This window comes from Streptomyces sp. NPDC041713 (assembly GCF_055591085.1).
On sequence record NZ_JBVIZY010000003.1, the window covers coordinates 224763 to 279048 of the forward strand.

Consider the following 54286-nt stretch of genomic DNA (forward strand, 5'->3'; position numbering starts at 1 on the left):
CAGGCGACCACGGGGTTGAGGCTGCACCCCGGGACGAAGTCCGGGTCCTCGAGCAGCTTGTTCTTGTCGAGGGTGATGACCCAGGCCGCGAGCAGCCCCGCCGCCCCGGTGACCATCAGGAGCAGGCCGAACATCCGGCCCGCCACCTGCTCCGGTGCGGCGTCGGCGGCGGGCGGGGCGGCGGCGGGCGCAGCGGGTCCGCCGACGGCCTGGAGCGGCACCCGGTGCGAGGGTGCGGTGGTGTGCCGCATCAGCGCAGGCTGCGCGCGGGGAGCAGGCAGTGCGCGGCGTTGACCATGGTCTCCTCGTCGCCGGCGAACGCGGCGAGGACCTCTTCCGGCACCGGCTCACCCGGGGTGGCCTCGGGCCACGCGCGCGTGGTGGCCATGAAGTAGGCGTGGCCGCGCTGCTTGACGGCGGCGATCCACTCCGGCGGCACCCCGCACTGGGCGTTCAGGTGGGGCATGTTGACGACGGCGTGGTCGCCCTCGACGAGCAGGTTCACCGGCAGGGAGGGGGTGCGCGCGCCGTCGACGACGGGGCCGCCGACGGGCAGGCCCGCCCCGTCGAGCAGGGTGCGGAACGCCTCGGCCGTGGCCTCCGGGCCGCCCTCGGCGTCACCGAGGGAGTAGGCCAGGAGGAACGGCATGTCCTTCTCGTCCTCCGGGTGTTCGCCGCTCCAGGCGAGAACAGCCACGGTTCCCAGATCGGTTACGCGGAAGGGGCGCTGTTCGCTGGAAGTAGAGGTCATGGAGGGAACCGTATAGACGGGGGCGGGCCGGTCCGGCGCCGTTGTCACCCATGTGGCCCAACCGGGGGCCGCCATCACACGATGGGGTCAACCGGTCGGCGGCCATGCGTGCGCGCGGCCGAACTGGCTTTCCTGCGACGGGTGTCCGGGGCACGGCACACCGAAGGGCCGGTCCGTGGAAGAGGTGACCGGCCCTTGCGTGTCTCGGACGGCGCCCGGCGGGCGGGGTACTGCGGGGGGGGGCTGTGCGGGAGGTTCCGCGCGGCGGTGCTACTTGCCGAGGGGGAGGCCGCCCAGGAGCCGGGTGGGGCCACCGGCGGAGTTCAGGCCGTCCGCGATGTCCGCGACCGTGTTGACGACGGAGTCCTTGTTCTCGGTGTCGAGCATGTTCGTGCTGACCGGCTTGGCGTCGAGCAGGGCCTTGCCGGCGATGGTGTCGAGACCGCCGTTCAGGCTGGTGGGCGTCAGGTCGTCGGCGAACGCGGGCGCGGCGGAGCCGGCGATGGCGAGCGAACCGGCAAGGACAGCGACAGCCTTCAGGGCCTTCATCATGTTCCTTTCTTTGGCAACGCGTGTCGCCTTGGGGAGCACCGTCCAGGCATCTTCTGCCTGTTGTCTCTCTTCTCCGGTCCTAACGAGCGCGGACCGGTACGGAAACTCTCCGGTTCACAACTTCCCGCGCCCCACTCCGGCGGGCTCTGGCGTCAGAGCGCGGGCGCCTGCGGCGGGGCGGCGGCCTGCGGCTCCGCCTCGGGCGCCGCCGACTTGGGCAGGCCCGGCAGGTTCGGCGCGGGCAGCCCGCCGCCCTGGAGGGTGGCGGCGACGGTGTTGACCAGGCCGGTGAGGACCGGCGGGACCGCCGCGAGCAGCGCCTTCGGGTCGCCGGCCGTGGCGGCCTTGAGCAGGCCGTCGACCGCCTTCTGCAGGCCGGCGACGGCGTCGGCCTTGGGGTCCATCAGGGCGCGGGCGTCGTGCTCGGCGCCCATGGCCGGGAGCTGGGGCGCGGCGGGGGTCTGCGGCAGCGCGGCGGCGGGGTCGCCCGCCGCCTTGGCCGGCGGCTTGGCGGCCGCCGCGAGCGCCTTCTTCACCGCGTCCGCGTGCTTCTTGACGTCCTGCGGGGACAGCTTGCCGTCCTTCGCCTTGAGCACCGCGGTGACCAGGTCCGTGACGGGGGTCAGGACGCCACCGAGGCCGCTCAGCTGCTGGGCCTGCCCGAGCAGGGCCTTCGGGTCGGGGGCCGGGGCGCTCCGCGCGGCCCGAGTCTCGTCACGGGCGGCGTCACCGTGCGCGGCCAGCGCCGGGCCCGCCGCGCCGATGAGCAGCGCCGCGCACAGGGCGGTGGTCGCGATACGCCGTACGGGCAGAGCGCGCATAGGTCATTCCCTTTCGGTGATGCGTCGGATCCTGTGATCACCGTGGGATCGACCTGCGCGCCCCGCAACCGGGGAACGGCCGATTGCCTTCGCGGCGGCCGGATGCCGTACGAAAAGCGGAACGGCCGCCCCCGCGGTGCGGGGACGGCCGTTCCGTTCGGACGCTGCGTCAGTCGTTGGCGCACTGGTTGCCGAACGCCGGGTTCAGCAGACCGATGACGTTGACGCTGTTGCCGCAGACGTTCACGGGAACGTGGACCGGAACCTGCGCCGCGTTGCCCGAGATCACACCGGGGGAGTTGGTGGCGGCACCCTGCGCGCCGCTGTCGGCGGCGGCGACGCCCGCGGAACCGGCCACGGCGGCGGCGGCGACGGCGGACAGGGCAAGAGCCTTGGTGGTACGCGACATGGAGTGCTGCTCCTTGGTGATGTATCGAAGGGCGGGAGGGATCCCCGTCCGGAGGGATCAACTGCCAACCGGTGCGGCGAGTTGTGCGCCCAGACGGGTGATGCTGCAGGGCGTCCGCGCTGACGCGGCCCGATCGGATCCCGGTGCAGGTGGGGGCGTCGGCGCGGTTCGCGATGGCGCGTTTCATGCCTGCGGTCGCCCATCTGCCACACCCTTCACCGTTCCGACACACGGCCCGAGGTTGACGGAGCGGCTCGTTGGAGGAGCTACAGTTGCGCTTCTCTTGAGGGCATTCCACTCATAAGCGTTCAGATTCGTTCAATTCATACGAATCACTCCACTCCGCTGTGGTTCAGACACTCCACACCTCGGAAGGCCAACGCCGTCATGCGTCACTCCCTGGGCCTGCGTCGCGTGTTCGTCGTCTCCCTCGCACTCGCCGCCTGCCTCGCGACGACCGGGACCGGCTCGGCCGCCCCGCCCGGCGGCGAGAGGGCACGCATCGATTTCGCCCAGCGGTACAGAGCGCTGCAGCACGGCGGGGTGGTCAGGGCCGCCAACGCGTCGATCACCTGCGGCGCCCCAGTGACCCGCGCGGCCTCCTGCGACGGGGCGCGGGCCGGCCGTGCGGGCGCGAACGACGACTTCGAGATGGCCTACATCGACGTCGACGACGACCCGAACACCTACAACTCCAGTACGGCGGAGGTCCGTCTGCCCCCGCGCTCGCGCGTGTCGTACGCGCGGCTGTACTGGGGCGGCAACCTCAGGGTCGGCGAGCAGAAGCCGCCCAAGGACAACGGCCGGGTGCTGATCGCCGAACCGGGCGGCCGCTACAAGCCCGTCGTCGCCGACACCCCGATCGGCCACCGCGTCACCGCCGGCACCGACGCCTTCCAGGCCTCGGCCGACGTCACCCGCCTGGTGCGCTCCTCGGGCGCGGGCGCGTACACGGTGGCCCAGGTCAACGTCGCAAAGGGGCACTCCAAGGCCGGTGCCTGGGGCGGCTGGACGCTGGTGGTGGCGTACGAGAACGCGAAGCAACCGCTGCGCCGCATCGCCCTGTGGGACGGCTTCGACGCGACCGGCGCGGGCGGCCACCGGCAGACGGTGCGGCTGCGCGGCGTGCCCGCCGCCACGACGGGCGGCGTCGTCGGCGTGGTGGCCTACGACGGTGACCGGGGGCGGCGCGGTGACACCGTCGGCGTGTCGGCGGGACGGGGCCCTGTCGTGCCGCTGACGGACGACGCCAACCCCGTCGGCGACGCGCTCAACTCGACCATCAGCGAGCCCGGACGGCCGATCCGCAGAACCCCCGCCCACCCCGGCACCCTGGGCTACGACTCCGACGTCTACCCGTTGACCGGAGGGCCGGGCGCGCGGCGCGGCGATCTGACGGTCCACCTCTCCTCGCAGGACCAGGCGTGGGCCGGCGTGGTCTTCGCCGCCGTCGACGCGCGGCGATAGCGCGTGTTACCCCGACCCCGCACTCGGCTTTGCGTTGCCACTGACTCAAGGGAGTCGCGCATGCCTCTGCCCATCGCACCCACTCCCCCGCGGATCCTGCACGTCAGCCAGCCCGTCGACGGCGGCGTGGCGCGGGTCGTCGTCGATCTGGTCGCGGCCCAGGCCGCGGCCGGCACCGAGGTGCACGTGGCCTGCCCGCGCGAGGGCTTCCTGCCCCGGGCCCTCGCGGGGCTCGGCGCCGGCGTGCGCGTCCACCCCTGGACGGCGTCCCGCTCCCCCGGCCCCGGTCTGCGGGCCGAGACGCGGGAGCTGCGGCGCGTCGTCGACGCGGTGGGTCCCTCGCTCGTCCACGCGCACAGCGCCAAGGCCGGGCTCGCCGCGCGGCTCGCGCTGCGCGGCAGCGTCCCCACGGTCTTCCAGCCGCACGCCTGGTCGTTCGAGGCGGTGGGCGGCCTCACCGCGCACCTCGCCCGGCTCTGGGAGCGGCTCGCGGCGCGGTGGACGACGCGGATCGTCTGCGTCAGCGAGGCCGAGTGGGTCACCGGGCGGCGGGCCGGCGTCGACGGCTCGTACACGGTGATCCCCAACGGCGTCGACACGGCCCGGTTCACCCCCGCGGGCCCGGACGAGACGTCCGGCGCGCGGGTGCCGCTGGTGGTGTGCGTCGGCCGGCTCTGCCGTCAGAAGGGGCAGGACGTGCTGCTGCACGCCTGGCCGACGGTGGCCGCGCAGGTGCCCGAGGCGCGGCTGGTGCTGGTCGGCGACGGCCCCGAGGCGGAGCGGCTGCGGGAGCGGGCCGGGCCACGGGTGGCGTTCGCCGGGGAGGCGGCCGACGCCGCGCCCTGGTACCGGGCGGCCGACGTCGTCGTCCTGCCGTCCCGCTGGGAGGGCATGGCGCTCGCCCCGCTGGAGGCCATGGCCTGCGCCCGCCCGGTCGTGATCACCGACGTCGACGGCGCGCGGGAGAGCCTGCCCGCCGCCCACCGCGCGCACGCGCTCGTACCGCCGGAGGACCCCGCGGCGCTGTCCCGCGCCCTCATCGCCCTGCTGCGGGACGAAAACCTCCGTGACTCGTTGGGGCAGCGGGGCCGTCAGCACGTACTGGACCACCACGACGCGCGGCGCACCGCCGCCGCCACCGACGCGGTGTACGGCGAGCTACTGGGCACGGCGCCCACCGGACAGAGGGAGTGCACCACCTCGTGAGCGCGGAACGGACCGTCGCCTCCTCATCGGGTCAGCCACGGCAGGACATCCAGGCACCGCCCGGGACCTTCGTCGTCGCGCCACGCGAGGCCATGGGCCCGCGGGCCGGCACCTCCGCGCGGCCGCCCGCGCGGCGCCGGCGTTCGGCCGCCGCCCTGGTGGCCGTCGACTGCGCCGCCGCCCTGCTCGGTCTGCTGCTGCTCGACGAGCCGCGCCACCAGGCCGTCCTCGCGCCGCTGCTCGTGGCCTGTGTGCTGTTCCTGAACGGGCAGGGCCGGCTGTACGCGTACGCGGCGCTGCCCGCCGACACCCTCGCCCAGGTGCCCTCGCTCGTCGGGCGGATCGCGCTCGGCTGGTGCGTCACGCTGGTCCTCGCCTCCGCCCTGCCCCTGCCCGCGCCGCCCGCGCCCGGCACCCTGGCGGCCGCGGCCGCCGTGCAGTGCCTGCTCAGCCACTGCGGGCGCACACTGGTCCACCGCCACCGGCGGACCGCCACCGTGCGCAGGCCCCGCCCTGCCCTGGTGGTCGGGCCCGCCGGACCGGCGCGCGCGGTCGCCGCGGCGCTGCTGCGCCGCCCCGGCTGCGGCGTGCGGCCCGTCGGCATCGTGAGCGAGACCCCCGAACCCCCGCGCGAGGACACCCCCGACGCCGGCGCGGCCCCCGGGTCCTGCCCCGAACTGCCGGTCCTCGGCACCGAGGACGAGCTGCACCGCGCCGTGATCCAGAACGACGTGCGCGCCGTCTTCCTGCTCACCGACCGCGGCCCCGGAACCGCCGGGCTGCTGCCCGCGCTGAGCGGCCTCGGCTGCGACCTGTGGGAGCTCGAACCGCGCTGCCCCGACCTCGCGCCCGCGCCCGGCGGGCCCCTGCGGTACGTGGCCGGGTTCGCCTGCCGTCCCCTGACGCCCACCCGGACCCGGCCGACCGGGCTCGGCAAGCGGCTCCTCGACATCGCGGTGTCGGGCGTGCTGCTGCTGGTCGCCGCGCCGGTGCTCGCGGTCTGCGCGCTGGTGCTGCGGGTCGTGGAGGGGCCCGGCGTGATCTTCCGGCAGGAACGCGTCGGCAAGGACGGGAAGTTGTTCACCCTGCTGAAGTTCCGCACCCACCGGCCCGCCGACCCGCAGGAGGCGGCCACGCGGTGGAGCGTCGCCGACGAGCACCGCATCAGCCCCTTCTGCCGGTTCCTGCGCGGCACCTCGCTCGACGAGCTGCCGCAGCTGTGGAACGTGCTGCGCGGTGACATGAGCCTCGTCGGGCCGCGCCCCGAACGGCCCTTCTTCGTCGCCCAGTTCAGCCAGACCCATCCGTACTACGCCCAGCGGCACCGGATGCCGACCGGTATCACCGGGCTCGCCCAGATCCACGGACTGCGCGGCGACACCTCCATCGAGGACCGGTGCCGCTTCGACAACGCCTACATCGACAGCTGGTCGTTCTGGCAGGACCTGTGCATCCTGCTGCGCACCCTCGGCTGCCTCGTACGCCGCACGGGGAGCTGAGCCGTGGCCCACATCCCGTCCCCCGCCCTGCCCGAACCGCGCCCGCTGCCCGCGCCCGGCCCCGGCGCCCACCCGTACGAGGCGGCGCTGCCCTGGCTGCGGCGGTACGCGCCGGTCCTGCCCGTGGTGCTCGTCGTCGCGCTGCTCGCGCTGCCAGTCCCGGCGGAGGGCGGCGCCGCCGACGGCGGCGGCACCGGGACCGTGGCCGACGCGGTGTCCGCCCTCGTCGTCGGGCTCTGTGTCGTGCGCGCCGTGCGGACCCGGCGGCGGCCGCTGACCCGGACCGCCGCGGTCCTGCTCGGGATGCCGGTCGTCGGCATCACCGTGGCCGCGTTCGGCGCCTCGTCCGGGTCGACCGGGGTCGCCGGGGCCGCGCGCTATCTGCAGATCTTCGTGCTGGTGCCCGCGGCGGTCCTGATGCTGATCCGCGACGCCGACCAATTCCGTTTCCTCGCCTGGTCGTTCGTCGCTCTCGGGCTGTATCAGGGCGTCATCGGGGTGCACCAGAACCTCACCGGAACCGGCGCCTCGTACATGGGCGAGGACATCCGTGCCGTGGGCACCTTCGGCTCCACCGACGTCATGGGCATGGCCACGGTCGTCTCGTACGGGCTCGTCTGCGCGCTGGCGCTGGCCTTCCGCCCCCGCTCGCCGCGCCAGCGGTCCGCGGCCGTGGGGTGCGCGGCGCTGCTGTTCGTGCCGCTCGCCCTGTCGTTCAGCCGCGGGGCGTGGATCGCCACCGCGGTCGCCTGCACGGCGGTGCTGCTGCTCGCCGGGGTGCGCCGGGCGGGACAGGTGCTGCTGGCCGCGGGTGCGGCGGCGGTGGTCCTGGTGGCGGGGTTCGGGTTCGGCTCGGCGATGCTGCAGGAGCGGCTCAGCAGCATCACCCAGGTCACCGACGCCCCCGACCAGTCGGTCATCGACCGCTACACGATGTGGGCGGCCTCGGCCGACATGTGGCGCGAGCACCCGGTGACCGGGGTGGGCCTGAAGGGCTTCCCCGAATACCGCGACAGCCACGCCTCGTTGGCGCTGTCCTCCGGCAGCGACACGGCGGGCGCGGGCAGCGGCTTCGTCCGCCAGCCGCTGCTCTCCCCGCACAACATGTACCTGCTCGTCCTCGGCGAACAGGGCCTGCTCGGACTGACCGCGCTGGTCGGCGGCTGGGCGGGGCTGGTGGTGTGCGCGGTGCGCGGGTGGAGCCGGCAGCGGGGCGGGCCGGGCGGCCCCCGGGGGAGCGGCGGGCCTGAGCTGGACTGCGCGCTGGTGGCCTGCGGCCTGCTGGTCTGGCAGCTGATCGACTTCATGTACGCGGACATCGGCGGCCCCTCCACGGTACTGACCGCGGTGGCCCTCGGCGCGGTGGCCTGGTGGGCAGTGGGCGCACGCGCCCGGCCGGGGGAGGCGGGGAGGCGATGACGACGACGGGGCCGGAGACGGGTGCGGGGCCGGTGGGACCGGCGGGGGCGGGTGTGGCGTTGCAGGCCGCGGACGCGGTGGCCCCCAACGCGGTGGCGCGGCGGGCGGCAGGCATGCGCTCGCGCACCCGGCCCGGGGAGAGGGGCACGCGATGACTAGGACACGTCCGGAGCCGGCGGGGACGAAGGCGGGAACGGCGTTGCCGGGCGGGCCAGCGGTCGCGGAGCCGCGGACCGCGGGTTCGTCGGGTGCGAAGGCGCAGGTCGCGGGTTCGCCGGGCGCCGAGCCGCAGGTCGCGGGTTTGTCGGTCGCGGAGACGCAGGTCGCGGGTTCGGCGGGCGCGGAGGGGGTGGCTTCGCGTGCGGCGGTCGTCGGGAAGTCCACCGGCACGTACGCCGCCCCGCCCGGCGACGAGGCCACGGCCACGCCCACCGCCACATCCACCCTCCCGCCCGGCGACGAGGGCGCGGTTGAGGCCGCCGCCGCATCCGCCCTCCCGCCCGGCGCCAAGTCCGCCGGCGACGGCGGGGCCTCGTTTCTTGCCAAGGCCGCGCTCGTCACCGCGCTGCTGTCCGTCGCCGGGTCGCTGCTCGGGCTCGTGCGCGACCAGGCGCTCGCGCACTTCTTCGGTGCCGGGACCGACACCGACGCCTTCCTCGTGGCGTGGACCCTTCCCGAGCTCGCGGCGACGCTGCTCATCGAGGACGGCCTGGCCTTCTTCCTCGTACCCGCGTTCAGCCTGGCGCTCGCGCGGCGCGCCGACGCGGGGCCCGGGGCCGCCGACCCGGTCCACGCGCTCGTACGGGCGTCGCTGCCCCGCATGACGCTCTGGTTCACCGGCGCCGGCGCCCTGCTCATCGTCGCCGCCCCCGCCCTGGTCGCGGTGCTGGCCCCCGGCCTGCCCGACCCGCAACCGGCCGTCGACTGCACCCGGTTGACCGCCACCTGCGCCCTGTCCTTCGGCCTCGCCGGCTACTGCAGCGCGGCCCTGCGGGCCCACCAGCGGTTCGCCGCGCCCGCGGCCGTCTACGTCGCCTACAACACGGCCATCATCGCCGCCCTGTTCGCGCTCGCCGCGCCCCTGGGCGTACGGGCCGCGGCGGCGGGCGTGGCCGTAGGTGGCGCGCTCATGGTGGCGGTCCAAGCGCCGTCGCTGTGGCGGCAGTTGCGAGCGCCCCGGCGCGAGGCCCCGGGTCCCGCGCCGGAGGCCGCCGCGGCCCCCACCCTCCAGACCGCCATCATCTGGACCGTCCTGACCTTCGCGCTGTGCCGCCAGTCCCAGGTCCTCATCGAGCGGTTCCTCGCCTCCTCCCTGCCCGCCGGGGCCATCTCGCACCTGAACTACGCGCAGAAGGTCGCGCAGATGCCGATGACCCTCTCGCTCATGCTCTGCACCGTCACCTTCCCGGTGGTCGCCCGCGCGCTGGCCGACGGCGAGACCGAGCGCGCCCGCAAGCGCGTGGAGCGCGACGTCGTCCTGGCGGGCGGCATCGTGCTGCTCGGCGCCGCCGCGGTGATCGCCGCCGCGCACCCGCTCATCGAACTCCTCTTCCAGCGCGGCGCGTTCACCGCCACGGACACCGCCGCGACCGCGTCCGTCATGCGCGTCTACGCGCTGGGCCTGCTCGGACACACCCTGGTCGGCGCGCTCGCCCGCGCGCACTTCTCCGTCGCCCGCACCACCTGGATCCCGCTCTACGCGATGTGCGTCGGCGTCGTCACCACCGCCGGCATCGGCTTCCTGACCGCGGGCACCTGGGGCGTCCACGGGATCGCCGCGGCGAACGCCACCGGCATCTGCGTCACCGCCCTGCTCCTGCTGCGCGGCACGGGTCCGCGCACCGTCCCGATCCGGATCCGCGCCGTCGTCGGGCAGCTGGCCCGGCTCGTGCTCGCCGCCGCGGGCGCGGCCGCCCTCGGCGCCGCGTGCGCCGCGCGGGTGGCCGAGCCCGCCGTCGCCGTCCTCGCGAGCTTCACGGCCGTGACCGTCTCCTTCGTGCTCCTGGGTCTGCTCCTGGGGGCGCAGCCCTGGGCGTCCGCCCTCCGCTCCGTGACCGGAAAGCTGCGTCATGTCCGTTGACCTCACCCCGCCCACCCCGCCGACTCCCCCGACCCCCTCCACCTCCTCCAGTACGGAGCCGTTCCTGCGGTTCCGGCCGCCCCGCACCCCGGCGTGGGTGGCGATGTACCACTCCGTCGCGGACCCCGCCGAGGACCCGTACAAGATCACCGTCGGGCCCGAGCGCCTCGCCGAGCAGCTGCGGTGGATGCGGCGCCAGGGGCTGCGGGGCGTGTCGATGAAGTACCTGTTCGAGGCGTGCGCGCAGGGCCAGGAGCACAACCTCGTCGGGCTCACCTTCGACGACGGTTACCGCGACTTCGTCGACCAGGCCCTGCCCCTGCTCCGGCAACACGACTGCACCGCCACGCTGTTCGTGCTCCCCGGCCGGCTCGGCGGCGACAACGCCTGGGACCCGGAGGGCCCGCGCAAGCCGCTGCTCGACGCCGACGGCATCCGGCAGGTGGCCGAGAGCGGCATGGAGGTCGCCTCGCACGGGCTGACCCACGTCGACCTGACCCGGGCCGACGACCGGCAGCTGCGCCGCGAGGTCGGCGGCAGCAGGGCGGCGCTGTACGAGCTGACCGGCTGCGAGGTGCAGGGCTTCTGCTACCCGTACGGACACGTCGACGAGCGGGTGATCGGCGCCGTCCGCGAGGCCGGATACCGCTACGGGTGCGCCATCGCGCCCGGCCCGCTCGCCGGCCCCCTCGCCCTGCCCCGCGTCCACATCGGCCACGACGACACGGCCTGGCGGCTGCGCCTGAAGCTGCGCACCAACCGGCTCAGGCGCCGCGTCCTCGACCGCCGCTCGGCGGTGTCGGGGTGAGGGTCCTGCACATCATCACCGGACTCGGCGTGGGCGGCGCGGAACAGCAACTCCGCCTGCTGCTGCGCCACTTGCCGACCCCCTGCGACGTCGTCACGCTGACCAACCCCGGCACCGTGGCCGATGGCATCACCGCCGACGGCGTCCGCGTGACCGACCTCGCCATGTCCGGCAACCGCGACGTGACGGCGCTGCCGCGCCTGGTCCGGCTGATCAGGGACGGCCGGTACGACGTGGTCCACACCCACCTCTACCGGGCCTGCCTGTACGGGCGGATCGCGGCGCGGCTGGCGGGGGTGCGGGCGGTGGTGGCCACCGAACACTCCCTGGGCGACTCGCAGATGGAGGGCCGGCCGCTGGGTCCGGGGGTGCGCGCCCTCTATCTGGCCGGGGAGCGGCTCGGCCGGATGACGGTCGCGGTCTCCCCGGCGGTCGGCGCGCGGCTGCACCGGTGGGGCGTGCCCCGGCAGCGCATCCGGGTGGTGCCGAACGGCATCGAGGTGGAGCGCTTCCGGTTCGACCAGGCCGCCCGCGACCGCACGCGCAAGCAACTCGGCCTGCCCGACGGGGCGTTCGTGGTCGGCGGCGTGGGGCGGCTGGCCGCGGGCAAGCGGTTCGACGTACTGCTGCGCGCGGCCGCCGCGCTGCCCGAGGACGTCGTCGTCCTGCTGGTCGGAAGCGGCCCCGAGGAGACGGCCCTGCGGCAACTCGCGGTACGGCTCGGCCTCGCGAACCGGGTGCGGTTCGCCGGCGAGTCCACCCACGAGGCGGCGACGCGGGCGGCCGGGCCCGCGTCCGCGCCGGGTTCGACCGACGGAGGCGGGGAGGGGGACTCCGTACCCAAGCCGGCGGACTCCGCACCCGACCTGACGGACTCCGTCCCCGACCTGCCCTCGCTCCTCTCCGCCATGGACGCGCTCGCATCCCCCTCCCCCGAGGAGGCCTTCGGCCTTGCGCTGGTGGAGGGCCTGGCCAGTGGCCTCCCCGTGCTGTACGCGTCCTGCCCCGCCCTGGAGAGCCTCGTCCCCGGCGAGCGGCCCGGCGCCGCGTACTGCCCGAGCGATCCGGCCTCCTTCGCGCGGGCCCTGCACGGCCTGCGCGGCGACGTCCCGCCGCACCGCTCGGCCCCGCCCGCGGTACGGCACTACAGCATCACCCGAAGCGCCGAGCAGCTGATGGGCGTCTACGCGTCCCTCGTGCCCGGCCCGACCCCGGAGGTGAACCCCCGATGAGCGACTCCGTGAACGAGCGCCCACGCACTGCCCTTCTGCGCGCCCGCCTCGCGCGGCTGCCCCGCTGGTGGGTGCTGCCCGCGTGCGCGGCACTGGGGACGGTGGCCGGTGCCGGGTACGGCCTGCTGCAGACGCCGCAGTACACGGCGACGAGTTACGTCATCGCCGTCCCCCAGGAGAAGGCGGACCCGGCGACCGCGCTGGCGTTCGCCCAGGCGTACGGCCGGGTCGCCACGCAGCTCGCCGTGCTGGCCGACGCGCAGGTGGCCGCGGGCATGTCGCCCACCCAGCTGCAGGACAGCGTGAAGGTGGCCACCTCCCCCGACGCCCCGATGATCGCGGTCTCGGCCACGACCGCCGCCCCGGACACCGCGGCCGTCACCGCCAACGCGGTCGCCCGCTCGCTGGCCGGCAGCGCCAACCACTCCAAGGACAGCACCCAGGTCAAACTCCTCGCGTTCTCCCGCGCCCTGGAGCCGAACGCCCCCTCCTCGCTCTCCGCCGGGGTGACGTCCCTGGTCGGCGGCTGCGCCGGCGGGCTGCTCGGCGGCCTCGCCCTGCTGGTCCGCCCGCGCGCCCGGACGGAGGCGGTGGCCGGCGCCTCCGTTCCCGGCCCCGCGTCGGCCCTGGTGAGGAGCGCCCCGTGAGCGACGCCACGCCGGACGCGTACCCCCGGGCCGAACTGTGCGTGGACGAGGACGAGTTCGAGGCGCTGGCCGAGCCGTGGAGCCGGCTGTACCGCTCGTGCGCGGCGGCGACGCCGTTCCAGAGCCACGCCTGGCTGTCGTCCTGGTGGCGCTCGTACGGCGTCCCCGGCCGGCTGCGCGTGCTCCTGGTCCGCGACGGCGGGCGGCTGATCGCCGCGGCGCCGCTGATGCGGGTCGACCGGCCGGTGCCCGCGCTGAAGCCGCTGGGCGGCGCGATCTCCGACTTCACGGACGTCCTGCTCGACGGCTCCTGCTCCGAAGAGGGCGTGGACGCGCTCCTGTCGGGCCTGTACGCGCTGGCCCGTACCGCCGTGATCGACTTCGGCGAGGTGCGGCCCGGCGCGTGCGTGGAGCGGCTGTACGAGCGGTGGCCGGGCCCGCGCAGGACGCTCTCCGACTCCGCCTGTCTGGAGCTGCCCGCGCTGCCGATGGACGACCTGCTCAAGCGGCTGCCGACGCCGCGCGCCCAGCGCACCCGGGCCAAGATGCGCAAGCTGGCGGCGCTGGGCGTGGAGAGCCGGGTCGTCCCGGTCGAGGAGGTGGAGACCTCGGTGCGCCGGCTGCTGCATCTGCACCAACTGCAGTGGCAGGGGCGCAAGGTGACCACCGAGCACCTCCAGCCGCGCTTCCACGAGCACCTGCTCCGCTCCATGCGCCCGATGGTCGCGGCCGGCGAGGCGGTGGTGACCGAGTTCCGGCTGGACGGCGAGGTGATGGCCGCGGACCTGACGCTGCTCTCCGGCACGCTGGCGGGCGGCTATCTGTACGGCGCCCACCCCCGGCTCAGGGAGCGCAAGGTGGACGTCGCCACGATGCTCCTGGACGCGTGCACCCGCCACACCGGCGGCGAACACCCGCGCGCGCTGAGCCTGCTGCGCGGCAACGAACCGTACAAGCACCACTGGCGGCCCGAGCCGGTCACCAACCGGCGCTATCTGCTGGCCCGCAGGCGCACCGCCGCGCTGGCGTCGGCGGTGACCTGGGGCGTCTCAGGCCGCGAGTGGGCGAAGCGGCGACTGCGCGAGCGCCGGGAGCGCCGCGACGGCGGAGCCTCGTCGTGACGGCTCGCGCCACCGCGGCGGCCGTGCGCCTCAGGAGCCGCGCGGCGCCTTCCACCAGTCGAACCGCAGACACAGCTTGCCGCCCATCCACTGCTCGACCCACGCGCCGAGGTCCACCGGCGAACAGCCCGGCGGCTTCCCGGGCGGCGTCGGCCCCGTCGGATCGGTCGGCACCGCCTCACGGCCGGAGAGCAGCTCGCGGTAGACCTTCGAGGCGTCGGGGTTGCTCCTGCACTGCCACACGCCGTGCGGGCAGTAGTCGGTGAGGGTGTTGTACAGCGGCTTCTTCTCGTCGATCCACTGCAGCATGCGGCGCATGTACTGCTCGTTGTCGCCGTTGCGGAAGAGCCCCCACTCCGGGTACGAGACGGGCTTCTTGTGGGCAGCCGCGAAGTCGATGTGCTCCTGGAGCCCGTACGGCTCCTTGATCTGCTCGTCGAACGACATGCCGCGCGGCTGGTCGTACGAGTCCATGCCGATGATGTCGACGACGTCGTCGCCGGGATAGCACTGGGTCCAGGGCACGGCGTCCCGCCCCCTGCTCGGCGTGAAGTCGAACCGGAACTTCTGCCCCGGCACCGAACGCATCGCGGTGACCACTCTGTTCCAGTACTTCTTCCAGGACTCCGGGTCCGGGCCACAGCGATGGGTGTAGGTCGTGCCGTTCATCTCCCAGCCCAGCACGATCACCGTGTCCGGCACGCCCAGGTCCACCAGGCGCTTGCCGAGGGTGCGGAAGTGCTCGTCGAAGTCGCCTGCCGCACCCTGCCGCAGCAACCGGGTGACCTCGCCGTCACCGACGCCTTCCTCGTTGCGTTCGAGCATCGGGACGTTGAGGACGAAGAGCCGGTCGTCCTTGCCCTTGCGCCACTCGGCCCACTTCTCCAGGAAGTTCGGGGCGCCCTCGATGTTGCTCCAGCGATCACCCGGGAGGTAGGTGTGACCGACCCGCAGTTCGGCCCCGCCCAGCCAGCGGCTGAGCGCCTTCATGCGCTCGACGCCGCGCGGGCCGTAGTCGAGATACGCGCCGAAGGCGGGCGCCTTCTGACCGGGCGCCGGGCTCCCGCTGGGCGCGGCGGGGGCGGGCGGCACCGCTGGGGCCGCCGGGACCGGGGGGCCCGCCGATGCCACCGGGACCGGCGGCTCGGCCGCGGGGGCCGGGGAGGCCGCAGCGGCGGGCGCCGCGGGAGCCGGGACCGGCGGGTCGGTGTCGCGCACGACACCCACCGTGTGTCCGGGCACGGATGCCAGGGCCACCGACGAGACGATCCCGGCAGCGATGAAGGCGACACGTTTACCGCGCTGACGACGCCGTGGGGACATATCTGCACCTCGTTTTCCGACCGCACTTCACTGACACCTCGTCATATGTATTTCTATTGCGCCAATCGAGTTTCTAATCCTGCCTTTCCCCACATCGCCCGCATGGGTGACCGACAAGCGAGAGTGACATTGCAGCCCCCTCTGGACACCCGCATTCCCGCGGTCCTGTTGCGGATCGACAGGAATCCCTTTCACCACGGAACCCTCGGCGCCGTGCGCTCCCTCGGCCGCGCCGGCATCGAGGTCCACCTCGTGGCCGACGACCGCGAGAGCCCCGTACGGCGCTCGCGGTATCTGCACCGGATGCACGCGCCGCCCGCCCCGGGCGCCTCCCTCGCCGAGGTGGCCGCCGTGCTGCGCCGGGTCGCGCGCCGCCTCACCGGACCCGCCGTCCTGATCCCCCTGGACGACGCGGGGGCCCTCGCGGTCGGCGCCCTGTACGGGGAGCTCTCCGACCGGTTCCTGCTGCCCCGTACGGCCGCGGGCGTGGCCGAACGCGTGGCCGACAAGGCGTCCCTGGCCGAGGTCTGCGCGCTGGCCGGCGTGGCCCATCCGACGACGCTGGCCCCGGAGTCCGCCGCGGAGGCCGCCGGCGCCGTGCACCGGCTCGGCTCCCCCACCGTGGCGAAGTGGAGCCGTCCCTGGCTGCTGCCCCACGGCACCGGGCTGCGCAGCACCACCGTGATCGGCTCCCCGCACGAGGCGGCCGCGCTGTTCGAACGCCGGGCCGAGGCCGGCAGCCCGCTGCTGCTCCAGGCGTTCGTGCCCGGGGCCCGCGGCGCCGACTGGTTCGTGCACGGCTGCGCCGGCCGGGACGGCGTCGTACGCGGCGGCGGTACGGGCCGCAAGCACCGCTCCTGGCCGCGCGCGGCGGGCCTGACGGTGAGCGGCGAGTGGTCCGCCGACCCCGCGCTGCGGGCCGCCGCCGCGCAGGTGGTGTCGGCCCTGGAGTACCGCGGGATCTTCGACCTCGACTTCCGCAGGGACGCCACCACCGGCGCCTACCACCTCATCGACTTCAACCCACGCCCCGGCGCCCAGTTCCGGCTCTTCACCGACGGCGCGGGCACCGACGTCGTCCGCGCCCTGCACCTCGACCTGACCCACCGCCCCGTACCGCCCCCGGAACCGCTGCCCGGCCGCGCCTTCGTGGTCGAGAACTACGCCCCGCTGACCGCGCTGCGCCTGCTGTCCCTGCCCGTGCACCTGCCCGGACAGCGCACCCCCTCCCCGGCCGGCGAACTCGCCTGGCACGCCGGCGACGACCCCGGACCCGGCGCGGCCCTGCGCCGGCAGTGGCGCCGCCACCTGGTGCGACGGCTGCGCGAGGGCCTCGGCCGGCGCGCCCGCACGGTCCTGACGTCCCTGTCGAGCCGGGCGCGGGACCACGCGCCCGCCGTCCTGCCCGGCCGGGCCGGCAGAGAGCGAGCGGTCACCGATGCATGACCTGCTGATCGTCGGCGCGGGCCCCTACGGCCTGTCGATCGCCGCGCACGCCGCGGCGGCCGGCCTCGACGTACGGATCTTCGGCAGGACCATGGCGTCCTGGCGGGAGAACATGCCGCGCGGCATGTTCCTCAAGTCCGAGCCGTGGGCCTCCGACCTGTCGGACCCCGCGGGCCGCTACGGCCTCGCCGCCTTCTGCGCCCGCGAGGGCCTGCCCGCCGAACACGGCAGACCTCTGCCCATCGAGCACTTCGCGTCCTACGGCCTGTGGTTCGCCGAGCGGGCCGCGCCCCCGGTCGACGAGCGCCTCATCGCCGGCGTCCGCCCCGCCCCAGGCGGCGGCTACGAGGCCACGACCGAGGACGGCGAGGTCTGCCGCGCACGAGCCGTGGCCCTCGCGGTGGGCGTGCTGCCCTTCACCGAAATCCCCGCGGCCGTACGGGAACTGGGCGACGCCCACGTGTCGCACAGCAGCCACCACGCCGACCTGCGGCGCTTCGCGGGACAGGACGTGACGGTGCTCGGCGCGGGCCAGGCGGCCCTGGAGACCGCGGCCCTGCTCGCCGAACAGGGCACCCGCGTCCGCGTCCTCGCCCGCTCCTCCCGCGTCACCTGGAACACCCTGCCCCCGCCCCTGCGGCGCCCTTGGCGGGAGTCGCTGCGCGCCCCGCACACCGGCCTCGGCTGCGGCTGGCGCAACACCTTCTACGCGCGCACCCCCGGCCTCTTCCGGCGGCTCCCGGAGCCGTCCCGCGCCCGCACCGCCGCCGACGCGCTGGGCCCGGCCGGGGCGTGGTGGGTCAGGGAACGCGTGGAAGGCGCCGTCGACGTGCGCGTCGGCCACCACGTCGAGGCCGCCGAAGCCGCCGACGGCCGCGTCCGGATCCGCGCCCTCACCCGCACCGGTGAGGACCTCACCTTCACGACGGACCACGTCATCGCCGCCACCGGCTTTCGCGCGAGCACCGACCGCCTCACCGTCCTCGCCCCGGAGCTGCACGCCCGCCTGCGCTCCCTCACCGACGGCACCCCGTACGTCGGCGACCGCTTCGAGACCTCGTGCCCCGGACTGTTCCTGGCCGGCCTGACGACCGCGTCGAGCTTCGGCCCCGCCATGCGCTTCGTGTACGGGGCCGCGTTCACCGCGCAGCGTCTGGTGCGGGGCGTGGAACGGCACGTACGCAGCGGACGGCACGCCGCCTTTCCGGCGCGGCCTCACCCTCGTGCCGAGCCGGTGCGTTCCGGCTGCTCTTCTGAGTGACAGGGCGGGCGAACGGGTGAACCGCACTTCCGCCGCGGGGCATCCGGTGGTGCACTGAAAACGCTTCATTGGGACAGCCTCGGGTCGCTCCCCGACAGCCGCCGGCATCAATGCCGTGAGGGCGCGACAAAACCGAAGGGCTGGTCGCCACCTCCTTGTGCGCCGGCAGGAAATCCGCTCCTCGGAGCATTCCTGTCGGCGCACCGCTGTGTCCAGAACGACGAATTCCCCGTAACCCACGGCGGGTTACGGGGAATTCGGCGCACGGATTCACGGATTCACGGGGTCACCGTCATCGCCGGGAACCGGTGAGTCCGCGACGGTAGAGGATCGCTCCGCCGAGCAGCAGTCCCATGCTGGCGGCGGCCCCGCCGATCAGCGAGGAGTCCGCGCCGGTCTCGGCCAGCTGCCCCTGCGCGCCGGCCACCTGAATCGGCCGGTCGGCACGCGTGCCGTGCTGAGCGTGGTGCGGCGCGGGCGCCGGTGCCCGGTGCGTGACGACCCGGTCGTCGCCCGGCGTCACGGGGCGCGGCACGGAGGGCACCGCCCGGGGCCGCGGGCCGGGGGCCTCCGGCGTGTGGGCGACGGGCGGTGCCGTGGTGTGGTGGCGCGGGGCGTCGTGGTGGCGCGGCTCCTCGTGGCGGGGGTGGTCCTGGTCCCCGCCCGGGCACTTGTTGCCCATGGTGGGCGACAGGAGCCCGATGACGCCGACGGTGTTGCCGCAGGCCTGGACCGGCACGTCCGCGGGGGCCTTGGCGTTGTTGCCGCCCAGCACACCGGGCGAGTTGGCCGAGTGGCCCTGCGCGGTGGAACCGCCCCCGGTGTGGTCGTCCCTGCCGTGCTCGCTGCGCGTGTCGTCGCTGCCGTACCCCTCGTGCCGGGTCCGCTCCGGCGCCTTGTGCGGCGCGGGCGCGGCCTCGTGCGTCGGCTCGTGCTTGGGCTTCGGCGCGGCGTGCTTCGGCTCGTGCTTGTTCACGGGGTGGGCCGGCTCGTGCTTCGGCGTGGGCGCGGCGTGGCCGGCCTCGTGCTTCGGCTCGTGCTTGGGCTTCGGCGCGGCGTGCTTCGGCTCGTGCTTGCGCACCGGGTGGGCCGGCTCGTGACGCGGCTCGTGGTGCTGCGCCGCGGGACGGTGCTCGTGCTTCGGCGCGGGGTGGCTCGCCTCGTGCTTGGGCTCGTGCTTCGGCTTCGGCGCGGCGTGGCTCGGCTCGTGCTTGCGCACCGGGTGGGCCGGCTCGTGGTGCTGCGCCGCGGGACGGTGCTCGTGGTGGTGCGCGGCGGGAGCGGGCGCGGGGTGGCTCTGCGGAGCGCGGGCCTGCGGCGCCGGGGCCGGCGGGGCGGGGCTCGGCATGGCCGGGGCGGAGCGGGCGTAGTACGACGCGCACGAGTTGCCGAACGCCGGGTTGAGTCCCGCGGCGGCGTCGACCGAGTTGCCGCACGCGTTCACCGGTACCTCGACCGGGGCCTGCACGCTGTTGCCCGACAAGAAGCCTGGCGAGTCCAACGCCTGCCCGTTCGCTTCGGAAGCGGCGAACGCGTGGGTGCCGGACAGGGACAGGATGCTCGTGGCGGCCGCGGCGGAGAGCATTCCTTTGCTGAGGGCCTGTCGCAATCTAGTGGTCTTTCTCTGTCCGATGGGGAGCCGGCCCTGGCCCCGGGAGGGATGCCAGGGCCGGCTGGGCACAGCAGAAGCAGCTGGGCCGTTACGTCAGTCGTTGGCGCACTGGTTGCCGAACGCCGGGTTCAGCAGACCGATGACGTCGACGGTGTTGCCGCACACGTTGACGGGAACGTGGACGGGAACCTGCACGGCGTTGCCGGAGAGAACGCCCGGGGAACCGACGGCCGCGCCCTCGGCACCGGCGTCGGCGAACGCCGGGGCGCCCAGGCCCAGCGCCATGACGGCACCGGCGATGATCGTTGCGCTCTTCTTGAGCTTCACAGCTTTTCCCTTCTTTCGGGTCACGTCTAAACGCCGGCCGAGACCGGGCGGGCAGTTCCTGTTCCCGCACCGTGACCTGAGCTCTACTTAACGAGCGATAGGGGCAGAAGAAACCGCGAAGTTGACACCCCTCGGAAGTTCACTCGAATGCGACCCCTACCGAATTCCGCCCGCATCAAGGCATGTTGTGCCCCGGCATGAGAAAGCCCGGGCCACCCGCGGAGGAAGGAGAACGGGCGGCCCGAGCTGACTCGGCAGTGCGGCAGATCAGCCGTTGTTCACGCCGTTGCCGGAGAGCGCCGGGATGTCGCTCAGGATGTGCGACAGCGGCTCGTCGCCCTTGGCCTGCGTCGAGTTCTCGGTGCACTGCTGGTTCTGCGGCGCCGACAGGATCGGGATGTCCTGGACGGCGATCGGCACCAGGCCGACGAGGGCGCCGACGTTGGCCTTGACCGGGAGGCCGATGCAGGGCTTGTTCAGCGAGCCCTGGACCGCCGTCAGCTGCGGGCTCATGTTGCCCTTGATGGCGGAGTTGCCGAACGACTGCTTGGCGCCGTTGCCGCTCAGCGACTGGGTGCCGCCGTCGTCACCGATGGCCATCGCGGCAGGCGAAGCGGCAGCAGAAATACCAACGACGGAGACGGCGACCGCGGCCGCTGCCATTGCCTTCTTGAGCATTTGATGTTCCTTTTCTGGCGGACGCTCAGGTTACTGCGAGCTGTTCAACTCGCCCTGCCACGTTTGGTTCCGGTCGTTCACTCCATCGGATCTTTCCGTTGTCGCCGTGCTGCCGGGGCGTACGCCGCGCGTCTCACCCCCGTTCGGCATGAAGGTCGGATTATCCTCAGATCATCCGGCCGGTCCTGGAAGGAATTCATGAAACGTGTGAAATGCAAGCCCGCCGATTCCCGTTCTCTTTCCTCGGTGCCGTGGAGCGACCGGGAACTGCGGCTGGTGGAACGCCTGGCGACGGTGCACCAGGAGCTCGCGCGGGTGCGCCGGGAGCGTGCGGCGCTCGTCTCCTACGTATGGCGTCTGCACGGTGGGAGTCTCGGCGCTCCCGACCTGGCCGGCGGGCGCGCGGTCCAGGTCGACACGGCGGCCGGCAGCCTGTCGTGGCGTATCGACGCCGAGGACACGGACCTCCTCGCGGAGTCCGGCGGCCGGGCGCCGGGGCCCGCCGCCACGACGGCCGAGACGCTGAACCGGCTGTCCTTCCTTCATCTGCACCGCAGGCCCAACCGTCCGACCCGGTACAGGCGGACAGCGGCTGCCGCGCTTGGCAATGGGCCATCGGAGTGAACTCCAGCAACTACTCACCGCTGCGGCAGTTGCTCAGGTTGCTCCTTGGACGGGGCTCACTCAGAAGGGAAAACCTGTGCTGAAGAAGGTTATGACCGCTGCCGCGGTGACGGCTTCCGTCGTCGGCATGTCGGCTGCCGCGGCCCCCACGGCGCTCGCCATCGGCAACGACGGTGGCACCGAGACCATGAGCGGCAACAACGCCATGCAGTCGTTCGGCAACTCCGCCACGTACGGAAACATGAGCCCGCAGATGGCGCTCATCCAGGGTTCGCTCAACAAGCCCTGCATCGGCCTGCCCGCGAAGGCCAACATCGGTTCCCTCGTCGGCCTGGTGCCGATCGCCGTCCAGGACATCCCGATCCTGTCGGCGCCGCAGAACCAGCAGTGCACCGAGAACTCGACGCAGGCCAAGGGCGACGAGCCGCTGTCGCACATCCTGAGCGACCTGCCGGTCCTTTCCGGCAACGGCGTGAACAACGACTGACCCTCAACACCGTGCAGCGGGCCGCCATTTGTACGATGGCGGCCCGCTGAGCTGTTTCCGCTGAGGTGTTTCCCCCGTGCTGTTTCCGCGGGGCCGGACGGGCGGTCAGTAACGTGGCCACGGATCGCGGTCGACCAGGCTCGTCCATTCGGGATCGGGGCGCCCGGGAAGCGTCTTTCCCTGCTCCCGCCAGTTCCTGATCAGGGATTCGTAGATGGGATCCGTACGGCTCTCCGGGGATTGCCTGCTCACCGGAATGACGCCCAGCCGCTTCCAGGACCCTGCGCGGTCAGCCATATGTCCTCGTCACGACTGTTCAACGCGGCGAGGGCCCCGGCGGCATGGAGAATCGTCCGAACGACGGACCCGGCGCGCTCACCTGCCTGCACTGCCGTTCGGGATGTCCCATATTCCTTCCCCCGTACGGGAGTTCGCGGGAATTCGGTGCGCGAGATCACCCGCCCTGGCGTTCAGCACATTAATGCTCTGAACGGGTCACTGGCCGCAACCGCTGCCCCCTCAGTCAGTTGATCGTCATGCGGCTCCGATGCGGAGCCTCTCTTCGAAGGGAACATCAACACCATGAAGAAGCTGTTCGCGACGGCCGCCCTCGCCGCTTCCGTCGCCGGCATGTCCGCCGCCACCGCCCCGCAGGCCCTCGCCATCGGCGACGACCAGGGCACCACCTCGGTCAGCGGCAACGGCGCCGAGCAGACCTTTGGCAACTCCTCCACGCACGGCAACATGAGCCCCCAGATGTCCCTGGTCCAGGGCTCGCTCAACAAGCCCTGCATCGGCCTCCCGGCCAAGGTCAACGCCGGTTCCCTCGTCGGCCTGGTGCCGATCGCGGTCCAGGACATCAACGTCCTCTCCGCCCCGCAGAACCAGCAGTGCACCGAGAACTCCACCCAGGCCAAGGGCGACGAGCCGCTGTCGCACATCCTGGAGGACATCCCGCTGCTCTCGGGCAACGGCACCGGCAACCACTGATCCGCACGCACCCCGCCGTGGCCGGGGGGCGTCGCCGGGGAAGGCCCGCAGCACATCGTTGACGGCGCCTTCCCCGTCCCCCCGGCAGCGCCACCCGCCCGCCGCGTCCGGCGGGCACCCTCGGCCGTCTGACGGACCTCTCAGCGTGGTGGGCGTTCGTACGCCGGGACCACGATCACCACCACTTCGGCTCGTGCGACGGCCGCCACGGATGACCGTGGCGGCCCTTGTGCATTTCCTACCTATTCGGGCGAATGGCTCGTACGGCGCGTGTGCTCGTACCGCCCCGGGGCAATCGGAAGGGACCAGCCCACGAGATCGGTGGATGTGATGCGCTGTGACCACTGTCAGCAGGCCGGACGCCGCACTCCTCAGCTGCCCCCAGAGCCCGGCCGCGGCCCGGGACGCCGTACGCGCGGTGCTGCGCCAAGAAGACGAGCCGGTCGGTGAGATGGCCTTCACCGATGCCGTCCTGGTCACCTCGGAACTGGTCACCAACGCGATCCGGCACGCCGGCGGCCTGCGCGGCTTCACGTGCCGCGTGCGGTCCGGCCACGTCGAGATCGCCGTCGAGGACGGCAGCGACGAGGTGCCGGTGACCCGCCCCCGGACGGCCCTCCTCATGAGCGGCGGCCACGGATGGCCCACCGTCTGCCGGCTCGCCGACGACGTGAGCGTGACGCACCTTCCCGGCGGCGGCAAACGCGTCGTCGCCCGCGTCCCGCTGACGGCCTAGACGGCCGCCCGTCCGGCTCCCGTCCGGCTCCCGGCCGGCCACCCTGCCGGCCCAGCGGACCCGCCCGTCACCGTGTGGCTACCGGGAAGCCCGGCGGCGGCGGGGTTCCATGGGGTGGCCATGTCTCCCCTCCCGGAAGGGCCGGTCCCCGCGGTGCAGCGAAGCGTGAAGACAATCCTCGTGACGACGGTGGCCGCGCTGACGGCCCTGGCTCCCGGTGCGGCGAGCGCGGCCCCACGGCACGCGCTCACCCTCAACACGACGGCCCGCACCAGCGCGGACGGCTCGCGTGCGGTCCTCTCGGGCACGTACACGTGCGAGGGGTTCACCGGCCCCGTACGGCTGCGGGTCGCGCTGCGGACGCAGCAGACGCGGCCGCTCACCGCGGCCGAGACCGAGACCGTGAAGAACCTCTACCAGTGGCTGGGCATCCCCGGCACGCCCGTCCCGAAGACGTCCACGTCGAACACCGCCATCCAGCACACGTTCTCCGCGTCCTGCGACGGCAGCGCCACCGCCCACCCGTGGCAGCGCGCGCTCTCCGGGGCCGGGCCCAAGGGCACCAAGGCCTCCGTCACCGTGACGATGCTGGACATGAACGCCCGTACGCCCCAGGAGAATCCGCTCGCCCGCACCTCGGCCGACGTGACCTTCGCCTGAGCCGTACGGTCATACGCGGCCGGTCACCGTCACCGAGACCCGCGGGGGCTCCGCGTCGCCGGTCAGGCCGTCGCCGGTCAGGCTGTCGCCGGTCAGCCCGAGGAGGGCCTCGGTCACCGCGGCGCGCACCGCGCGGGTGACGTCCAGGGCGCGGTGGCCCCGGCGCAGGACCACGCGGATGTCGGCGTTCCAGGGTTCGCCGCGGCCGCCGGTGACCCGTACGCCCGAGGAACGGGACGAGGTGCCGAGGGCGGCCGCCGCTCCCGCCGTCCTGGTCAGCGGGTTGGACGCGCGCAGGAGTTCGGCCACGCCCGGACGCAGGAAGGCGACGCCCGGAGTGCCGAGGACCGCCTCCCGCACGGCCTCGGTCAGCGCACCGGAGGTGAGTCGTTCGGTCACGGCTGCCGCCTCTCCACGCCGTCCCGCGCGGTGTCGGGGTCTTCGGTGTCGTCGGCGTCGTCCATGAGGTCGGCGATCGTCACGTCGACGGTCGCGACGCGCATCCCGAGCTCGTCGTCCACCGCCGCGAGGACCCGGTCGCGGACCTGCTCGGCGACCGCTTGGAGGTTCCATGTGAGGGCCACGGCCACGGAGATCCGCACACGCACCGGCTCGCGCGAGCGGCGCGCGGGCCCGAGCAGCGCCCGGTCGTCCCCGGTGAGCGGCTCGATGCGGCAGCTGCCCGCCCGTACGCCCGGCAGGGTCTCCGCGGCGGCGCGGACGGTACGGGCCGCCGCGGCCTCCACAATCCACGCGTCCTCCTCCCGCTCGCCCAGCGGCAGGGTGCGGCCCGGCCGCAGTTCGAGGCGCACCACGTCCATGACGCGGCCGACCAGCGCGGCGGCGTCGGGCTCCGGCTCCCTCGGGTCGCTATCGCGGGCGGCCGACACGACGTCCTCCAGGCGTCGCAGCGTGTCCAGCGCCTCGGTGCAGTGCGGGCAGGTCTCGGCGTGCGGGTCGGGCTCGCCGTTCTCCGCGCGCTCCCAGACGCTCCACACGTCCCGACCGCAGGGCAGCAGTTCGTTCGGTTCGTCCGTCATCGCTCCGTCCGGCCCGTGGTCCTCGTTCACCGCCATGCGGCCATCGCCTCCGTGAGATAGCGCCGCGCCCTGAAGACGCGGCCCCGGACCGCCTCCGGACTGATGCCGACCGTCTCGGCGATGGTTTCGTAGGCGAGGCCGTTCAGCTCGCGCAGCACCCAGCACACGCGCTGCTCGGGGGAGAGGCCCTCCATCGCCCGGCCGAGGTCCGCCACGGCGGCGTGCGACTCGACCACCCGGGAGGGCGACGCCTCGTGCTCGGGTGCCTGCGGCTCGGGGACCTCGCCCAGGTCCACGGAGGGGCGGCGGGCCCGCAGCAGATTGAGGCACCGGTTGGTGACGATGCGGTGCATCCACGTGCCGAACTGCGCGTCCTTGCGGAACTCGGGCAGCTTGCGCCAGGCGCTCACGAAGGACTCCTGCACGGCGTCCTCGGCCTCCGTGCGGCTGCCGAGCAGCCGGGTCGCGAGCCGCAGCAGGGCGGGCACATGGCGGCGCACGAGCTCCTCGAAGGCCTCTTCGTCGCCCTCCGAGGCCCGTACGGCCAGCAGTCTGTCCTCGCGCCGTGAGGAATCGTCCGCTTCCTCTCGCGCGCCGTCCCGGTCCCCCGGCACACGCGGCTCCTCTCCGTTGCGGCACTCAGGTCGTACCCCTATGACACTGCGGCGTCCTGCCGCGTTACGCGACGCGGGCGGGCGATCCGGAGGAGAAATCCGGCCGACCCGCGTAACGAACGACATCCGTGTGTGTCAGACAGGAGCGGGGCCGGGCACCCGGCCCCCGAAGGTTTCCACGACGAGGAGATGGCTTCATGGCGACTCAGGACATCACTTCGAAGACAACCACGACAGGCGGCGAGGGGACGGGCTTTCCCGGCGCCACCCAGACCGTGCCGGGCAGCACCACCGTGACGGGCCGCACCGGCGCCGCCGAGCCGGCCGCGACCCGCGGCAAGACCTCCATCGCCGACGTCGTGGTGGTGAAGATCGCCGGGATGGCCGCGCGGGAGATCCCCGGCGTGTTCGACATGGGCGGCGGCCTCTCCCGCACCCTCGGCGCCGTCCGCGACCGCGTCCCCGGTGGCCGCCCCAACGTCGGACGCGGCGTGAAGGTCGAGGTCGGCGAGCGGCAGACGGCCATCGACCTGGACATCGTCGTCGAGTACGGCGTGCCCATCACCGACGTCGCCCACGACGTGCGCGAGAACGTCATCGCCGCGGTGGAGCGCATCACCGGCCTGGAGGTCGTCGAGGTCAACGTCGCGGTCAACGACGTGCGCCTGCCCGACGACGAGGGCGCGGACTCTTCCGGCGAGACGCGCGTGGAGTAGGCATTCCACGTCCGGCCCGGGGTACGGCAGCGATGTCTTCTTCTGTGGTGAGGGGTGAGTGGTGAGCACAGCTCTGGTGGGCATGGTGGCCGGGATGGCCCTGGGATTCGCCGGGTGGTTCGGCGGCTTCGGTGCCTTCCTCCTGGTCGCCGCGCTGGGCGCGGTCGGCTTCCTGGTGGGGCGCCTGGTGGACGACGGCACGGACATACGGGGCTTCCTCGGCGGCCGTGACCGGGGGCGGCGATGAGCACCCCGGCCGGGGAGCGCGGCTCGACGACCGTCGCCGACCGCGCGGTGCGCCGCATCGCGGAGCAGGCCGCCACGGAGGCGCTCGCCCCCTATGAGGTGCGGGCCACCCGGAGTGCGGCGTCGGTACGCGGGCGCCGCGCGCGGGTCGCCGTCACCGTGACGCTGCCGTACCCCGAGGTCCTCGACGACGCGGGCGAACGCGTGCGGTCGCACGTCGCCGACCGCACGCACCGGCTCACCGGGCTCGCGGTGCCCTCGCCGCGGATACGGGTGGGCGGGCTGCGGGTGCGGGGTGCGCGGGACGCGGAGCCCGTACCGGGTGGGCGGGCCGTCGAGGCGGTCGAGGCGGCGGAGGACGGTCTCGGGGCGGGTGAAGGCGGGCGCCGGGTGCGGCGGCCGTGGGGGCAACGGCGGCTCCCCGTCGGGGCTCTGGCGCTGCTGGCCGCCCTGGTCTGCGGGGTCCTCCTGTACGACGTCCTCGCCGTGCACGCGGCGGGGCGGGCGCCCGCGCGGTGGCGGGTGGACCTGTTGCGGTGGCTCACCACGCACGGCCCGGACAGCAGCGCCTGGCCGGGCCTCGTGGCCGCGTTCGCCGTGCTCGTGCTCGGCGTGTGGCTGCTGGTGCTCGCCGTCACGCCGGGGCTGCGCGGCCGGCTCCCGATGCGCGAGCCCGTGCCGGAGCTCCGTGCGACGCTCGACCGGCGTGCGGCGGCCGCGCTGGTGCGGGACGCGGTGTCGGAGCTGCCCGGGGTCGGCCGGGTGCGGGTGTCGGTCGGCCGCCGGGTCGTCCGCGTGCGTGCCGGGCTCACTTTCGGCCAACTGGACGTGGCGCGGCGGGCGGTGCGGGACGTGGTGGAACGGACGGTGGCGTCCTGGGGCACGGCACGACAGCCACGGCTGCGGGTACGGGTGGCTCCGGAGCCGGTGTGGCGGGACCCGGTGGGGGCGGCTACGGGGCGGGACCCGGTGGGAGTGGATACGGGTGCGGGGGTGGCCCCTGTGACTGAGGGGGCGGCTCCTGTGACTGAGGGCGCGGCATCCGTGGTGCCCGCGCCGGCCACGGATCCCGTGACCGGTGACCGTTCCGGGCAAGGGGGCGGTGGTCGATGAGCCGGATGCGTGGCGGGATCAACCGCGCCGCCCTGGTCTGCGCGGCGGCGGCGCTGCTCGGTGCGGGGGCCGTCCTCGCGTCCGCGACCGACCCCGTACGGGACCGGCTGCCGTCCGGCGCGCCGCGGCTCGGCGCCGACCGGGTGTGGCTCGACGGGGACGACCTGAGCCGGTGGCGCGGCCACGAGGGGTGGACGGCGCTGGTCGTCGCCGCGCTCTCCGTCGGCGTACTCCTGTTCCTCGGCTGGGCCCTCGCGCAGCTCCGCGGCGGACGGCTGCGCGAACTGCCCCTGGGCCGCCCCGACATCACCCTCTCCGGGTCCGCGCTCGCCGCGGCGATGACCGAGCGGACCCGTGCCGTCCAGGGCGTCGCCCACGCGCGCGTACGCCTCCGAGGAAGCCGGCGGGGGCTGCGTGCCCGCATCACGGTCGTTCTGGCGCCGGACAGCGCCCCGCAGGACGTACTGCGCCGGCTGGCCCGGGAGACGGTGGCCGAGGCGCGCGCCGCGGTCGCTCCCCGGCCGCTGCGCGTCGACGTACGGGTGAAATGCGAGCGGCGCCGGTAACGGGGCCGGCGCCGCTGCGGGGGATCAGGTCTGGATCAGGTCTCGGTGAGCATGCCCGAGCGCAGCTTGGCGAGGGTGCGCGTGAGCAGGCGCGAGACGTGCATCTGGGAGATGCCGAGCACCTCGCCGATCTGCGCCTGGGTCATCTCGCGGCCGAAGCGCATCTCGATGATGTGGCGCTCGCGGTCGTCCAGTTGCTCGATGAGGGGCGCCAGGGTGTGCAGCTCCTCGAAGAGGTCGAGCGCGGGGTCGTCCTCGCCGAGGACGTCGGCGTAGTCGCGTCCCTGGGTGCCGTCGTCCTGGCCGACGGGCATGTCGATGGAGCCCGCCGTATAGCCGTTCGAGGCGACGAGGCCGTCGTTGACCTCGCGCTCGGTGAGGTCGAGGTACGCGGCGAGCTCGCGCACGGTGGGCTCGCGGTCCAGCTCGCCGCCGAGCAGCTCCTTGGCCTTGGCCAGGTCGACCCGGAGCTCCTGGAGGCGGCGCGGCACGTGCACGGCCCAGGTGGTGTCGCGGAAGAACCGCTTGATCTCGCCGGTGATGTAGGGCAGCGCGAAGGTGCTGAACGCGACGTCACGGGAGAGCTCGAAGCGGTCGATGGCCTTTATCAGGCCGATCGTGCCGACCTGCACGATGTCGTCGGAGTCCGTGCTGCCGCCGCGGAACCGCGCGGCCGCGAAATGCACGAGCGACAGGTTCATCTCGATCAGGGTGTTGCGCGCGTACTGATACTCGTGGGTGCCCTCTTCGAGGGTCTGGAGCCGGTCGAAGAAGATCTTCGACAGGGCGCGCGCGTCCTGCGGCGCGACCTTGCCGGCGTCTTCGACCCACGGCAGTTCGCTGCCGGACATCTCTTCCCGGGGGCCCGCGGGGCGCGCTGCCTCATGCGTAGACGCTGCAGTCAACTGTGTAGGCGGCCTCACAAGTTCACCTTCGGTCGGGGACATCGAACGGGGACGACAACTGCCGCCTGCCCATTTCCGCCCAGGTTAAGCGCCCCGCCGACAAAGGGGTTCACCGACCCGGTTTCCGCAGCGGCCTCCGACCTGGCTTCCGGCCCGCCGCCCCGTTCCGCTCGCCCTTCCGTGCTGTCACCATGCGGAGTCCAGGGTGCGGGGGGTACGCCCTCGGCGGGGCGGACGGGGAGGCGCACATGCCAGAGGTGTTCCTGCGACGGCTGAGCCGTTGGCAGGCGGAGCAGCAGCGTGAGGCCGTGGCCGACCTCTACGTAGAGAGCTTTCGGGGCTCGGGCGGGTCCGGACAGGGGGGTCGGCAGGACTTCCTGCGGCGGTTCGAACATGACGTGCAGCAGACCGACTTCGACATGGTGGTGGCCGACGCGGCGGGCCTCGTCGGCTGCCTCTACGGCTACCGCGCCGAGCGCAGCGGCGAGTGGTGGGAGGGGTTCCGGGGCGTCCTGCCCGCGGAGGTCGCGGAACAGACCGCGTCGGGGCGGGTGTTCCGGCTCGGCGAGCTGATGGTGTCGCCCGCCGGGCGCAGGACGGGCGTGGCCGCGCGGCTGCGGACGCTGCTTCTGACCCGGCACACGTCCGAGGTGGTCGTCACCGTCATCAAGCGGGACGACGATCTGGGGCGGGAGGTGCTGCGGGCGTGGGACTGGCGGGAGCTGGGCGAGTTCGCGCCCGAACGTGAGGGCTGGCTGCGGCCGCCGTCGCCGCTGCCGTGAGGGTGGGGTGAGGGGCGGCACGTAGTGCGGTTCGTACGCGGGAAGTACGCGGCGCCGGAAAGTTATCCACAGGCTGGGGACTCCCGTCGGCGGTTTGTCGGCGGGGCCGTGCACTATGGGGGGCATGAGCGATACGGGTGCCGAGAAGGCGACAGGGTCGACGTCCATGCCGGACTGGGAGAAGCGGTTCAGGGCGCCCCGGGTGTCGCTGCCGGACTGGGCGGAGGACGCCCCGCAGCGCTCCCTGTTCGTGTCGAACGCGACGGGGACGTACGAGTTGTACGCGTGGGACCGGACCACCGGCGCCCAGCGCCAGGTGACCGACCGGCCGAACGGCACGACGGACGGCGTCCTGTCGCCGGACGGCGAGTGGGTCTGGTGGTTCAACGACAAGGACGGCGACGAGTTCGGCGTGTGGATGCGCCAGCCCTTCGGCGGCGGACCCGACGAGCCCGCGGTGCCGGGCCTCGACGCCTCGTACCCCGCGGGGCTCGCCCTCGGCAGGGACGGCGGGACGGTGGTCGTCGGCCGCTCGACGGACGAGGAGGGCTCGACGATCCATGTCGTACGTCCCGGTGCCCCCGCCCCCGTAGAGGTGTACCGCCACCGTGAGTCGGCCGGCGTCGGCGACCTGTCGCACGACGGCGCCCTGATCGCCGTCGAGCACACGGAGCACGGCGACGCGATGCACTCCGCGCTGCGGGTGATCCGCGCGGACGGCTCGACCGTCGCAGAGCTGGACGACACCAAGGGCGGCACGGTCGAGCTCGGCCTGGAGGTCCTCGGCTTCGCGCCGGTCGACGGTGACACGCGCCTGCTGATCGGGCACCAGCGGCGGGGCCGCTGGGAGCCGATGGTGTGGGACGTGGCGAGCGGCGAGGAGAGCGACCTCGCGCTCGGCCTGCCGGGCGACGTGAGCGCCGAGTGGTATCCCGACGGCTCGGCCCTGCTGATCGCGCACGGCTTCGAGGCGCGCGGCGAGCTGTTCCGCTACGACCTCGCCTCGCGCGACCTGGTCCGCATCGAGACGCCCGCGGGATCGGTGTCGGGCGCGACGGCCCGGCCCGACGGCACCGTGGAGTACATGTGGTCCTCGGCCGCCGAGCCGCCGGTGGTCCGCTCCACATCGGGTGACGTGGTCCTGGACCCGCCCGGCATGAAGGCGCCGAAATCCGTTCCCGTGGAGGACGTGTGGGTGGAGGGCCCCGGCGGCCGCATCCACGCGCTCGTGCAGCGGCCCGCGGGCTCCTCGGGTCCGCTCCCCACCGTCTTCGAGGTGCACGGCGGCCCCACCTGGCACGACAGCGACTCCTTCGCGGCGGGCCCGGCGGCCTGGATCGACCACGGGTACGCGGTGGTACGGGTGAACTACCGCGGCTCGACCGGGTACGGCCGGGAGTGGACGGACGCGCTCAAGCACCGCGTCGGACTCATCGAGCTCGAGGACATCGCGGCGGTCCGGGAATGGGCGGTGACGTCGGGCCTCGCGGACCCCGACCGCCTGATCCTCTCGGGCGGCTCCTGGGGCGGCTACCTCACCCTGCTCGGCCTCGGCACGCAGCCGGACGCCTGGGCAGTGGGCCTGGCGGCGGTGCCCGTCGCGGACTACGTGACGGCGTATCACGACGAGATGGAGGCGCTGAAGGCGATGGACCGCACGTTGCTCGGCGGCACGCCTGAGGAGGTCCCGGAGCGGTTCCGCGCGTCGTCCCCGCTGACGTACGTGGACGAGGTGAAGGCCCCGGTCTACATCTCGGCGGGCGTCAACGACCCCCGGTGCCCGATCCGCCAGATCGACAACTACGTGGACCGCCTCGCGGCCCGCGGCGCGACCCACGAGGTGTACCGCTACGACGCGGGCCACGGGTCACTGGTCGTGGACGAGCGGATCAAGCAGGTGCGGTTGGAGTTGGACTTTGCGGGGCGCCATGTGCGGCGGGCTTGAACGGGGGCTCGCCTGGCGGCGGGCCAGTCGCCTGCGGCGGGCTGGTCGCCTGTGGGGGTGCCGGCTGGGGTGGCCCGCTGAGGCCGGGGGTGGATTCGCCGCCTGCGGCGGCCTGTCCCGCCGCTTCGCGGCGGATTGATCCCACCCACCCACCCGTTCACCCGGCACCGTCCAGTGCGGGTAGGACGGGTGGGTGGGGGGCTTCCGCTGCGTAGCGGCGGGGCTGGGCGTCGTAGGGGGCGGAGGCATCTCTGGGCTCGGCGGGACCCGGGGGCGACTGGTGCCGCCGGTCGACGTCCAGCCCGCCGCAGGCGACCCGCAGGGTGACCCAGGACCCCACGGCCAAGCCCCCCGCAGGGGCCCCGTACCGTGGAAGTGTGTACCGGTTTCTGCTGACGCCCCGCTGGTGGGGGATCAACGTCTTCGTCGTGCTGGCCATCCCCTTCTGCATCTTCATGGGCTCCTGGCAGCTCGGCCGCTTCGAGGACCGCGTACAGGACCACGAGTCCGCCAAGGACCAGGTCGCCGAGCAGGACAGGGAGCGGAACACCGAGGGCAGGCCCCTCGACTCGCTGCTCCCCGTCGACAAGGAGACCTCGGGCGAGCAGGCCACGGCCACCGGCCGTTACGGCAGGCAACTCCTCGTACCCGACCGCGAGTTGGACGACAAGCGCGGTTTCTACGTCCTGACGCTGCTCCGTACGGACGGCGGAAAGTCGCTGCCCGTCGTCCGCGGCTGGCTCCCCGGCGACGCGAGCGCCGCGAAGGCCCCGGCCGCCCCCAAGGGCGAGGTCACCGTCACCGGCGCGCTGCAGGCCTCGGAGAGCCCCGGCTCCAACGGGGTCAGCGCCGCGGGCGGCCTGCCCCGGGGCCAGCTGGGCGCGATCAGCTCGGCGTCGCTCGTCAACCTCGTCCCCGACGACATGTACGACGCGTGGATCACCCTCGGCAAGGCCGACTCCGGCATGAAGGCCGTCCCGGCCGCCGCGCCCAACAACACCGGGCTCGACCTGAAGGCCTTCCAGAACCTCGGCTACACCGGTGAGTGGTTCGTCTTCGCCGGGTTCGTCGTCTTCATGTGGTTCCGCCTCTTCCGCCGCGAGGCCGAGTTCGCCCGCGACGCCCGCCTGGGCCTGCTCCCGGACCCGGACCCGGAAGCGAACGAGGAGACGTCCGAGGGCAGCCGGCCCGTCGGGGCCTGAGCAGACTCGGCCCCACACCCACACCCACGCCCTACGACGCCGGCAAGATCCCCGTCCGGTACACCGTCCCGGCGCACGCGTTCGGAATCGTCGCCCCCGCCGAGGGCGAGCCCGCCTCCGCGGTCAGGGAGACCACCACGCTGCCGTCGACCACACCGCCGTCCGTCCGCCCCAGCTGGGGCTCCACGCCCTCGGGCGTACCGCCGTCCGGCGAGCCGCTGGTGCCCTCCGACGGGGACGGGTCGGGCGTCGGCTCCCCGCCGTCCGAAGGACACGAGTCCGACGGCACCCAGACGAACCGCACCTCGTACGCCGCTCCGGGCTGCAGTACGAACGGGCTGGCCTCCTGCGAGGGGTCCGGCAGCCGGGTCGCCGCGTCGCCCGCCGTGTGGTCGACCACCGTGATCTTCGCGGGGTCGGCCCCGCCCTGCGCCACCGTACCGACGGCGCCGGCGGCCTCGACCGTACAACTGCTGTCGGAGACGTTGGAGACGCGGAAGGAGCCGTAGACCTTGTTGTCGGCCTCTGCCGTGCCCGCGCTGCCCGTGGCGCCGAGCTGGGTCGCGGCGCAGGCCGGTGAGCTGGCGGCCTCGGAGGTGGAGGGGTCCGGCGATCCCGTACCGCCGCCGCCCGTGCCGCCCTTCGCCTTGCCGTCCTTCTTGCCCTTCTTGTCCTTCTTATCCTTGCTCTTGGACTTCCCGGGCTTCTGGCCCGAACCCTTCTCGCCGCCGTCGGGGCCCTTGCCCCGGCCCGAACCGCCCTGGGCGTCCTGGCTGTTGCCGGCGATCGAGGTGCGGTCGTCCGAGCCGCCGCCCGAGTTGGTGACGTGCACCAGGGCGGGGACGGCGGTGCCGATGAAGAGCGCGGCGGCGGCGAGGCCGACGACCGCCTGGCGCTTGCGGGCCCTGCGGGCGGGGACGGCCTGCCGCAGGTGGTCGAGGGAGCGCTCGCTCGGCTCGATCTCCTCCACGGCCTGCCGCATCATCCGCCGCAGCGCGAGCTCGTCCGAGCCGAACAGATCGGAGCCGGAGCCGGAGCCGAAGTCGGAGTCGGAGCCGGATCCGGAGTCGGGGTCAGGGTCGGAGGCAGGGGCTGAATCGGCTGCGGTCGAGCGGCCACCCTCCCCGGAACCGGAACCGGAACCGGAACCGGAACCGGAATCGGAAGCCGAACCGGTACCAGCACCGCCACCGGCAACGGCACCAGCACCGCCACCGGCACCCGCGCCGGAACCGCCCTCACCGGCCCGCTCAGGCCCGGCCCGCTCGGGCCCGCCCCGCTCAGGCCCGCCGCCCTCGGGCCCCCCGCACTCGGGGCCGTCGTGGTTCACGTCTGCGTCCCTGCCATGCCGATCAAATCCGCCCTGCTCATCACGCTTGCGCTCACTCATGCCGGCGCCTCCATGGCGACCCTCAGGGCCGCGATGCCGCGCGAGCCGTACGCCTTCACCGAGCCGAGCGATATGCCCAGGGTCTCGGCGACCTGCGCCTCGGTCATGTCGGCGAAGTAGCGCAGCACGAGGACCTCGCGCTGGCGCCGCTGCAGACCGCGCATGGCCTTGATCAGCTCGTCGCGCTCCAGCTGGTCGTACGCCCCCTCTTCCGCGCTCGCCATGTCGGGCATCGGCTTCGAGAGAAGCTTCAGCCCGAGGATGCGGCGGCGCAGCGCGGAGCGGGAGAGGTTGACCACGGTCTGGCGCAGGTACGCGAGCGTCTTCTCCGGGTCACGCACGCGCTTGCGCGCCGAGTGCACCCGGATGAACGCCTCCTGGACCACGTCCTCACAGGACGCCGTGTCGTCCAGGAGCAGCGCGGCGAGACCGAGGAGCGACCTGTAGTGGGCGCGGTAGGTCTCGGTGAGATGGTCGACTGTGGTGCCCGCGGTCACGCGCAAGTCATCGCCCTCGCGCTGCGCCGGAATGCGGGCGGGCCGCGCTGCGGGCATGGGTGCGATCACCGGCATGCCACCGGTCGTGCGGGGTCGGCGAGGCGGACGCAGCGCCGCTGCGCCTCTCGCCTGTACCGCTGTGAAGTCGAGTACCTCTGCCACGCTTGTTGGACACGCTTCCCCCCATCAGGGTTGTACGCATCCGGGATCGCGTTTGCTGCATGCTGCGTGGGCACCGCTCGTGACGATGCATCAAATGCCCCCATGCGTACCAGCTCTTCCCCTATGCCCCATTTTTTCGACAGCGCTCGGGCCACCCCTGAGGGCGACCGCTAAAGACGCCCCCCGTCCCGCCGTCGGTTGCATTGATCAGACGCGAATCTTCGAACGCGGAGCTGGTCCAGTTCAAGCGATCGCCGTGACCAAGTTGGACACAGAACTTACACAGATCCCTCATAGGGACCCGCTTCAGGGTGGTCCATACCAATCGGTCGGCGCAACCACGTAACTGCGCCGCGGCGGTTCAGCCGCCTGACGTGAGCCCCGCCTGCGGTTCAGCCGCGGGCCATGAGCTCCGCGGCCACCAGCTCCGCGATCTGCGCGGTGTTCAGCGCCGCGCCCTTGCGCAGGTTGTCCCCGCACACGAAGAGCTCCAGGGCGGTCGGGTCGTCCAGCGACCTCCGTACCCGGCCCACCCAGGTCGGGTCGGTGCCCACCACGTCGGCGGGGGTGGGGAACTCCCCCGCGGCCGGATCGTCGAACAGGACGACGCCCGGGGCGGTGGCGAGGATCTCGCGCGCCTTGTCCACCGTGACCTCGTCCTCGAAGCGGGCGTGGACGGTCGCGGAGTGGGTGGTCACGACGGGCACCCGGACGCAGGTGGCGGCGACGCGCAGGCCGGGGAGGCCGAGGATCTTGCGGGACTCGTCCCGCACCTTCATCTCCTCGGAGGACCAGCCGTCGTCCTTCAGGGTCCCGGCCCACGGCACCACGTTCAGCGCGACCGGCTCGGGGAAGGGGCCGGTGTCGTCGCCGACCGCACGGCGTACGTCGCCGGGGCTGGTGCCCAGTTCCGTGCCCGCGACGAGGCGCAGCTGGCGGCGGAGCGTGTCGACGCCCTCGCGGCCCGCGCCGCTCACCGCCTGGTACGAGGAGACGATCAGCTCGCGCAGGCCGAACTCGGCGTGCAGCGCGCCGACGGCCACGATCATCGAGAGGGTGGTGCAGTTGGGGTTGGCGACGATGCCGCGCGGCCGCACGCGCGCGGCGTGCGGGTTGACCTCGGGGACCACGAGCGGAACGTCGGGGTCCATCCGGAAGGCGGCGGAGTTGTCGATGACGACGACGCCCTTGGCCGCGGCGACGGGCGCCCACTGCGCGGCGACCTCGTCGGGTACGTCGAACATGGCGACGTCGACCCCGTCGAAAACGTCCTCCGACAGGGCCAGTACCTCGGTCTCCGCACCGCGCACGGCCAGCTTCCTGCCGGCCGAGCGCGGTGAGGCGACGAGTCTGATCTCGCCCCAGATGTCGGCGTGCTGCGACAGGATCTGGAGCATGACCGTGCCGACGGCCCCGGTCGCTCCGACGACCGCGAGCGTCGGCTTCCGGTTCATCGCCCGGTGCCTCCATAGACCACGGCCTCGTCCGTGTCGGAGTCGAGACCGAAGGCGGTGTGCACGGCCCGTACGGACTCGTTCACGTCGTCGGCGCGCGTGACGACCGAGATGCGGATCTCGGAGGTCGAGATGAGCTCGATGTTCACGCCGGCGTCGCTGAGCGCCTCGAAGAAGGTCGCGGTGACGCCCGGGTTGGTCTTCATGCCCGCGCCGACGAGGGAGATCTTCGCGATCTGGTCGTCGTAGCGCAGCGAGTCGAAGCCGACCGACTGGCGGGTCTTCTCCAGGGCGTCGATGGCCCTGCGGCCCTCGGCCTTGGGCAGGGTGAACGAGATGTCGGTCAGGCCCGTCGAGGCGGCCGACACGTTCTGCACGACCATGTCGATGTTGACCTCGGCGTCCGCGATGGCGCGGAAGATCGAGGCGGCCTCGCCCGGCTTGTCCGGCACACCGACGACCGTGATCTTGGCCTCGGAGGTGTCGTGCGCGACACCGGAGATGATGGCCTGCTCCACCTTGCGGTCCCCTTGCGGTTCGTTGCTGACCCAGGTGCCCTGCAGCCCGGAGAACGAGCTGCGCACGTGGATCGGGATGTTGTAACGACGTGCGTACTCCACGCAGCGGTGGAGGAGCACCTTGGACCCGGAGCTCGCGAGCTCCAGCATGTCCTCGAACGAGATCCAGTCGATCTTCCGCGCCTTCTTCACCACACGGGGGTCGGCGGTGAAGACGCCGTCCACGTCCGTGTAGATCTCGCAGACCTCGGCGTCGAGGGCGGCGGCGAGGGCGACGGCGGTCGTGTCCGACCCGCCGCGGCCCAGCGTGGTGATGTTCTTGCCCTCCTGGCTGACGCCCTGGAACCCGGCGACGATGGCGATGTTGCCCTCGTCGATCGAGGTCCGGATGCGGCCCGGGGTGACGTCGATGATCCGCGCTTTGTTGTGGACGGAGTCGGTGATGACGCCGGCCTGGCTGCCCGTGAACGACTGGGCCTCGTGGCCCAGGTTCTTGATCGCCATGGCCAGCAGGGCCATGGAGATGCGCTCACCAGCGGTCAGCAGCATGTCGAATTCACGTCCGGCAGGGATCGGCGATACCTGTCCGGCGAGATCGATCAACTCATCCGTCGTGTCGCCCATCGCCGACACCACGACAACGACCTGATGGCCGTTCTTCTTGGCGTCGACAATTCTCTTGGCGACCCGCTTGATGCCCTCGGCATCGGCTACGGAGGAGCCTCCGTACTTCTGCACGACAAGGCCCACGTGCGCTCCTCGCTCAATCCGTTGTGCGGTCGGCTCAGTTTAACGAGCGGTCGAAATTCGCCTCGGCTATACCACATCGTGAGATGTCCCGCTCACAACCTGATCACCACGGGCGTACGGCCCCGCTCTTCGGGGAGTACGTTCCGACCGCTCGGCTGGGCACATGCCCACTGTGGAGCACGGCACTCCGGAAAGTGGGCCGGGTCACAGGGTCTGACCCCTGGGCCTCGGACGGCGGGGGGGGCGCCGTCGGCCGCCTTTCGCCCTCAGCCCGCGTAGTCCTTGAGCTTGGCCGTGTCCAGGGTGATCCCGACGGGGTCGGGGAGGTCGACGGCATCACCGAACGTTCGCCGGACGAGGCTCCGGTACCGCCCGCCCTCCGGATCCGCGTACACCCGGACCTCGCCCGCGTCCCGGTCAACGAGGAGATAGACCGGAATGCCGGAGGTGGCGTACCCGTCGGGCTTTTCGACACGGTCGCGCCGGTCGGCGTCCTGGTCGTAGGAGGTGACCTCCACGGTCATCAGCACGCCCGCCGGCTCGGCCCACTGCCCCTGTCCCGCGAAGGTTCCGGTCGGAGCGAGCACCCCGTCGGGCCTGGCCCTGCCCTCCACGCGGCCCGCGATCGCCATTCCCCGCCCGGGGTACAGACCCAGCTCAGGTCGCTGCCGCATGCACTGCCTCATCAGCCACATGACGATCTCACCGGGATTACCGTCCTGCACGGGCCGCACCTCCAGCTTCCCGTCGATGAATTCGAGCGTCACGGTCTCCGGTGCCCCGCGGGCGAGCTCCTCGAAGTCATCGGGGACCATCTGTGGCCGCCCTTCGGCACCGGACGTCACGCCTTGTCACCCTTGAGGCCCGCCGCGCGACGCAGCGCGTCGACTCGTTCGGTGACGTCGACCTGTGGCGCATGCCGAGGGGCAGGGAGGAACGTCGCCGGAAGGGCCCCGCGGGCGTTCTCCGCCGCTTCCGGCACGAGCTCCGTATAGCAGTCGACACAGAGACCCTTGTTGAGTCGCGCGCCGGGCAGGTATTCCTCGCACATCGTGCACATCATCACGGCACGGTCGATACGAGCCCGGACGGCAGGCGGCGCCGAGAGCTTCGGGGGCATCTTGCTCTCCAGCCGCGTACGAGCGATCCCGCCCGGGTTGTGGACAGTGTCAGGAAGTCCGCAGGTCAGGGCCCTGACGATCTCAGTTACGGTGGCCCCTCGCGCCAACCACTCGGCCGCGAGTGCCTCCAGTGCCCGGCAGTCGGCGTCGGAGAGGGACATACGGGGGTCCGTGGCACGCAGACTCGCCAGAGCGCGGTACGCGGGGCTCTCCTCCGGCGCGACGCCCGACTGGTCCGGGTTCCGCGGCGCGGCTTCAGCGGCCGAAGGATCCGCCTCCGGATCCGAGTCAGGGCCCCTGAGGTGAGCAAGTCCGCCTTGGTAGGAAGGAGTTACGTCACGTCCGTGCCTGGCCTCCACGAACTCGGCCCACCACTCTGCCGACCTGGGCTTTCCCGACCAGTACGTCCTGGTCACCCAGCGCTTGGTGTTGTCCTCGGCGGTGATGTGCTCCTTGACCCAGCGGATGTGCCCGGCGAGGGACAGGCGACCCATTGATGTCCGCACCGCCTGCTGGCCGTAGTTGGGGTGCTCGGACGCGACGGCTTTGTGCCCCATGGCGGCACCTTCCTGAAGGTGGTGGAGGAACGTCCCGATCTCGCTGTCCCGTTGGCACACACGGCCGAAGTCGGCTTCGGTGTGCGGAGATTCGTCATCCACGGAACGCTTCCCGTACCCCGTTTTGGCCATCGGATGGGACGGGGAGGGCAGGGCAGGATTAAGCTGAACACAAGTCACGGTCGAACTCCGTATTCGACTCGTAGGGCTAGGCCTCGGACCCGGTGTTGGCGCACCGGCCGAGGCCGTTCTTTTGCCGCGAACCTAGGGCGGCTTTACGTTCCGACGCAAGCTGACTACGGAACGTCACTCTTGAGGGTGATGGGCTCTTCAACTCCCGCTCTGGGCAGGTTGGTTGGGTTTGTTCCAGCAGTGACCCAACCAAGAAGGAGCTCGGGACCCGAGACTCAAGCCCCGGGCTGAACTGCGGCGACGAACGCGGACCACGCGGGGGCGGTGACAGTTATCTCGGGGCTCGCGGGGCGTTTTGAGTCGCGGATGCGGATGGACTCGCTTCGGTTCAGGGCTACTTCGACGCAGGCCCCGCCCTCCGAGTCGCTATAGCTCGACTTGAACCAGGTCAGGTGCTCGCTCACAGTTCCTCCGCCATCCCCTTGATGAAGAGGGCCGACCCTTCGGTGCCGAGGGCCTCCATGCGGATCATGCTAAGACGCTCCGTGTGTGAACTCACCACCTCTGCCTCGGAACTCAGCACACTCGCGGACGGACCCTCGGTGAATGCCAGGCGCTCACGGTCCCGGGTCTCCAGGAGCACCATCGGCCCCAGCAGGGCAGCTGAGATCACCCGGTCGAACGGCAGGACCTGGACCGAGATGTTGCTCCGTCGTCCCACGTCGAGTAGACGTGCCAGCTGCTCCTTGTCCACCTGGGGCACCCTCAGCGCCGCCTCGTACACGACGAAGCTGAGCGCCACGGGCGACGTACGGGTGAGGATCTCCTGCCGCTCCAGCCTCGCGGCCACTCGCTGCTCCACCGTCTCTTCGTCCAACGGAGGGCAGTGGTTGCCGATCAGCGACCTCGCGTAGTGCTCCGTCTGCAACAACCCTGGGATCAGAGCGACTTCGTACCACCAGAGGCTGACCGCCTCACGCTCGTACTCCATGAAGTCCTGTGCCCGCGCCGGAAACTTCTCGGCCTTCACGTAGTCCTTCGCGGCACTCAGAATGCCGTCGGCCCGGCACAACTCGTCCGCCGCGTCCAGCACGCGGGGCGTGGGCATGCGGACACCCTGCTCCATCGCCTTGATCGTGTCCGGCGCGTAATTGGCCGCAGCCCCGAGCTCCTCGCGACTCACATTCGCCTTCATGCGCCACCGCTTCAGCTGGTTCCCGCTGTACCGCCACGTCGGGTTGTACTGAACGGACACAGAGCCCACCTCCGACCGGTACACCCCGGCGTGTACCCCCTGGGTCACTACCGAGCGTAACCCGCGCCCCGCACGCTGTAGTCATGACGAACGCAATTCACTGGCCCGAGTGGGTCCCGGTGGCCGGGCACCAACTCCGCGTGTCCGGCGTCCACTTCGACGCCCTCCGCATTCAGGGCGTACGCGGGGAACAGGTCGCCGCCGGCCTGGTCGAGGCGGCGGACGGTGACGCGGGCCCGGTCGTCTGCGAGGCGACCGGATTCCGGTGGATGTACTTCCTCGTGGCGCCCGGCACCGCGAAGGACCACACCTGGCCGCTCGGCGTGCAGCGGTTCGGCGGGGCGGGGTGCCGCACGGTGACGTACATCGGAGTCCCCGCCCTGAACGGCAACACCTGGCCGCTCCAGTGGTACTCGGAACCCACGCCTACGGCGCCCTACGTCGACCCGGGGCGGCTGCTGTCGGCGCTGGGCGATCCGTAGGTCCTGCCGGGGGCACAGCCCTCAGAGGCGGGGCTACTTGACCGTGCGCAAGCCCAGGGGGCCCGCGATCTCCTCTGCCATGACCTTGCCGGCCGCCTCCTCGAGGGCGTCCTCCGTCAGGTCCTCGTCCGTGTCCAGGCCGTCCAGGTCTTCCAGGGGCTGGTTCAGGCGGACGTGGGCCACCAGGGACTGGAGGGCGCGCAGGGTGCCCGAGGCCGTGGAGCCCCAGTTCGAGAAGTAGGAGAACTGCCACCACCACAGGGCCTCCGTGGTGCGGCCCGCGCGGTAGTGGGCCAGGCCGTGGCAGAGGTCCGCCACGACGTCCGCCAGGTCGTCCGAGATGCGGCAGGCCACCGGGGCCTTGCGGGGCTCGTACGGGTCGAAGACCTCGGAGTAGACGTCGATCGGGTTCAGGAGCTCGGCGAGGCGCTCGCGGAGGTCGTCCACGTCCTGCTCCGGGCCGAGGTCCGGCTCGTACCGCTCGTCGGGGACGATGTCCTCGTGCGCGCCCAGGCGGCCGCCGGCAAGGAGGAGCTGGGAGACCTCCAGGAGGAGGAAGGGGACCGCCGAGTCCGGCTCGTCGCCCTTCGCGACCTCGCGGACCGAGACGATGAAGCTCTCGATCTGGTCGGAGATCTGCACCGCGAAGTCGTCCGGACTGTTGGTCACGGTGTTCAGCGTGGCGTCAGACATCTAGGAGTCGTCTCCCCTCGAAGGCGCGGCCCAGGGTGACCTCGTCCGCGTATTCCAGATCTCCCCCGACAGGGAGTCCGCTGGCCAGGCGGGTGACCTTCAGGCCCATGGGCTTGATCATGCGCGCGAGGTACGTCGCCGTGGCCTCGCCCTCCAGGTTCGGGTCCGTGGCGAGGATCAGTTCCGTGACCGTGCCGTCGGCCAGGCGCGCCAGCAGTTCCCGTATGCGCAGGTCGTCCGGGCCCACACCCTCGATCGGGCTGATCGCGCCGCCCAGGACGTGGTACTTCCCCCGGAACTCGCGCGTACGCTCGATCGCCACGACGTCCTTCGGCTCCTCGACGACGCAGATGACGGACGGGTCGCGGCGCGGGTCCCGGCAGATGTTGCAGAGCTCTTCCTGCGCCACGTTCCCGCAGGTCGCGCAGAAGCGGACCTTGTCCTTCACCTCGATCAGGGCGTGCGCGAGGCGGCGGACGTCGACCGGCTCCGCCTGGAGGATGTGGAAGGCGATCCGCTGCGCGCTCTTGGGACCGACGCCGGGCAGCCTGCCCAACTCGTCGATGAGGTCCTGAACCACGCCTTCGTACAACGGAACGCCTTTCCTGAAGTCCTCTTGAGGGTGTCGGCTCTCTACGTACGGTAGTTGGCCGGGGGGTTTCTTAGAAGGGAAGCCCCGGGATGCCGCCGCCGCCCAGGCCCTGCGCCAGCGGGCCCAGCTTCTCCTGCTGGAGCGCCTGCGCGTTCTCGTTCGCCGCCTGGACCGCCGCGACCACCAGGTCCGCCAGCGTCTCGGTGTCCTCCGGGTCGACCGCCTTGGGGTCGATCACCAGGCCGCGCAGCTCGCCCGAGCCGTTGACCGTCGCCGTGACGAGACCGCCGCCCGCCTGGCCCTCCACCTCCGTACGCGCCAGTTCCTCCTGCGCGGCCGCGAGGTCCTGCTGCATCTTCTGGGCCTGCTGCAGCAGCTGCTGCATGTTGGGCTGGCCACCACCGGGGATCACGATCAGCTCCGTTTCGTACGGGTCCGTCTGGCGGGGTTCTCCGCCTGGAACGAGCCTACGTGGTCGGCGGGCGGGCCGCCCCAGCACTCTCGTCGGCACTCTTTCGAGTGAGATCAGCGGTCTTCCTATACCTGATCAAGCACCTCTTCCGGGCGGAAAAGGCATCAATCCGGTCTCAGGGCCACCCATTGGGCGGTAGGACTGAGCGTCGATACGCGCGATCTCGTAGAGGAGTACCGGGTGAGCCAGCCGGAGATGCAGCCCGAGGGGGTGCCCCCCGAGGGGCAGGGTTCGGGGGCCGGCCCGGGTTCCGGGGCCGCGGGTCCGGGTGCGGGTGCGGGTGCGGGTGCGGGTCCGGGTGCGCGGCTGGGCGATCTCACCGGGCGGGCCTTCCCCCTCGGCGACTGGGGCGAACCCGCCGAGCGGCTCGACGAGCTGTACCGCTGGGTGGAGCGGGGCGCCCTGGACACCGCCGAGTGGTACCTCACCGACCGCGGGCGCAAGCGGCTCGCGGCCCGGCTGCTTCGGGTGGGCGCCGCGCTGGGCGCCGTGGGCGGCGGGGCGCTGCCGCTGCTGGATCTGTCGGGAGCCGTGGGACCCGTCGCCACCTGGGGGTTCGTCTCGCTGCTCGCGGGGGTGGCGTGCGTGGGGTGCGACCGGTTCTTCGGGCTCACCTCCGGCTGGATGCGGGACGTGGCGACCGCGCAGGCCGTGCAGCGACGGCTGCAGGTGCTGCAGTTCGACTGGGCGTCGGAGAGCGTACGGGAGGTGCTCGGGCCCACGGAGGGCACCGCGGGGGAGGCGGCCGAGCGGTGTCTCGGGGTGCTGCGGAAGTTCTCCGAGGACGTGACGGAGCTGGTCAGGGCGGAGACGTCGGACTGGATGGTGGAGTTCCGGGCGGGGCCCGTGCCGCTGGCCATGCAGGCGCTGGTGCCGGGCGGGGGGCCGCCCCGGGAGGCGCCGGCCTCCCCCGGGCGGTTCCCCATGCCGCCCGGAGCCCGGCCGAACATGCCCCGGCAGCGGCCACCAGAGCCGCGCTGAGCGGCCGCCACCGGAGCCGCGCTGAGCTGCTGCCACCGGAGCCACGCTGAACGGCTGCCACCGTGGCCGCGCCGAACTGCTGCCACCGGAGCCGCGCCGAGCTGCTGCCACCGGAGCCGCGCTGAGCTGCTGCCACCGTGGCCGCGCCGAGCGGTCGCCCCTCGGGCTGCCTCCGTCGGCCCCTCAGTCCGCTCCCGTCACCCCGGTCGCCCCCGCCACCGCCCTCACTTCCGCCAGAACAAGTGGTGCGTCACGCCGCTCGCGCTCGGCACCACCTCCCGGTGGTACCGGTCGAGCAGCTCGTCGGAGGACTCCCACAGGCGGACCCCCGCGCCGAGCCGCACCGGCGCGACCACCACGTGCAGGGTGTCGACGAGGCCGGCCGCCAGGAACTCCCGCACGCTCGTCGCGCCGCCGCCCAGCCGTACGTCCTTGCCGCCCGCCGCCTCCTTCGCCCGCTCCAGGACCTCGGCCGGCTCGCCGCCGACGAAGTGGAACGTGGTGTCGGAGAGCGTGAAGGAGGGGCGCGGGTGGTGCGTCAGCACGAACACCGGGGTGTGGAACGGCGGCTCCTCGCCCCACCAGCCCCGCCACTCGTGGTCCTGCCAGGGCCCGCGCTGCGGCCCGAACTTGTTGCGGCCCATGATCTCGGCGCCGATGCCGTGGGCGAAGTCGCGCGTGAAGTAGTCGTCGAGGCCGCGGCTGCCGCCGGGGTCGGTGCGGTTCGGCCAGCCCGCCGTGGCCGTCGCCCACGCCATCAGGGCGCCCGGGTCGGCGTGGCCGAACGGCCGCTCCAGGCTCTGTCCCTCACCGGCGCCGAAGCCGTCCTCCGAGACGGTGAAGTTCTGGACTCTCAGCAACTGCTGTGACTGTCGCAACGGGTTTCTCCCGCCCTCTCAGCTGTAGATGATCATCGAGCCCTGGGCCAGGCTGCGGGTCGCCGCCGCGTGCAGGCCCAGCCAGACGTGCCGCTCCCGCGCGAAGGGGCTCGCGTCCGCGGGGGGCACCGTCGCCGGCTCCTCCAGGGACGTGGGGGCCTGCGGCGGGGCCGGGGGCGTGGGCGGGTTCGCCGGGTCTATGCCGATGGACGGGGCCACGTACTCCAGCTCGCGCAGGAGCGCGTGCGAGGACCCCAGCGGTCCGCCGCCGGCGAGCAGCTCGTCGTTGGACAGCGGGGCGGGGAAGTCCACCGGGACGTAGGCGCCCGCGTGGTCGTAGTGCCAGACCAGGTGCGACTGCTGGGCCGTGGCGTCGAACATCTCCAGGAGCTGTTCGTAGTCACCGCCGAGGGCGTCGACCGGCGTGACCTCCAGGCCGCAGATCTGCAGGAGGTAGGCGCGGCGCAGGAAGTGCAGCGCGTCGTAGTCGAAGCCCGCGACCGGGGCCACGTCGCCGGAGAGGCCCGGCATGTAGGCGAAGACCGGGACGGACGGGAGTCCGGCCTCGTGCAGTGCCTTGTCGTAGACGGCGAGCTCTTCCGCGAAGGGGTTGTCGGCGCTGTGGCACAGCACGTCGACGAGGGGGACCAGCCACAGGTCGCAGGCCAAGAAGGACTCCTCGGGTCGGTCGAACGGGTCGGTCGGGTCGGTGGGTCTGAGGGTGCGCGTGCGGGTGCGGGCGTGCCGTACGTCGTACGCCGTACGGCATCGTTTCCGTACGGGTTCGGTCGCTGTGCGTCGCCCGGCGTGCAGGCAGCGTAGTCGGGGACGGGTCGCTTGGCTGCCCTCGTGCGCGGTCCGGCACGGGTTGCCCGGCCGCCCTCGTGCGCACCCGGGTCCGCGGCCGTCGGCCGCCCCTCACTTGCCCCGGTGCACGTCCCATACCCATACGCCGTCTACCCACTTTCCGGGGCGCCCAAGGAGGGCGCTCAGGGTGGTGCGCAGCGCGGAGGCGTTCTGTTGCGGCGCGAGGACCAGCACGCCGGCCTTCCAGAACCGCAGGTCCTCACGGACCGCCGCGCGCCAGGCCGGGGTGATCTCGGGGACGCGGCCGGAGTCGTGGACCTGGCGCAGCAGGTTGGCGGTGTTGCGGGGCGACGGCCCGTAGATGCCGACGCGGTCCGGACCCCAGGGGCCGTTGAAGTAGCCGCCCGGGATGCGGAAGCCCAGGCCGGCGGCGGTCTGCCAGTGCAGGCCCTCCGCGTTCGCGGGGTCGGGGACCGGCACCGGGACGAGGGTCTCGTCCTCGCCGACGTAACCGCGCCAGGTGCCCCGCGCGACGAACGGCGGCACCTCGGCCCGGTCCACGGCCTTCAGCGGCGCGGGCAGGATCGGCAGCAGCGCGAGGACGACGGCCGTGAGGCCCGCGTACCGGTACGCGGCGCGGCGCGGCGCGGCCGCCAGGCGGGCGAGGGCCAGCGCGAGCAGCATGCCGAGCGCCGGGGCGCACACCATCGCCACGCGCGCCTCGATGACGGACTCGAAGAGCGGGCGCCCGGCGAGCGCCGCCCACGGGCCCGGCAGGACGACGTCCGTCAGCGGCACGCGGATCTCACGGCCCAGCGACAGCAGCGCCGCCCCGAGCACGGTGACGGCGAGCGCCTTGACGGCCGCGCGCTCCCACAGCCGTACGACGATCGCGAAGGCGAGGGCGACGAGCGGCCAGCCGAAGAAGGCGTTCTGCTCGGTGCGGTTGAGCGCGAGGTGGTCGGAGCTCTCGGCGCTGCCCGCGAGGGAGCGCTCGGCGAAGGAGAGGAAGGCGAGCGGGCCGTTGCCCGCGTTCTCGCCGTGCAGCACGCTCTTGTAGCTCTGCGGCCCGAAGAACTGCCAGTACAGCGGGACGGCGACCAGCGGCACGGTCACCGCGAGCGCGACGCCCACGCCCCGCAGGAGCGGGCGCCAGGCCGCCTTCGCCGCCTGCGGGCGCACGGCCGCGTAGCCGAGGACGAAGAGCAGGATGCCGAGCGCGGCGAGAAGCAGCGGCTCCTCGCCGAGGAAGATCTGGTACGTGGTGAAGAGGCCGAGGAGGACTCCGTCCCGTACGACGCGGGTGCCCGCGCAGAGCCGCAGCGTCCTGTCGACGATCAGCGGGATCATGAACAGGACCACGAAGTTCGGGTGGGCGTTGGCATGGCTGACCATCGGGGGCGCGAAGGTCGCGAGGGCGGCGCCGACGGCGGCGGCGCCCCGGTGCGCGACGAGGCGCCGGCGGATCAGCCAGTACCAGGAGACGGCGGTGGCGGCGAGGCCGCCGGTCATCGCCACGTTCAGGGCGACCGCCGGGCCGAGCAGCCAGGTCACGGGGGCGAGCGGCACGGAGAGGCCGAGCATGACCGTGTTGGCCATGAGGTTCACGCCGTCCGGGACGTTCTGGAGGGTGGTGAACAGGGGGTTGTGGAGGTGGCGGACGTTGTCCGCCGTCACGGCGAAGAACCACTCCCACTGGTTCTGGTCCTGCATGGAGTCCGGGAAGTAGCGGGAGGCGGGCGCCGTCCAGCGGCCGGAGTAGAGCGTCACGGACAGGGCCAGGAAGAGGAGGCCTGCCAGGATGTCGGCCCGGTGGACCGCGCGGGCCTTCAGCGCGGTCAGCTCGGCGAGGACCCGTACGTAGTCCAGCGGCCGGACCTTGGAACCCTCCTGGTGGGACCAGCGCACGGGCACCTCGGCGACGGGCCAGCCCGCCCGCCGGAAGTACTGCAGTATCTCGACGTCGATGCCCCAGCCGTGCAGCCTGGACGCGGCGAACGCCTCACGGGCCCGGTCGCCGTCGAAGAGCTTGAAGCCGCACTGGGTGTCGCGGATTCCGGGGACGGCGACCGTGCGTATCAGGAAGTTGCCGGTACGGCCGAGGAGCTCGCGCAGCCGGTGCTGGTGGGCGCCGATGGACGCGCCGGGCCGGGCGCGGGAGCCGATCGCCGCCGCGTGGCCGTCGGTGAGCGCCTTGTCGAGGTGGTCGAGCTCCTCGATGGGCGCGGCGAGGTCGGCGTCGGTGATCAGGACGCGGCGGCCGTACGAGGCCAGGACCCCGAGGCGCAGGGCGTGGCCCTTGCCCCGGTTGCGGTCGCCGCGCAGCAGCTGGACGCGCGGGTCGGCGGCGGCCGCCTCGGCGGCGATCTCCGCGGTGCGGTCGGTGGAGCCGTCGTCGACGACGATCAGCTCCCACGCGCCCCGGTCGGTGAGCTCCAGGTGCTCGCGCAGGGCGGCCAGGGTGGGGCCGAGGCGCCGCTCCTCGTTGTACGCGGGGACGACGACGGTGAGGTCGACGCTCATGCGGCGGCCAGCCGCTCGATGAGGGCCAGGGAGTGCGCGTTGTACTCCACGACGATCTCGTGGGCGGCGCACGGCTCGCGGCGGGCCAGGGCGTCGACGAGCTCGGTGTGCCGCGACCACAGGACGCCGCGCAGGTCCTCGCCGCTGCTCTCGCACCAGCCCCGCAGGTGGGTGACGGCGCAGACCCAGGACTTCACGCGCAGCCGGTGCAGGAAGTCGGAGAGGTGGGGGTTGCCGAAGAGGGCGCTGAGCTCGCGCCAGAAGCGCAGGTCGTAGCCGATCAGGACGGTCAGGTCGCCGGCGCAGGCGGCGCGGGCGGCCTCCTCGCCGCGGCGGCGCACGGCGATCAGGGCGTCGGAGACGTCCCGGCGGGCGCCGTGCTCGGCGAGGTCGCGGAAGATGCCGTCGGCGACCAGGCCGCGGGCCTCCAGCATGGCGCGGTACTCGGCCAGGGTGTGCTCGTGGACGCGGAAGCCGCGGTGCTGGTCGGCGTCGAGCAGGCCCTGCGCGGTGAGGTCGACCAGCGCCTCGCGGACGGGCGTCGCGGAGACGCCGTACTGCTCGGCGATCTCCTTGACCGTGAACTCCTGGCCCGGCTCGAGGCGGCCGCCCAGGACCTCGTCCCGTAGGGCGTCGGCGATCTGCTGGCGCAGAGTGCTGCGGATGACGGCGGGGCCGTCGGTGCCGGGCATCTGGGTTCCCCCGCGGAGTCTGACGTGGTCGTCTTGGTCGGGCTCTTTGCTTACGAGCACGTCAGACTACGTGGTCGGGGTCGCGGGGCGGGGAGCCCCGATCCGGCCCCCCGTCCGCTGTCACCGCAGGTGAGAACGTGTCACACGGTGTGTGTGGAGTACGGGTCACACGGTGTGTGAGCGTCCCGGGTCACACGGTGTGCTCGTCGGCGACCGACAGGGCCTCGTCGAGCGCCGCGAGGCCCTCCTTCGCCTCGGCCTCCGTGACGTTGCACGGCGGGACGACGTGGGTGCGGTTCATGTTGATGAAGGGCCACAGGCCGTGCTTCTTGGCGGCGGCGCCGAACGCGGCCATCGGGGCGTTGGCCTCGCCCGTGGCGTTGTACGGGACCAGCGGCTCGCGGGTCTCGCGGTCCTTCACCAGCTCCAGGGCCCAGAACATGCCGACGCCGCGCACCTCGCCGACCGAGGGGTGGCGCTCGGCGAGCGCGCGCAGGCCGGGCCCGACGACCTCGGCACCGAGCCGGGCGGCGTGCTCGACGATGCCCTCCTCCGCCATGGCGTTGATCGTGGCGACGGCGGCGGCGCAGGCCAGCGGGTGACCGGAGTAGGTGAGGCCGCCGGGGTAGGGGCGCTTGGCGAAGGTCTCGGCGATCGCGCCGGAGATGGCGACGCCGCCGAGCGGCACGTAACCGGAGTTCACGCCCTTGGCGAAGGTCATCAGGTCCGGTACGACGCCGTCGAAGAGGTCGGCGGCGAACCACGTGCCGGTGCGGCCGAAGCCCGCCATGACCTCGTCGAGGACGAAGACGATGCCGTACTTGTCGCAGAGCGCGCGGACGCCGGCGAGGTAGCCGGGCGGCGGGATCATGATGCCGGCGGTGCCGGGGACGGTCTCCAGGATGATCGCGGCGACGGTCTGCGGGCCCTCGAAGACGATGGTGTCCTCGAGGTGCTGGAGCGCGCGCTCGCACTCCTGCGCCTCCGTCTCCGCGTAGAAGCGGGAGCGGTAGAGGAACGGCGCCCAGAAGCGGACGACGCCCGCGGTGCCGGTGTCGGAGGCCCAGCGGCGGGGGTCGCCGGTGAGGTTGACGGCCTGCTGGGTGCCGCCGTGGTACGAGCGGTAGGCGGAGAGCACCTTGGGGCGGCCCGTGTGCAGGCGGGCCATGCGGGTGGCGTGCTCGACGGCGTCGGCGCCGCCGTTGGTGAAGAAGATCTTGTCCAGGTCGCCGGGGGTCCGCTCGGCGATGAGGCGTGCGGCCTCGGAGCGGGCTTCCACGGCGAAGGCGGGGGCGAAGGTCGTCATGGTCGCCGCCTGCTCCTGGATGGCGGCGACGACCTTCGGGTGCTGGTACCCGATGTTGGTGTAGACGAGGCCGCTGGTGAAGTCGAGGTAGCGGTTTCCGTCGTAGTCCCAGAAGTACGAGCCCGCTGCGCCGGCGACGGCCAAGGGGTCGATGAGCTCCTGTGCGGACCAGGAGTGGAAGACGTGTGCGCGGTCCGCGGCCTTCACGGCGGCGCCGACCTGGGGATTCGGCTGAGGGGTCATGGGGGTGAGGGTAGATGTCCACGGAGTGGACGGGGTATGGGCGGGTTGTCGGGCGGGGTCGCCGTAACGCGACACACTGTCGTGTGGCCTGGGCGGGACACTGTCGTGTGGCCTGGGCGAGGTTCGGTCTGTTCTTCGTCCGGCGGGCCGGTGGGGGCGGGCCGCGCAGTTCCCCGCGCCCCTGGGGTACCCGTGGCTCGGCTCCCGTCTGGCTGACGGCAGCCGGGGGTTTGCGCAGTTCCCCGCGCCCCTGAACAGTCCCCCTCAGCGCCACCCGTCCGGCTCGGCCACCCGGGGTATTTGCGCAGTTCCCCGCGCCCTTGAGATACCCATGGCTCGGCCTCCCGCAGGGCTTGCGGCAGCCGGGGGTGCGGCGCCTAGGCGGGTGGGGCTCGGGGGTCTCACCTAGGGGCGCGGGGAACTGCGCAATCACCCCGGCTTCCCGCACCGGACGGAGGGGCCGAGCCACGGGTAGGTCAGGGGCGCGGGGAACTGCGCGATCAGGACCCGCCGGGCCGCAGGGAATCTCACCCCCCGCCCCGGAGGGGGCTCAGTCGTCCGGGGTTTGGTGGGCCCGCGGCGTACCCCCCGCACACCGCACCTCATAGTGCAGGTCGTCCCCCTCCACCCCATCCCCCGGCTCCGCCTCCACCCGCGCCGCCCTCCCCGGCCCCCGCTCCACGTCGTCGTCGATGTGGAAGCCGTCCGCCGGGCTCCACGAGACCAGGTACACCGTTCCGTCGGCCCGGCACTCCGCCGTGGCCGAACCCCCCGTGAAGCGGACCGTCGAGCGTTCCGGAGCAGCCGCCCTCGAGGGAGGCGCGGAAATCGACGGCGCAGAGGGAGACTCACTCGCCCCCGCCCCCGCCCCCGCCCCCGCCCCCGGCGACGACGCCGCCGCCAACGCCCTCCGTACCGCCCCCTCGTCCAGCGGACGACTGTGCGCCGCACCCCCCGAACCGTCGGAACTCGCCAACTGCCAGGCGCCCAGCGCCCCCGCCGCCGTGCCCACGGCCACCCACGCCGCCGTGACGACGGCGTTCCGCCACTTCCTCATGGCGCCACTGTGCCGCATCGTTTCCTAACGTCCGGTTAAGGCCCCGACAAGGGTGCTCGCCCCACCCCTGACTACGGTGGTTGTATGGCGCATCTTCTCGTCGTCGAGGACGACCCCCAGCTCCGCGGCGCGCTGGTACGGGCCCTGCGCGACAAGGGCCACGCCGTGGCCACCGCTCCGAGCGGCATGGCGGGCCTGGACGCGGCGATGACCGGACGCCCCGATCTGGTCGTCCTCGACCTGGGCCTGCCGGACGTGGACGGCGCCCAAGTGCTGCGCATGCTCCGCGCCGTCAGCGACGTCCCCGTCATCGTGGCGACCGCCCGCGACGACGAGACGGGCATGGTCACCGTCCTGGAGGCGGGCGCCGACGACTACATCGTCAAGCCGTTCGGCGCCGCCCAACTGGACGCCCGCGTCAAGGCGGTGCTGCGGCGGCTCGGCGCCGTCGAGACCGAGGAGCCGCTGCGGGTCGGCGCCCTCGCCGTCGACCCGGCCTCCCGCGAGGTCACCCTGGACGGCGCCGCCCTCGACCTCACGCCCCGCGAGTTCGACCTGCTCGCCTACCTGGCCCGCCGCCCCGGCCAGGTCGTCTCGCGCCGCGAACTCCTCGCCGACGTCTGGCAACAGCCCCTCGGCGGCGCCGACAAGACCGTCGACGTCCATCTGTCCTGGCTGCGCAGGAAGTTGGGCGAGACCGCCCAGCACCCCCGCTACCTGCACACGGTCCGCACGGTGGGCGTGAAGCTCGCGGCGCCCGACGGGCCCGCGGACCGGGCCGGCCAGGACGCCGACCTGGACGCCGACCAAGACGCCGAGCAGGACACGGACTGATCCATGCGCCGCAGCCTCCTCCTGCTCACCGCCGCGACCACCGCCCTGGTCCTCACCGCCCTCCTCGTCCCCCTCACCCTCCTCACCCGCACCCACGCCGCCGACCGCGCCACCGCCGAGGCCACCGCGCGCGCCCAGTGGGTGGCCCACGCCCTCGGGCCCGCCCTGGCCACCGCCGACGAGCGCGAGACGGCGGAACAGACGGTGGAGAGCGTCAACGGCACGGATCTGCCCACCACTTCGCTGATCCTCGCGAACGACGACGTCATCGGCCCCCGCGCCCACCGCTCCCCCGCCGGCACCGACCCCATCCGCCTCGCCCGCACCGGCCGCGCCTTCACCTACGAGACGAGCTCCGGCGCCCGCCTGGTCCTCGTCCCCGTCCAGGGCGCGAAGGGCGGCACCGCGGTCGTCCAGGTGACGCTGACCGAGAAGCAGTTGTACGCGGGCACGCTCGCGTCCTGGCTCGTCCTCGCCGGCATCGGCGTGGGCCTGGTCCTGCTCGGGCTGCTGCTCGCCGACCGGCTCGGCGCCCGACTGGTCGGCGCGACCCGCCGCCTCGCCCGCACCGCGGACCGGCTCGCCGCGGGCGATCTGACGGCCCGCGCCGAACCGGAGGGTCCACCCGAACTCCGACTGATCGCGGGCGAGTTGAACCGCCTCGCCGCCCGCATCGACGAACTCCTCACCGCCGAGCGGGAGAACGCCGCCGACCTCGCCCACCGGCTGCGCACCCCGGTCGCCGCCCTGCGCCTGGACGCGGAGACCCTGCGCGACACGGACGAGGCCCGCCGCATCACGGCGGACGTCACCGCTCTCGAGCACAGCGTCGACGAGGTGATCCGCAAGGCGCGGCGCCCCCTGCGCGAGGCGCCGCGCGCGGACCTGGCGGCGGTGACCCGGGAACGGGCCGCGTTCTGGGAGCCGTTGGCCGAGGACCAGAACCGGGCCACCCGCGTCACGACCCCGCCCCGCGGGGAGCCGGTCCTGGTGCCGGTCCCCGCGGACGAACTGGCCGCCGCCCTGGACGCGTTGATCGGCAACGTCCTCGATCACACGCCCCAGGGCACGGCGTTCGCCATCACGGTCCGCCGCACGCCCGGCGGCGGTGCCGAACTGACCGTGACCGACGCGGGCCCCGGCTTCCCCGGCGGAACGGCCCCCGACCGCGGCACGAGCGGCGCGGGCTCCACGGGCCTCGGCCTGGACATCGCCCGCCGCACCGCCGAGGAGGCGAACGGCCGCTTCGAGACGGCGAACACGGGGGCGGGCGGCGGTGACGGCGACGGCGCGCACAGTCTCGCCAGTACAGGCACCGGCGCCCGCGTCACCCTCACCTTCCCGCCCGTACCTCCCGGGGAAACGCCGTCCGGACCGCCCGCGCCCACTTGTTGACGCCGAGCTCCGGGCGGACCGCCGCGTACCCCCCGCAGTACTTGGTGAAGTCCGCGGCCCGCACGCCGTAGCGGTGCAGCACCCGGTCGGCCTCGGTCAGATGGCCCTTGGTCTTGGTCTCCACCAGGACCAGGCCGCTGTCGGCGGTGGCGCTGCGGCCGGTCACCGTGTCCCGTACGACGAGCCCCGCGTCACACGTGACGCGCTGGC

At 73.0% G+C, this 54286-nt stretch carries 58 protein-coding genes (2 of these 58 only partly in view); 27 read left to right on the forward strand and 31 right to left on the reverse strand.

All coding sequences use genetic code 11. The features are described from left to right. The 5 genes from ACZ6CV_RS10560 to ACZ6CV_RS10580 form a co-directional block, all read right to left on the reverse strand. Positions 1 to 134, reverse strand: partial view of a vitamin K epoxide reductase family protein gene (locus tag ACZ6CV_RS10560; protein ID WP_469250887.1) — the 5' portion only. The gene continues 424 nt to the left of window position 1, outside the view; 134 of the gene's 558 nt are visible here — the first part of the coding sequence; it begins with the start codon at positions 132 to 134; its stop codon lies off the left edge, out of view. Between the two features lie 116 nt (positions 135 to 250). After that, entirely contained in the window at positions 251 to 751 is a 501-nt protein-coding gene (locus ACZ6CV_RS10565) for a DUF5949 family protein (protein ID WP_362374465.1), read from the reverse strand. A 270-nt stretch (positions 752 to 1021) separates the two neighbouring features. Continuing rightward, positions 1022 to 1300 (reverse strand): hypothetical protein, encoded by a 279-nt coding sequence (locus ACZ6CV_RS10570; protein ID WP_355811378.1) that lies wholly within the window; start codon positions 1298 to 1300, stop codon positions 1022 to 1024. Positions 1301 to 1455: 155 nt separating this feature from the next. After that, positions 1456 to 2124, reverse strand: coding sequence for a hypothetical protein (locus ACZ6CV_RS10575; protein WP_469250472.1), 669 nt, complete (start codon positions 2122 to 2124; stop codon positions 1456 to 1458). Between the two features lie 169 nt (positions 2125 to 2293). Beyond that, entirely contained in the window at positions 2294 to 2533 is a 240-nt protein-coding gene (locus tag ACZ6CV_RS10580; protein ID WP_355810803.1) for a chaplin, read from the reverse strand. 387 nt (positions 2534 to 2920) lie between these two features. Between ACZ6CV_RS10580 and ACZ6CV_RS10585 the strand changes: the two genes are divergently transcribed. The 9 genes from ACZ6CV_RS10585 to ACZ6CV_RS10625 all read left to right on the forward strand — a co-directional run bounded on the left by ACZ6CV_RS10585 (position 2921) and on the right by ACZ6CV_RS10625 (position 14012). Next, positions 2921 to 4000 carry a DUF3344 domain-containing protein gene (locus ACZ6CV_RS10585; RefSeq protein WP_469250473.1) on the forward strand — a complete coding sequence of 360 codons (1080 nt, stop codon included), beginning with the start codon at positions 2921 to 2923 and terminating at the stop codon, positions 3998 to 4000. Positions 4001 to 4060: 60 nt separating this feature from the next. After that, complete coding sequence (locus ACZ6CV_RS10590) at positions 4061 to 5206, forward strand: glycosyltransferase (protein WP_469250474.1); 1146 nt, start codon at positions 4061 to 4063, stop codon at positions 5204 to 5206. Then, positions 5203 to 6705 (forward strand): sugar transferase, encoded by a 1503-nt coding sequence (locus ACZ6CV_RS10595; protein WP_469250475.1) that lies wholly within the window; start codon positions 5203 to 5205, stop codon positions 6703 to 6705. The genes ACZ6CV_RS10590 and ACZ6CV_RS10595 overlap by 4 nt, the downstream gene beginning before the upstream one ends. Before the next feature lie 3 nt (positions 6706 to 6708). Then, positions 6709 to 8124, forward strand: coding sequence for an O-antigen ligase family protein (locus tag ACZ6CV_RS10600; RefSeq protein WP_469250476.1), 1416 nt, complete (start codon positions 6709 to 6711; stop codon positions 8122 to 8124). Positions 8125 to 8275: 151 nt separating this feature from the next. Then, on the forward strand, positions 8276 to 10204 hold the full coding sequence (gene murJ, locus ACZ6CV_RS10605; RefSeq protein WP_469250477.1) for a murein biosynthesis integral membrane protein MurJ: 1929 nt from the start codon (positions 8276 to 8278) through the stop codon (positions 10202 to 10204). Beyond that, entirely contained in the window at positions 10194 to 11012 is an 819-nt protein-coding gene (locus ACZ6CV_RS10610) for a polysaccharide deacetylase family protein (protein ID WP_469250478.1), read from the forward strand. The genes murJ and ACZ6CV_RS10610 overlap by 11 nt, the downstream gene beginning before the upstream one ends. Next, a complete protein-coding gene (locus ACZ6CV_RS10615; RefSeq protein WP_469250479.1) occupies positions 11009 to 12244 on the forward strand; it encodes a glycosyltransferase in 1236 nt (411 codons plus the stop codon). The genes ACZ6CV_RS10610 and ACZ6CV_RS10615 overlap by 4 nt, the downstream gene beginning before the upstream one ends. Then, positions 12241 to 12891: a Wzz/FepE/Etk N-terminal domain-containing protein gene (locus tag ACZ6CV_RS10620; RefSeq protein WP_469250480.1), complete on the forward strand. Its 651-nt coding sequence runs from the start codon at positions 12241 to 12243 to the stop codon at positions 12889 to 12891. Before ACZ6CV_RS10615 ends, ACZ6CV_RS10620 begins: the two co-directional genes overlap by 4 nt. Beyond that, the gene (locus tag ACZ6CV_RS10625) at positions 12888 to 14012 is read left to right on the forward strand and encodes a GNAT family N-acetyltransferase (RefSeq protein WP_469250481.1); all 1125 of its coding nucleotides are present in this window, start codon (positions 12888 to 12890) and stop codon (positions 14010 to 14012) included. Before ACZ6CV_RS10620 ends, ACZ6CV_RS10625 begins: the two co-directional genes overlap by 4 nt. Positions 14013 to 14042: 30 nt before the next feature. Here ACZ6CV_RS10625 and ACZ6CV_RS10630 read toward each other — a convergent pair whose 3' ends face one another. Then, on the reverse strand, positions 14043 to 15335 hold the full coding sequence (locus tag ACZ6CV_RS10630; RefSeq protein ID WP_469250482.1) for a glycoside hydrolase family 26 protein: 1293 nt from the start codon (positions 15333 to 15335) through the stop codon (positions 14043 to 14045). Between the two features lie 102 nt (positions 15336 to 15437). Here ACZ6CV_RS10630 and ACZ6CV_RS10635 point away from each other — a divergent pair, with 102 nt between their 5' ends. Together ACZ6CV_RS10635 and ACZ6CV_RS10640 are read left to right on the forward strand one after the other, a co-directional pair. Further along, positions 15438 to 16781: a carboxylate--amine ligase gene (locus ACZ6CV_RS10635; RefSeq protein WP_469250483.1), complete on the forward strand. Its 1344-nt coding sequence runs from the start codon at positions 15438 to 15440 to the stop codon at positions 16779 to 16781. Further along, positions 16774 to 18042: an FAD-dependent oxidoreductase gene (locus tag ACZ6CV_RS10640; protein WP_469250484.1), complete on the forward strand. Its 1269-nt coding sequence runs from the start codon at positions 16774 to 16776 to the stop codon at positions 18040 to 18042. Before ACZ6CV_RS10635 ends, ACZ6CV_RS10640 begins: the two co-directional genes overlap by 8 nt. A 292-nt stretch (positions 18043 to 18334) precedes the next feature. On the opposite strand, the gene ACZ6CV_RS10645 is transcribed toward ACZ6CV_RS10640, so the two are convergent. From ACZ6CV_RS10645 to ACZ6CV_RS10655, 3 genes are all read right to left on the reverse strand, one after another. Then, positions 18335 to 19651, reverse strand: coding sequence for a chaplin (locus tag ACZ6CV_RS10645; RefSeq protein ID WP_469250485.1), 1317 nt, complete (start codon positions 19649 to 19651; stop codon positions 18335 to 18337). A 96-nt stretch (positions 19652 to 19747) separates the two neighbouring features. After that, a complete protein-coding gene (locus tag ACZ6CV_RS10650; RefSeq protein WP_362374887.1) occupies positions 19748 to 19939 on the reverse strand; it encodes a chaplin in 192 nt (63 codons plus the stop codon). A 309-nt stretch (positions 19940 to 20248) separates the two neighbouring features. Next, entirely contained in the window at positions 20249 to 20659 is a 411-nt protein-coding gene (locus tag ACZ6CV_RS10655) for a rodlin (RefSeq protein ID WP_355810772.1), read from the reverse strand. Positions 20660 to 20857: 198 nt separating this feature from the next. Here ACZ6CV_RS10655 and ACZ6CV_RS10660 point away from each other — a divergent pair, with 198 nt between their 5' ends. The 5 genes from ACZ6CV_RS10660 to ACZ6CV_RS10680 all read left to right on the forward strand — a co-directional run bounded on the left by ACZ6CV_RS10660 (position 20858) and on the right by ACZ6CV_RS10680 (position 24156). After that, positions 20858 to 21283: a hypothetical protein gene (locus tag ACZ6CV_RS10660; protein ID WP_469250486.1), complete on the forward strand. Its 426-nt coding sequence runs from the start codon at positions 20858 to 20860 to the stop codon at positions 21281 to 21283. Positions 21284 to 21359: 76 nt separating this feature from the next. After that, positions 21360 to 21770 carry a rodlin gene (locus ACZ6CV_RS10665; RefSeq protein ID WP_469250487.1) on the forward strand — a complete coding sequence of 137 codons (411 nt, stop codon included), beginning with the start codon at positions 21360 to 21362 and terminating at the stop codon, positions 21768 to 21770. Positions 21771 to 22352: 582 nt separating this feature from the next. After that, on the forward strand, positions 22353 to 22760 hold the full coding sequence (locus tag ACZ6CV_RS10670) for a rodlin (RefSeq protein ID WP_469250488.1): 408 nt from the start codon (positions 22353 to 22355) through the stop codon (positions 22758 to 22760). A gap of 337 nt (positions 22761 to 23097) precedes the next feature. Further along, entirely contained in the window at positions 23098 to 23496 is a 399-nt protein-coding gene (locus ACZ6CV_RS10675; RefSeq protein WP_469250489.1) for an ATP-binding protein, read from the forward strand. A gap of 165 nt (positions 23497 to 23661) precedes the next feature. Then, a complete protein-coding gene (locus ACZ6CV_RS10680; protein ID WP_469250490.1) occupies positions 23662 to 24156 on the forward strand; it encodes a hypothetical protein in 495 nt (164 codons plus the stop codon). A gap of 9 nt (positions 24157 to 24165) precedes the next feature. Here ACZ6CV_RS10680 and ACZ6CV_RS10685 read toward each other — a convergent pair whose 3' ends face one another. Genes ACZ6CV_RS10685 through ACZ6CV_RS10695 form a run of 3 tightly spaced genes read right to left on the reverse strand, consistent with a single transcriptional unit; the run spans position 24166 to position 25747 of the window. Then, positions 24166 to 24555 (reverse strand): Asp23/Gls24 family envelope stress response protein, encoded by a 390-nt coding sequence (locus ACZ6CV_RS10685; RefSeq protein ID WP_469250491.1) that lies wholly within the window; start codon positions 24553 to 24555, stop codon positions 24166 to 24168. After that, positions 24552 to 25232 (reverse strand): Asp23/Gls24 family envelope stress response protein, encoded by a 681-nt coding sequence (locus ACZ6CV_RS10690; protein WP_469250492.1) that lies wholly within the window; start codon positions 25230 to 25232, stop codon positions 24552 to 24554. Before ACZ6CV_RS10690 ends, ACZ6CV_RS10685 begins: the two co-directional genes overlap by 4 nt. Then, a complete protein-coding gene (locus ACZ6CV_RS10695; RefSeq protein WP_469250888.1) occupies positions 25223 to 25747 on the reverse strand; it encodes an RNA polymerase sigma factor in 525 nt (174 codons plus the stop codon). Before ACZ6CV_RS10695 ends, ACZ6CV_RS10690 begins: the two co-directional genes overlap by 10 nt. 260 nt (positions 25748 to 26007) lie before the next feature. Here ACZ6CV_RS10695 and ACZ6CV_RS10700 point away from each other — a divergent pair, with 260 nt between their 5' ends. The 4 genes from ACZ6CV_RS10700 to ACZ6CV_RS10715 all read left to right on the forward strand — a co-directional run bounded on the left by ACZ6CV_RS10700 (position 26008) and on the right by ACZ6CV_RS10715 (position 28451). Next, positions 26008 to 26526: an Asp23/Gls24 family envelope stress response protein gene (locus tag ACZ6CV_RS10700; RefSeq protein ID WP_469250493.1), complete on the forward strand. Its 519-nt coding sequence runs from the start codon at positions 26008 to 26010 to the stop codon at positions 26524 to 26526. Positions 26527 to 26587: 61 nt separating this feature from the next. Next, positions 26588 to 26773, forward strand: a complete 186-nt coding sequence (locus ACZ6CV_RS10705; RefSeq protein ID WP_355810746.1) for a hypothetical protein — start codon at positions 26588 to 26590, stop codon at positions 26771 to 26773. Continuing rightward, positions 26770 to 27885, forward strand: a complete 1116-nt coding sequence (locus ACZ6CV_RS10710; protein ID WP_469250494.1) for a DUF6286 domain-containing Asp23/Gls24 family envelope stress response protein — start codon at positions 26770 to 26772, stop codon at positions 27883 to 27885. The genes ACZ6CV_RS10705 and ACZ6CV_RS10710 overlap by 4 nt, the downstream gene beginning before the upstream one ends. Beyond that, positions 27882 to 28451, forward strand: coding sequence for an Asp23/Gls24 family envelope stress response protein (locus ACZ6CV_RS10715; RefSeq protein WP_469250495.1), 570 nt, complete (start codon positions 27882 to 27884; stop codon positions 28449 to 28451). The genes ACZ6CV_RS10710 and ACZ6CV_RS10715 overlap by 4 nt, the downstream gene beginning before the upstream one ends. A gap of 35 nt (positions 28452 to 28486) precedes the next feature. Here ACZ6CV_RS10715 and ACZ6CV_RS10720 read toward each other — a convergent pair whose 3' ends face one another. Continuing rightward, positions 28487 to 29302: an RNA polymerase sigma factor SigF gene (locus tag ACZ6CV_RS10720; protein ID WP_469250496.1), complete on the reverse strand. Its 816-nt coding sequence runs from the start codon at positions 29300 to 29302 to the stop codon at positions 28487 to 28489. Positions 29303 to 29604: 302 nt separating this feature from the next. Here ACZ6CV_RS10720 and ACZ6CV_RS10725 point away from each other — a divergent pair, with 302 nt between their 5' ends. The 3 genes from ACZ6CV_RS10725 to ACZ6CV_RS10735 all read left to right on the forward strand — a co-directional run bounded on the left by ACZ6CV_RS10725 (position 29605) and on the right by ACZ6CV_RS10735 (position 33285). Further along, complete coding sequence (locus tag ACZ6CV_RS10725; RefSeq protein ID WP_469250497.1) at positions 29605 to 30138, forward strand: GNAT family N-acetyltransferase; 534 nt, start codon at positions 29605 to 29607, stop codon at positions 30136 to 30138. A gap of 124 nt (positions 30139 to 30262) precedes the next feature. Next, a complete protein-coding gene (locus tag ACZ6CV_RS10730) occupies positions 30263 to 32083 on the forward strand; it encodes a S9 family peptidase (RefSeq protein WP_469250498.1) in 1821 nt (606 codons plus the stop codon). 377 nt (positions 32084 to 32460) lie between these two features. Continuing rightward, positions 32461 to 33285 carry an SURF1 family protein gene (locus ACZ6CV_RS10735; RefSeq protein ID WP_469250499.1) on the forward strand — a complete coding sequence of 275 codons (825 nt, stop codon included), beginning with the start codon at positions 32461 to 32463 and terminating at the stop codon, positions 33283 to 33285. A 31-nt stretch (positions 33286 to 33316) separates the two neighbouring features. On the opposite strand, the gene ACZ6CV_RS10740 is transcribed toward ACZ6CV_RS10735, so the two are convergent. The 8 genes from ACZ6CV_RS10740 to ACZ6CV_RS10775 all read right to left on the reverse strand — a co-directional run bounded on the left by ACZ6CV_RS10740 (position 33317) and on the right by ACZ6CV_RS10775 (position 41121). Next, positions 33317 to 34675: a hypothetical protein gene (locus ACZ6CV_RS10740; RefSeq protein WP_469250500.1), complete on the reverse strand. Its 1359-nt coding sequence runs from the start codon at positions 34673 to 34675 to the stop codon at positions 33317 to 33319. After that, entirely contained in the window at positions 34672 to 35334 is a 663-nt protein-coding gene (locus ACZ6CV_RS10745; RefSeq protein ID WP_355810724.1) for a SigE family RNA polymerase sigma factor, read from the reverse strand. The genes ACZ6CV_RS10740 and ACZ6CV_RS10745 overlap by 4 nt, the downstream gene beginning before the upstream one ends. A 392-nt stretch (positions 35335 to 35726) precedes the next feature. Further along, positions 35727 to 36788, reverse strand: a complete 1062-nt coding sequence (locus ACZ6CV_RS10750) for an aspartate-semialdehyde dehydrogenase (RefSeq protein WP_469250501.1) — start codon at positions 36786 to 36788, stop codon at positions 35727 to 35729. Further along, complete coding sequence (locus ACZ6CV_RS10755; protein ID WP_355810719.1) at positions 36785 to 38056, reverse strand: aspartate kinase; 1272 nt, start codon at positions 38054 to 38056, stop codon at positions 36785 to 36787. The genes ACZ6CV_RS10750 and ACZ6CV_RS10755 overlap by 4 nt, the downstream gene beginning before the upstream one ends. Positions 38057 to 38322: 266 nt before the next feature. Then, positions 38323 to 38901, reverse strand: coding sequence for a Uma2 family endonuclease (locus tag ACZ6CV_RS10760; protein ID WP_469250502.1), 579 nt, complete (start codon positions 38899 to 38901; stop codon positions 38323 to 38325). Then, positions 38898 to 39734: a hypothetical protein gene (locus ACZ6CV_RS10765; RefSeq protein WP_469250503.1), complete on the reverse strand. Its 837-nt coding sequence runs from the start codon at positions 39732 to 39734 to the stop codon at positions 38898 to 38900. Before ACZ6CV_RS10765 ends, ACZ6CV_RS10760 begins: the two co-directional genes overlap by 4 nt. Positions 39735 to 40141: 407 nt before the next feature. Further along, on the reverse strand, positions 40142 to 40330 hold the full coding sequence (locus ACZ6CV_RS10770; RefSeq protein ID WP_469250504.1) for a DUF397 domain-containing protein: 189 nt from the start codon (positions 40328 to 40330) through the stop codon (positions 40142 to 40144). After that, entirely contained in the window at positions 40327 to 41121 is a 795-nt protein-coding gene (locus tag ACZ6CV_RS10775) for a helix-turn-helix domain-containing protein (protein ID WP_469250505.1), read from the reverse strand. Before ACZ6CV_RS10775 ends, ACZ6CV_RS10770 begins: the two co-directional genes overlap by 4 nt. An 83-nt stretch (positions 41122 to 41204) precedes the next feature. Between ACZ6CV_RS10775 and ACZ6CV_RS10780 the strand changes: the two genes are divergently transcribed. Beyond that, entirely contained in the window at positions 41205 to 41603 is a 399-nt protein-coding gene (locus ACZ6CV_RS10780) for a hypothetical protein (protein ID WP_469250506.1), read from the forward strand. Positions 41604 to 41636: 33 nt separating this feature from the next. Here the strand turns inward: ACZ6CV_RS10780 and ACZ6CV_RS10785 are convergent, their stop codons facing one another. The 3 genes from ACZ6CV_RS10785 to ACZ6CV_RS10795 all read right to left on the reverse strand — a co-directional run bounded on the left by ACZ6CV_RS10785 (position 41637) and on the right by ACZ6CV_RS10795 (position 43300). Beyond that, positions 41637 to 42296, reverse strand: coding sequence for a DUF5063 domain-containing protein (locus ACZ6CV_RS10785; RefSeq protein ID WP_358709939.1), 660 nt, complete (start codon positions 42294 to 42296; stop codon positions 41637 to 41639). Continuing rightward, on the reverse strand, positions 42289 to 42888 hold the full coding sequence (recR, locus tag ACZ6CV_RS10790; protein ID WP_362374384.1) for a recombination mediator RecR: 600 nt from the start codon (positions 42886 to 42888) through the stop codon (positions 42289 to 42291). Before recR ends, ACZ6CV_RS10785 begins: the two co-directional genes overlap by 8 nt. A gap of 70 nt (positions 42889 to 42958) precedes the next feature. Continuing rightward, complete coding sequence (locus ACZ6CV_RS10795; RefSeq protein ID WP_358709940.1) at positions 42959 to 43300, reverse strand: YbaB/EbfC family nucleoid-associated protein; 342 nt, start codon at positions 43298 to 43300, stop codon at positions 42959 to 42961. A gap of 240 nt (positions 43301 to 43540) precedes the next feature. Here ACZ6CV_RS10795 and ACZ6CV_RS10800 point away from each other — a divergent pair, with 240 nt between their 5' ends. After that, complete coding sequence (locus ACZ6CV_RS10800; RefSeq protein ID WP_469250507.1) at positions 43541 to 44341, forward strand: SLATT domain-containing protein; 801 nt, start codon at positions 43541 to 43543, stop codon at positions 44339 to 44341. A gap of 224 nt (positions 44342 to 44565) precedes the next feature. Here ACZ6CV_RS10800 and ACZ6CV_RS10805 read toward each other — a convergent pair whose 3' ends face one another. The 6 genes from ACZ6CV_RS10805 to ACZ6CV_RS10830 all read right to left on the reverse strand — a co-directional run bounded on the left by ACZ6CV_RS10805 (position 44566) and on the right by ACZ6CV_RS10830 (position 51847). Further along, on the reverse strand, positions 44566 to 45198 hold the full coding sequence (locus ACZ6CV_RS10805; protein ID WP_469250889.1) for a dihydrofolate reductase family protein: 633 nt from the start codon (positions 45196 to 45198) through the stop codon (positions 44566 to 44568). A gap of 39 nt (positions 45199 to 45237) precedes the next feature. After that, a complete protein-coding gene (locus tag ACZ6CV_RS10810; RefSeq protein ID WP_469250508.1) occupies positions 45238 to 45888 on the reverse strand; it encodes a hypothetical protein in 651 nt (216 codons plus the stop codon). A gap of 249 nt (positions 45889 to 46137) precedes the next feature. Next, complete coding sequence (locus ACZ6CV_RS10815) at positions 46138 to 48549, reverse strand: dolichyl-phosphate beta-glucosyltransferase (RefSeq protein ID WP_469250509.1); 2412 nt, start codon at positions 48547 to 48549, stop codon at positions 46138 to 46140. Further along, complete coding sequence (locus ACZ6CV_RS10820) at positions 48546 to 49241, reverse strand: GntR family transcriptional regulator (RefSeq protein ID WP_469250510.1); 696 nt, start codon at positions 49239 to 49241, stop codon at positions 48546 to 48548. Before ACZ6CV_RS10820 ends, ACZ6CV_RS10815 begins: the two co-directional genes overlap by 4 nt. A 190-nt stretch (positions 49242 to 49431) precedes the next feature. Beyond that, on the reverse strand, positions 49432 to 50790 hold the full coding sequence (locus ACZ6CV_RS10825; protein ID WP_469250511.1) for an aminotransferase class III-fold pyridoxal phosphate-dependent enzyme: 1359 nt from the start codon (positions 50788 to 50790) through the stop codon (positions 49432 to 49434). Positions 50791 to 51340: 550 nt separating this feature from the next. After that, positions 51341 to 51847: a hypothetical protein gene (locus tag ACZ6CV_RS10830; RefSeq protein WP_469250512.1), complete on the reverse strand. Its 507-nt coding sequence runs from the start codon at positions 51845 to 51847 to the stop codon at positions 51341 to 51343. A gap of 84 nt (positions 51848 to 51931) precedes the next feature. Here ACZ6CV_RS10830 and ACZ6CV_RS10835 point away from each other — a divergent pair, with 84 nt between their 5' ends. Both ACZ6CV_RS10835 and ACZ6CV_RS10840 read left to right on the forward strand, forming a co-directional pair. Then, a complete protein-coding gene (locus tag ACZ6CV_RS10835) occupies positions 51932 to 52681 on the forward strand; it encodes a response regulator transcription factor (protein ID WP_469250513.1) in 750 nt (249 codons plus the stop codon). Positions 52682 to 52684: 3 nt separating this feature from the next. Then, on the forward strand, positions 52685 to 54076 hold the full coding sequence (locus tag ACZ6CV_RS10840) for a sensor histidine kinase (protein WP_469250514.1): 1392 nt from the start codon (positions 52685 to 52687) through the stop codon (positions 54074 to 54076). Here ACZ6CV_RS10840 and ACZ6CV_RS10845 read toward each other — a convergent pair. After that, positions 54015 to 54286, reverse strand: partial view of a VTC domain-containing protein gene (locus tag ACZ6CV_RS10845; RefSeq protein ID WP_469250515.1) — the 3' end only. It continues 535 nt past the right edge of the window; only the last 272 of its 807 coding nucleotides appear in the window; its start codon lies beyond the right edge, outside the window — the gene reads right to left on this strand; the stop codon is at positions 54015 to 54017. The genes ACZ6CV_RS10840 and ACZ6CV_RS10845 overlap by 62 nt on opposite strands.

What these genes read in the sequence shown, in the direction of transcription:
- ACZ6CV_RS10565 (WP_362374465.1), bottom strand. Translation starts at nt 751, where the DNA reads ATGACCTCTACTTCCAGCGAACAGCGCCCCTTCCGCGTAACCGATCTG.
- ACZ6CV_RS10570 (WP_355811378.1), bottom strand. Translation starts at nt 1,300, where the DNA reads ATGAAGGCCCTGAAGGCTGTCGCTGTCCTTGCCGGTTCGCTCGCCATC.
- ACZ6CV_RS10575 (WP_469250472.1), bottom strand. Translation starts at nt 2,124, where the DNA reads ATGCGCGCTCTGCCCGTACGGCGTATCGCGACCACCGCCCTGTGCGCG.
- ACZ6CV_RS10580 (WP_355810803.1), bottom strand. Translation starts at nt 2,533, where the DNA reads ATGTCGCGTACCACCAAGGCTCTTGCCCTGTCCGCCGTCGCCGCCGCC.
- ACZ6CV_RS10585 (WP_469250473.1), top strand. Translation starts at nt 2,921, where the DNA reads ATGCGTCACTCCCTGGGCCTGCGTCGCGTGTTCGTCGTCTCCCTCGCA.
- ACZ6CV_RS10590 (WP_469250474.1), top strand. Translation starts at nt 4,061, where the DNA reads ATGCCTCTGCCCATCGCACCCACTCCCCCGCGGATCCTGCACGTCAGC.
- murJ (WP_469250477.1), top strand. Translation starts at nt 8,276, where the DNA reads ATGACTAGGACACGTCCGGAGCCGGCGGGGACGAAGGCGGGAACGGCG.
- ACZ6CV_RS10610 (WP_469250478.1), top strand. Translation starts at nt 10,194, where the DNA reads ATGTCCGTTGACCTCACCCCGCCCACCCCGCCGACTCCCCCGACCCCC.
- ACZ6CV_RS10620 (WP_469250480.1), top strand. Translation starts at nt 12,241, where the DNA reads ATGAGCGACTCCGTGAACGAGCGCCCACGCACTGCCCTTCTGCGCGCC.
- ACZ6CV_RS10630 (WP_469250482.1), bottom strand. Translation starts at nt 15,335, where the DNA reads ATGTCCCCACGGCGTCGTCAGCGCGGTAAACGTGTCGCCTTCATCGCT.
- ACZ6CV_RS10635 (WP_469250483.1), top strand. Translation starts at nt 15,438, where the DNA reads ATGGGTGACCGACAAGCGAGAGTGACATTGCAGCCCCCTCTGGACACC.
- ACZ6CV_RS10640 (WP_469250484.1), top strand. Translation starts at nt 16,774, where the DNA reads ATGCATGACCTGCTGATCGTCGGCGCGGGCCCCTACGGCCTGTCGATC.
- ACZ6CV_RS10650 (WP_362374887.1), bottom strand. Translation starts at nt 19,939, where the DNA reads ATGGCGCTGGGCCTGGGCGCCCCGGCGTTCGCCGACGCCGGTGCCGAG.
- ACZ6CV_RS10655 (WP_355810772.1), bottom strand. Translation starts at nt 20,659, where the DNA reads ATGCTCAAGAAGGCAATGGCAGCGGCCGCGGTCGCCGTCTCCGTCGTT.
- ACZ6CV_RS10660 (WP_469250486.1), top strand. Translation starts at nt 20,858, where the DNA reads ATGAAACGTGTGAAATGCAAGCCCGCCGATTCCCGTTCTCTTTCCTCG.
- ACZ6CV_RS10670 (WP_469250488.1), top strand. Translation starts at nt 22,353, where the DNA reads ATGAAGAAGCTGTTCGCGACGGCCGCCCTCGCCGCTTCCGTCGCCGGC.
- ACZ6CV_RS10690 (WP_469250492.1), bottom strand. Translation starts at nt 25,232, where the DNA reads ATGGCGGTGAACGAGGACCACGGGCCGGACGGAGCGATGACGGACGAA.
- ACZ6CV_RS10700 (WP_469250493.1), top strand. Translation starts at nt 26,008, where the DNA reads ATGGCGACTCAGGACATCACTTCGAAGACAACCACGACAGGCGGCGAG.
- ACZ6CV_RS10710 (WP_469250494.1), top strand. Translation starts at nt 26,770, where the DNA reads ATGAGCACCCCGGCCGGGGAGCGCGGCTCGACGACCGTCGCCGACCGC.
- ACZ6CV_RS10715 (WP_469250495.1), top strand. Translation starts at nt 27,882, where the DNA reads ATGAGCCGGATGCGTGGCGGGATCAACCGCGCCGCCCTGGTCTGCGCG.
- ACZ6CV_RS10720 (WP_469250496.1), bottom strand. Translation starts at nt 29,302, where the DNA reads ATGTCCGGCAGCGAACTGCCGTGGGTCGAAGACGCCGGCAAGGTCGCG.
- ACZ6CV_RS10725 (WP_469250497.1), top strand. Translation starts at nt 29,605, where the DNA reads ATGCCAGAGGTGTTCCTGCGACGGCTGAGCCGTTGGCAGGCGGAGCAG.
- ACZ6CV_RS10730 (WP_469250498.1), top strand. Translation starts at nt 30,263, where the DNA reads ATGAGCGATACGGGTGCCGAGAAGGCGACAGGGTCGACGTCCATGCCG.
- ACZ6CV_RS10740 (WP_469250500.1), bottom strand. Translation starts at nt 34,675, where the DNA reads ATGAGTGAGCGCAAGCGTGATGAGCAGGGCGGATTTGATCGGCATGGC.
- ACZ6CV_RS10750 (WP_469250501.1), bottom strand. Translation starts at nt 36,788, where the DNA reads ATGAACCGGAAGCCGACGCTCGCGGTCGTCGGAGCGACCGGGGCCGTC.
- ACZ6CV_RS10765 (WP_469250503.1), bottom strand. Translation starts at nt 39,734, where the DNA reads ATGGGGCACAAAGCCGTCGCGTCCGAGCACCCCAACTACGGCCAGCAG.
- ACZ6CV_RS10780 (WP_469250506.1), top strand. Translation starts at nt 41,205, where the DNA reads ATGACGAACGCAATTCACTGGCCCGAGTGGGTCCCGGTGGCCGGGCAC.
- ACZ6CV_RS10785 (WP_358709939.1), bottom strand. Translation starts at nt 42,296, where the DNA reads ATGTCTGACGCCACGCTGAACACCGTGACCAACAGTCCGGACGACTTC.
- ACZ6CV_RS10815 (WP_469250509.1), bottom strand. Translation starts at nt 48,549, where the DNA reads ATGAGCGTCGACCTCACCGTCGTCGTCCCCGCGTACAACGAGGAGCGG.
- ACZ6CV_RS10820 (WP_469250510.1), bottom strand. Translation starts at nt 49,241, where the DNA reads ATGCCCGGCACCGACGGCCCCGCCGTCATCCGCAGCACTCTGCGCCAG.
- ACZ6CV_RS10825 (WP_469250511.1), bottom strand. Translation starts at nt 50,790, where the DNA reads ATGACCCCTCAGCCGAATCCCCAGGTCGGCGCCGCCGTGAAGGCCGCG.
- ACZ6CV_RS10830 (WP_469250512.1), bottom strand. Translation starts at nt 51,847, where the DNA reads ATGAGGAAGTGGCGGAACGCCGTCGTCACGGCGGCGTGGGTGGCCGTG.
- ACZ6CV_RS10835 (WP_469250513.1), top strand. Translation starts at nt 51,932, where the DNA reads ATGGCGCATCTTCTCGTCGTCGAGGACGACCCCCAGCTCCGCGGCGCG.
- ACZ6CV_RS10840 (WP_469250514.1), top strand. Translation starts at nt 52,685, where the DNA reads ATGCGCCGCAGCCTCCTCCTGCTCACCGCCGCGACCACCGCCCTGGTC.